Annotated in this window: 39 protein-coding genes, 1 tRNA gene, 1 rRNA gene and 1 pseudogene (1 of these 42 cut by a window edge); 27 read left to right on the top strand and 15 right to left on the bottom strand. The window is 67.8% G+C overall.

What is annotated here, in order from left to right; all coding sequences use genetic code 11:
* The 4 genes from rrf to ABIB51_RS14590 all read left to right on the top strand — a co-directional run.
* Window positions 1–85 (top strand): 5S ribosomal RNA (rrf, locus tag ABIB51_RS14605); the annotation flags it as partial.
* 538 nt (window positions 86–623) lie between these two features.
* The gene (locus ABIB51_RS14600) at window positions 624–911 is read left to right on the top strand and encodes an HU family DNA-binding protein (protein WP_011776355.1); all 288 of its coding nucleotides are present in this window, start codon (window positions 624–626) and stop codon (window positions 909–911) included.
* A 162-nt stretch (window positions 912–1,073) separates the two neighbouring features.
* Complete coding sequence (locus ABIB51_RS14595) at window positions 1,074–3,239, top strand: bifunctional copper resistance protein CopD/cytochrome c oxidase assembly protein (protein ID WP_354189205.1); 2,166 nt, start codon at window positions 1,074–1,076, stop codon at window positions 3,237–3,239.
* Window positions 3,236–5,218 (top strand): NHL domain-containing thioredoxin family protein, encoded by a 1,983-nt coding sequence (locus ABIB51_RS14590; protein WP_354189203.1) that lies wholly within the window; start codon window positions 3,236–3,238, stop codon window positions 5,216–5,218. The genes ABIB51_RS14595 and ABIB51_RS14590 overlap by 4 nt, the downstream gene beginning before the upstream one ends.
* A gap of 793 nt (window positions 5,219–6,011) precedes the next feature.
* On the opposite strand, the gene ABIB51_RS14585 is transcribed toward ABIB51_RS14590, so the two are convergent.
* Both ABIB51_RS14585 and ABIB51_RS14580 read right to left on the bottom strand, forming a co-directional pair.
* Window positions 6,012–7,004: a hypothetical protein gene (locus tag ABIB51_RS14585; RefSeq protein WP_354189202.1), complete on the bottom strand. Its 993-nt coding sequence runs from the start codon at window positions 7,002–7,004 to the stop codon at window positions 6,012–6,014.
* Between the two features lie 125 nt (window positions 7,005–7,129).
* The gene (locus tag ABIB51_RS14580) at window positions 7,130–8,818 is read right to left on the bottom strand and encodes a helicase HerA-like domain-containing protein (protein ID WP_354189200.1); all 1,689 of its coding nucleotides are present in this window, start codon (window positions 8,816–8,818) and stop codon (window positions 7,130–7,132) included.
* Window positions 8,819–8,969: 151 nt separating this feature from the next.
* On the opposite strand from ABIB51_RS14580, the gene ABIB51_RS14575 reads away from it, so the two are divergent.
* The 9 genes and pseudogenes from ABIB51_RS14575 (at window position 8,970) to ABIB51_RS14535 (ending at window position 18,460) form a co-directional block, all read left to right on the top strand.
* Window positions 8,970–9,788, top strand: coding sequence for a glycoside hydrolase family 25 domain-containing protein (locus ABIB51_RS14575; RefSeq protein ID WP_354189198.1), 819 nt, complete (start codon window positions 8,970–8,972; stop codon window positions 9,786–9,788).
* 158 nt (window positions 9,789–9,946) lie between these two features.
* On the top strand, window positions 9,947–10,936 hold the full coding sequence (locus ABIB51_RS14570; protein ID WP_354189196.1) for an LLM class flavin-dependent oxidoreductase: 990 nt from the start codon (window positions 9,947–9,949) through the stop codon (window positions 10,934–10,936).
* Between the two features lie 197 nt (window positions 10,937–11,133).
* The gene (locus ABIB51_RS14565) at window positions 11,134–12,462 is read left to right on the top strand and encodes a right-handed parallel beta-helix repeat-containing protein (RefSeq protein WP_354189194.1); all 1,329 of its coding nucleotides are present in this window, start codon (window positions 11,134–11,136) and stop codon (window positions 12,460–12,462) included.
* A gap of 109 nt (window positions 12,463–12,571) precedes the next feature.
* Window positions 12,572–13,588, top strand: a complete 1,017-nt coding sequence (locus ABIB51_RS14560; RefSeq protein WP_354189192.1) for a LacI family DNA-binding transcriptional regulator — start codon at window positions 12,572–12,574, stop codon at window positions 13,586–13,588.
* Window positions 13,589–13,641: 53 nt separating this feature from the next.
* Window positions 13,642–14,157, top strand: a complete 516-nt coding sequence (locus tag ABIB51_RS14555; RefSeq protein ID WP_354189190.1) for an extracellular solute-binding protein — start codon at window positions 13,642–13,644, stop codon at window positions 14,155–14,157.
* Between the two features lie 57 nt (window positions 14,158–14,214).
* Entirely contained in the window at window positions 14,215–14,358 is a 144-nt protein-coding gene (locus tag ABIB51_RS14550; RefSeq protein WP_354189188.1) for a hypothetical protein, read from the top strand.
* Window positions 14,359–14,371: 13 nt separating this feature from the next.
* Window positions 14,372–15,209: pseudogene (locus ABIB51_RS14545) on the top strand (carbohydrate ABC transporter permease); the annotation flags it as partial.
* 204 nt (window positions 15,210–15,413) lie between these two features.
* Complete coding sequence (locus ABIB51_RS14540; RefSeq protein ID WP_354189186.1) at window positions 15,414–15,674, top strand: hypothetical protein; 261 nt, start codon at window positions 15,414–15,416, stop codon at window positions 15,672–15,674.
* A gap of 158 nt (window positions 15,675–15,832) precedes the next feature.
* Window positions 15,833–18,460 carry a trehalase-like domain-containing protein gene (locus ABIB51_RS14535; RefSeq protein WP_354189184.1) on the top strand — a complete coding sequence of 876 codons (2,628 nt, stop codon included), beginning with the start codon at window positions 15,833–15,835 and terminating at the stop codon, window positions 18,458–18,460.
* A 75-nt stretch (window positions 18,461–18,535) separates the two neighbouring features.
* On the opposite strand, the gene ABIB51_RS14530 is transcribed toward ABIB51_RS14535, so the two are convergent.
* The 5 genes from ABIB51_RS14530 to ABIB51_RS14510 form a co-directional block, all read right to left on the bottom strand.
* Complete coding sequence (locus tag ABIB51_RS14530) at window positions 18,536–19,549, bottom strand: GmrSD restriction endonuclease domain-containing protein (RefSeq protein ID WP_354189182.1); 1,014 nt, start codon at window positions 19,547–19,549, stop codon at window positions 18,536–18,538.
* An 80-nt stretch (window positions 19,550–19,629) separates the two neighbouring features.
* Window positions 19,630–20,769: an FAD-dependent oxidoreductase gene (locus ABIB51_RS14525; RefSeq protein WP_354189180.1), complete on the bottom strand. Its 1,140-nt coding sequence runs from the start codon at window positions 20,767–20,769 to the stop codon at window positions 19,630–19,632.
* A 55-nt stretch (window positions 20,770–20,824) separates the two neighbouring features.
* Complete coding sequence (locus ABIB51_RS14520) at window positions 20,825–21,751, bottom strand: AEC family transporter (RefSeq protein ID WP_354189178.1); 927 nt, start codon at window positions 21,749–21,751, stop codon at window positions 20,825–20,827.
* Between the two features lie 154 nt (window positions 21,752–21,905).
* Complete coding sequence (panD, locus tag ABIB51_RS14515) at window positions 21,906–22,334, bottom strand: aspartate 1-decarboxylase (RefSeq protein WP_354189176.1); 429 nt, start codon at window positions 22,332–22,334, stop codon at window positions 21,906–21,908.
* 57 nt (window positions 22,335–22,391) lie between these two features.
* Window positions 22,392–23,315, bottom strand: a complete 924-nt coding sequence (locus ABIB51_RS14510) for a LysR family transcriptional regulator (RefSeq protein ID WP_354189214.1) — start codon at window positions 23,313–23,315, stop codon at window positions 22,392–22,394.
* A 139-nt stretch (window positions 23,316–23,454) separates the two neighbouring features.
* On the opposite strand from ABIB51_RS14510, the gene ABIB51_RS14505 reads away from it, so the two are divergent.
* Window positions 23,455–24,918, top strand: coding sequence for an amino acid permease (locus tag ABIB51_RS14505; protein ID WP_354189174.1), 1,464 nt, complete (start codon window positions 23,455–23,457; stop codon window positions 24,916–24,918).
* A gap of 297 nt (window positions 24,919–25,215) precedes the next feature.
* A complete protein-coding gene (locus ABIB51_RS14500; RefSeq protein WP_354189172.1) occupies window positions 25,216–28,734 on the top strand; it encodes a bifunctional proline dehydrogenase/L-glutamate gamma-semialdehyde dehydrogenase in 3,519 nt (1,172 codons plus the stop codon).
* Between the two features lie 100 nt (window positions 28,735–28,834).
* Here ABIB51_RS14500 and ABIB51_RS14495 read toward each other — a convergent pair whose 3' ends face one another.
* Both ABIB51_RS14495 and ABIB51_RS14490 read right to left on the bottom strand, forming a co-directional pair.
* Window positions 28,835–29,194 carry a hypothetical protein gene (locus ABIB51_RS14495; RefSeq protein ID WP_354189170.1) on the bottom strand — a complete coding sequence of 120 codons (360 nt, stop codon included), beginning with the start codon at window positions 29,192–29,194 and terminating at the stop codon, window positions 28,835–28,837.
* Window positions 29,195–29,405: 211 nt separating this feature from the next.
* Entirely contained in the window at window positions 29,406–30,260 is an 855-nt protein-coding gene (locus tag ABIB51_RS14490; RefSeq protein WP_354189168.1) for a LysR substrate-binding domain-containing protein, read from the bottom strand.
* Window positions 30,261–30,413: 153 nt separating this feature from the next.
* Between ABIB51_RS14490 and ABIB51_RS14485 the strand changes: the two genes are divergently transcribed.
* On the top strand, window positions 30,414–31,811 hold the full coding sequence (locus ABIB51_RS14485; protein WP_354189166.1) for an MFS transporter: 1,398 nt from the start codon (window positions 30,414–30,416) through the stop codon (window positions 31,809–31,811).
* A 22-nt stretch (window positions 31,812–31,833) separates the two neighbouring features.
* On the opposite strand, the gene ABIB51_RS14480 is transcribed toward ABIB51_RS14485, so the two are convergent.
* The 3 genes from ABIB51_RS14480 to ABIB51_RS14470 all read right to left on the bottom strand — a co-directional run bounded on the left by ABIB51_RS14480 (window position 31,834) and on the right by ABIB51_RS14470 (window position 33,326).
* Window positions 31,834–32,982, bottom strand: coding sequence for a N(5)-(carboxyethyl)ornithine synthase (locus ABIB51_RS14480; protein WP_502916139.1), 1,149 nt, complete (start codon window positions 32,980–32,982; stop codon window positions 31,834–31,836).
* Between the two features lie 8 nt (window positions 32,983–32,990).
* Entirely contained in the window at window positions 32,991–33,140 is a 150-nt protein-coding gene (locus ABIB51_RS14475; protein ID WP_354189162.1) for a hypothetical protein, read from the bottom strand.
* Window positions 33,141–33,252: 112 nt separating this feature from the next.
* Window positions 33,253–33,326 (bottom strand) — tRNA-Gly (locus ABIB51_RS14470).
* 202 nt (window positions 33,327–33,528) lie between these two features.
* Here ABIB51_RS14470 and ABIB51_RS14465 point away from each other — a divergent pair.
* The gene (locus tag ABIB51_RS14465) at window positions 33,529–34,449 is read left to right on the top strand and encodes a PaaX family transcriptional regulator (RefSeq protein ID WP_354189160.1); all 921 of its coding nucleotides are present in this window, start codon (window positions 33,529–33,531) and stop codon (window positions 34,447–34,449) included.
* 33 nt (window positions 34,450–34,482) lie between these two features.
* On the opposite strand, the gene ABIB51_RS14460 is transcribed toward ABIB51_RS14465, so the two are convergent.
* Window positions 34,483–34,884: a RidA family protein gene (locus ABIB51_RS14460; RefSeq protein WP_354189158.1), complete on the bottom strand. Its 402-nt coding sequence runs from the start codon at window positions 34,882–34,884 to the stop codon at window positions 34,483–34,485.
* A 240-nt stretch (window positions 34,885–35,124) separates the two neighbouring features.
* Here ABIB51_RS14460 and ABIB51_RS14455 point away from each other — a divergent pair, with 240 nt between their 5' ends.
* The 5 genes from ABIB51_RS14455 to ABIB51_RS14435 all read left to right on the top strand — a co-directional run bounded on the left by ABIB51_RS14455 (window position 35,125) and on the right by ABIB51_RS14435 (window position 41,459).
* The gene (locus ABIB51_RS14455; protein ID WP_354189156.1) at window positions 35,125–35,979 is read left to right on the top strand and encodes a fumarylacetoacetate hydrolase family protein; all 855 of its coding nucleotides are present in this window, start codon (window positions 35,125–35,127) and stop codon (window positions 35,977–35,979) included.
* 32 nt (window positions 35,980–36,011) lie between these two features.
* Window positions 36,012–36,461, top strand: a complete 450-nt coding sequence (locus ABIB51_RS14450) for a cupin domain-containing protein (protein ID WP_354189154.1) — start codon at window positions 36,012–36,014, stop codon at window positions 36,459–36,461.
* Window positions 36,458–37,330 (top strand): acyl-CoA thioesterase, encoded by an 873-nt coding sequence (locus ABIB51_RS14445; RefSeq protein ID WP_354189152.1) that lies wholly within the window; start codon window positions 36,458–36,460, stop codon window positions 37,328–37,330. The genes ABIB51_RS14450 and ABIB51_RS14445 overlap by 4 nt, the downstream gene beginning before the upstream one ends.
* Window positions 37,331–37,417: 87 nt before the next feature.
* Window positions 37,418–39,067: an AMP-binding protein gene (locus ABIB51_RS14440; protein WP_354189150.1), complete on the top strand. Its 1,650-nt coding sequence runs from the start codon at window positions 37,418–37,420 to the stop codon at window positions 39,065–39,067.
* A gap of 10 nt (window positions 39,068–39,077) precedes the next feature.
* A complete protein-coding gene (locus ABIB51_RS14435; RefSeq protein WP_354189148.1) occupies window positions 39,078–41,459 on the top strand; it encodes a bifunctional salicylyl-CoA 5-hydroxylase/oxidoreductase in 2,382 nt (793 codons plus the stop codon).
* An 80-nt stretch (window positions 41,460–41,539) separates the two neighbouring features.
* Here ABIB51_RS14435 and ABIB51_RS14430 read toward each other — a convergent pair whose 3' ends face one another.
* On the bottom strand, window positions 41,540–41,989 hold the full coding sequence (locus tag ABIB51_RS14430) for an acyl-CoA thioesterase (RefSeq protein ID WP_354189146.1): 450 nt from the start codon (window positions 41,987–41,989) through the stop codon (window positions 41,540–41,542).
* Window positions 41,990–42,079: 90 nt separating this feature from the next.
* Here ABIB51_RS14430 and ABIB51_RS14425 point away from each other — a divergent pair, with 90 nt between their 5' ends.
* The 5 genes from ABIB51_RS14425 to dcd all read left to right on the top strand — a co-directional run bounded on the left by ABIB51_RS14425 (window position 42,080) and on the right by dcd (window position 47,150).
* Entirely contained in the window at window positions 42,080–43,852 is a 1,773-nt protein-coding gene (locus ABIB51_RS14425; RefSeq protein WP_354189144.1) for a thiamine pyrophosphate-binding protein, read from the top strand.
* A 153-nt stretch (window positions 43,853–44,005) separates the two neighbouring features.
* Entirely contained in the window at window positions 44,006–45,310 is a 1,305-nt protein-coding gene (locus ABIB51_RS14420; protein ID WP_354189142.1) for an MFS transporter, read from the top strand.
* A gap of 299 nt (window positions 45,311–45,609) precedes the next feature.
* Entirely contained in the window at window positions 45,610–45,885 is a 276-nt protein-coding gene (locus ABIB51_RS14415; protein ID WP_354189140.1) for a hypothetical protein, read from the top strand.
* A gap of 152 nt (window positions 45,886–46,037) precedes the next feature.
* The gene (locus ABIB51_RS14410; protein ID WP_354189138.1) at window positions 46,038–46,484 is read left to right on the top strand and encodes an SRPBCC family protein; all 447 of its coding nucleotides are present in this window, start codon (window positions 46,038–46,040) and stop codon (window positions 46,482–46,484) included.
* Window positions 46,485–46,574: 90 nt separating this feature from the next.
* A complete protein-coding gene (dcd, locus tag ABIB51_RS14405; protein ID WP_354189136.1) occupies window positions 46,575–47,150 on the top strand; it encodes a dCTP deaminase in 576 nt (191 codons plus the stop codon).
* Between the two features lies 1 nt (window position 47,151).
* Here the strand turns inward: dcd and ABIB51_RS14400 are convergent, their stop codons facing one another.
* Window positions 47,152–47,222, bottom strand: partial view of a cation:proton antiporter gene (locus ABIB51_RS14400; RefSeq protein WP_354189134.1) — the end only. It continues 1,126 nt past the right edge of the window; 71 of the gene's 1,197 nt are visible here — the last part of the coding sequence; the start codon falls outside the window, past its right edge — the gene reads right to left on this strand; its stop codon occupies window positions 47,152–47,154.

The following is a 47,222-nucleotide window of genomic DNA, read 5'->3' as shown; positions in this document are numbered from 1 at the left end:
TCCCATTCCGAACCCGGAAGCTAAGACCCACAGCGCCGATGGTACTGCACCCGGGAGGGTGTGGGAGAGTAGGTCACCGCCGGAACATCATTAAACGGTCGAGAGCCTCCAGACACACAGTCTGGAGGCTCTCCCGCATTTAACCCGTAAACCACAAAACAGCCGGCCTTCCGCCGGGCCCATCAGGGCCGGAACCTGGGCAGGCAGCCGGGCCAGCGCCGGCCTTCCGCCGACGTCGACCGGAACCTGGGCACGCAGCCCTCCCTGCCCGGCGGATCCCCAGGCAGGTGCGGGGACCAGACTCTACAGACGCGGGCCCGGCAGCAGCCGTCGGACGACAGGAACCCCGCGCCGGCGACGGCGACGAGCGCGACGTCGGGCGCGACGTCCGGCGTGTCCGGTGACAACGTCTGACGGCGGGCTGGCGGCGGGCTGGCGGAGGCGTCCGCTGTCGGCGAAATATCACGCTGAAAGCGGACGATTCCCGTGATTTTCCCTGAAAAACGCCGAAAACACGCGGAATTTGCCACCTCGGCGGCGGCAAGCTGGTAAGTTTTCGAACAGTGGCTTGTGCGCATGCCGTGTGCAGGCTCCAGAAATCATGACCGTCCAGGAGGACATAAATGGCTAAGAACCGTAGTGAACTTGTTGCAGAGGTAGCAGGCAAGGCCGGCACCAGCCAGGCAGCCGTCAACTCCGTGCTGGATGCACTGTTCGAGGTTTTCGAGACCTCTGTCGCCGCGGGCGAAAAGATCACCATCCCGGGCTGGCTTGCAGTTGAGCGCACCGACCGTGCAGCTCGCACCGGCCGCAACCCGCAGACCGGCGAGACCATCCAGATTGCCGCTGGCCACAGCGTCAAGCTGACCGCCGGCTCCAAGCTGAAGGCTGCAGTCGCCAAGAAGAAGTAACTTCTTCGAAAGACTGAAAGGAGCGGCAACCTTCGGGTTGCCGCTCCTTTTGCGTTAAGCCCTGCACCTCCGGCGTGCGGGCGTCTCCGCGACCGCCCCGGCGGCCGGGAGGGTGCGCGGCGCCGATTCGGTGACCGGGCGGGCGTAGCGGACAATGGAGATGTGCCTTCTGCCGCAAATCCCCGTGCCACAGCAACAGCGCCGAGCCCTTCCGGGGGAGCGCCGCGCACTGACGGCCGCGCGGGCGGCATATCCCGCGCGTGGCAGTTCGCGGGCCTTGTGGCGCTCTTTGCGGGTCTGGCAGCGGCATTGCTGTTCTCCGGTGCGGCCGCCGCACGCCAGGTCTCTGACCCCGGCGCCCTGGTCCGCTGGGGACTCCCCGTCAGCAAGGCCATCCACAACGCCTCAATTGCCACCGTGATCGGCGGCCTGATCTTCGCGGTCGGCATCCTGCCCCGCAGCCTCGCGAGCTCGCGGTCCAAGGTCAAGGACGCCCCCGAGCACCCGGCATTTACCCGGGCGCTGGCCATCGCCGCCGTGGCCGGAGCCGTTTGGACAATTTCGGCGATCGCCGTGCTCGTGCTGAGCTACTCGGACGTCGCCGGCCAGGGCGTCTCCGGGGACCCGGAGTTCACCCGGTCCCTGGTCTACTTCATGACGGACATCGAGACCGGCCGCGCCTGGGTGGCAGTGGTCATCATTGCCGCCGTCGTCACCACGGCACTCTTCGGCGTGCGTTCCCGCGGCGACCTCGCCGCTACGCTGGTGCTCGCGCTCATTGGCCTGATGCCCTCGGCGTTGATCGGCCACTCCTCCAGTTCAGATGACCACGAGGGCGCCATCAACTCCCTCGGCCTGCACCTGGTGGGTGTCTCGGCCTGGGTGGGCGGCATCATCATGCTGGCCCTCCTGTCCGGCGTACTGGGCGGCGCCGTCGGGGCAGCAGCCAAGACCAGCGCCCGGCCGGACATCACCGAGCCGACGCTGCGCCGGTTCTCCGCCCTCGCCGGGTTCGCTTTCGTTCTGGTCTTCGCTTCCGGCATCGTCAACGCCACCATCCGTGTCACCAGCTGGGCCGACCTGTTCGGCTCCAGTTACGGGCAGCTCATCCTGGCGAAGTCCGCCGCGACGGCCGTCCTTGGCGGAATCGGCCTCATGCACCGCAGCTGGGTGATCCCGCAGCTGGGAAGCGCAGGAGGGGGCATGTCCGCCCGCCGGGTGCTCTGGCAGCTCGTCGCCGTGGAGCTGCTCATCATGGGGGCGACGTCGGGAATCGCGGTCGCGCTGGGCCGGTCGGCCCCGCCGCAACCCACCACCTTTGCCCCCGATGCTTCCCCGGCCTTCATCCTCTCGGGCTACGATCTTCCGCCGGAGCTCACACCGGGGCGCTGGCTGACCGAATGGCGGCTCGACTGGCTCTGGATCGCCGCCGCGCTCTTTGGCCTCGTGACGTACTTCCTCGGCGTCTGGAAGGTGATGCGGCGCGGCGACTCGTGGTCCTGGTTCCGGACCGTCAATTGGGTGGTGGGACTGGTGGTCCTGACCTACGTCACCTCCGGGCCGCCGTCGGTCTACGGCCGCGTGCTGTTCTCGGCGCACATGGTGGACCACATGGCGCTGACCATGGTGGCCCCCATCTTCCTCGTTCTCGGCGCCCCGGTGACACTGGCACTCCGGGCCCTCACTCCGCGCCGGGACAGCTCCCACGGGCCGCGCGAATGGCTGCTGATCTTCGTGCACTCGAAGTTCTCCCGGCTGGTGACCCACCCGCTGTTCGCAGCCGCCAACTTCGCCGGCTCGATCGTGCTGTTCTACTACTCCGATGCCTTCGGCTACGCCATGCGGGACCACGTGGGCCACGAGCTCATGAACCTGCACTTCGCCCTCACCGGCTACATCTTCGTGCTGACCATGATCGGCACCGATCCCCTGCCGCTGCGCGCGCCCTACCCCATGCGGCTGCTGCTCCTGCTCGCCACCATGGGCTTCCACGCCTTCTTCGGCGTCGCGATCATGGGTGGCACCGGGCTGCTCGCCGCGGACTATTTCGGCAACCTCGGCCGCACGTGGGGCCCCTCGGCGCTCCTGGACCAGCAGATGGGCGGCGCCGTCGCCTGGGGCATCGGCGAAGTGCCGACGCTGCTGGTGGCGATCGGCGTCGCCGTCCAGTGGTCCCGCTCCGATGCCCGGGAGTCCAAACGCACCGACCGGGCAGCCGACAGGAATAACGACGCCGATCTTACTGCTTACAACGATATGTTTGCCAAGCTGGCCGAGCGCGATGCCAAGCTGGCTGAACGCAACTCAAAGCTGGAAGGACGCTCATGACCGAAACCGTACGCACCCATCTCCGGGTCCGGGCCTCCGAACTGGTGGGCCGCAACTGGCTGAACACCGGCGGCAAGTCCCTGGACCTTGAATCCCTCCGTGGCAAGATCGTGATGCTGGATTTCTGGACCTTCTGCTGCATCAACTGCCTGCATGTCCTGGACGAGCTCCGCCCCCTCGAACAGGAATATTCCGATGTCCTGGTGACGGTCGGTGTGCACTCGCCCAAGTTCGAGCACGAGGCTGATCCGGTGGCCCTGGCCGCGGCCGTGGAACGTTACGAGATCCGCCACCCGGTCCTGGACGACCCCGAGCTGGACACGTGGAAGGCCTACACGGCCCGCGCCTGGCCGACCCTGGTGGTCATCGACCCCGAGGGTTACATCGTGGCCCACCTCTCCGGCGAAGGCCACGCGGACGGCCTTGCAGTGCTGATCCCCGAACTGATCGCCGAGCATGAGGCCAAGGGCACCCTGCACCGCGGCGACGGCCCCTATGTGGCGCCGGAGCCGACGTCGGGCACCCTGCGGTTCCCGGGCAAGGCCCTGTACCTCCCGGCCGGCCGCGGCGGCGCCGCCAGTGACACGGGCAGTGACGACTCCGCCGACGCCGGGTCGTGGCTTGTCACAGACACCGGCCACCACCGGCTCGTCAAGCTGTCCCCCGACTTCCAGACTGTCCTGGCGACCTACGGCTCGGGCGGGAAGGGACATGCCGACGGCGGCGCGGAGGCGGCTCGGTTCAACGAGCCCCAAGGCCTGGTCCTGCTGCCGGAGGACGCGGCCGCCAAGGCCGGCTACGACGTCGTGGTTGCCGACACCGTCAACCACCGGCTCCGTGGCCTCTCGCTCGCGGACGGTACCGTCCGCACCCTGGCCGGCAACGGCGTGCAGCGGCTGCTCGAGACGGGTCCGGCCCGGGTCGATGAGGAGGGCGCTGCCTTCGGCGCCCGGCTGGAAGCGGACCCGCTGCAGGTTTCGCTGAGCTCGCCGTGGGACGTTGTCTGGTCCGCCAAACTGAACGCGGTCGTGGTCGCGATGGCCGGCGTGCACCAGATCTTCAGCTTCGATCCGCTGACCGGGGCGGTGTCCATCATTGCCGGCAACGGCCTGGAGGGACTCCTTGACGGTCCCGCCGCCGAGGCGTGGTTCGCCCAGTCCTCCGGCCTCGCCGAAGACGCGGACGGGAACATCTGGGTGGCGGACTCGGAGACGTCGGCCCTGCGCAAACTCGTCATCGGCGAGGGCGGCAGCATCGCAGTCGAAACCGCCGTCGGCAAGGGGCTGTTCGACTTCGGCTTCCGCGACGGCAAGGCCGCCGACGCCCGGCTGCAGCACCCGCTGGGCGTCACCGTGCTGCCGGACGGATCGGTGGCGATCGCCGACACCTACAACGGGGCTGTCCGCCGCTATGACCCCTCCTCCGGCACGGTATCGACTCTGGCCCGTGGGCTGTCCGAGCCCTCCGACGTGATTGTGGACCACACGCATGCGGCCGGCGCCGAGCCGCTGCTGGTGGTGGTCGAGGCCAACAAGCACCAGCTGGTGTACGTGCCCATCCCGAAGGAAGCCCAGCAGGTGGATGAGGGCGCGGCGCAGACCCACCGCCCCAAGAGCCCGGTTGCCCCCGGGCCGCTGGAGCTGACCGTCCGCTTCACGGCGCCGACCGGCCAGAAGCTGGACGACCGCTGGGGCGATCCCACCCAGCTGAAGATCTCCTCGACCCCGCCGGAGCTGCTCGTGGCCGGCGGCGGCACCTCGGTGGGCCTGCTCCGCACGCTGGAACTGTCCTCCGACGTACCAGAAGGCGTGCTGCACATCACCGCGCGCGCCGCTGCCTGTGACGGTCCGGAGGATGCGGACGGTGAGATCCCCGACCACGCCGCCTGCCACCTGTACCAGCAGGACTGGGGCATCCCGGTGCTGCTGCAGGCCGACGGCGACACGGAACTGGTGCTGGACCTGCGCGGCATGGACTGACACCCGCCGCGCCGGCTGTTCAAAGGTTGCTGTCCGTGACCTCGCGTCACGGACAGCAGCCTTTTGGCTTCCCTCAGACCCTTTAGCCGCGGAATCCCGCCGCCCGCCGACGCCCAAGGCTTCAAAACGCCGCCAGGCGTGACACGAAATTATCCACATACGCCTGCCCGCCGGTGCCGGGACTCCTTGGCGGGGCGAATCATGTGCCCATGGATGTCTTCACGGCGTTGACCGGCTGCGGGGGAGCGGCGCGGCGGCCCGCGCTGGCCCGCTTGGGAATCGACGACGCCGCACTGCGTCGGGCGGTGAGAGCCGGCGTTGTGCAGCCGTGTCGCGGGCTGTATGCGCTTCCGACGGCGGAGCCTGGCTACGTTGCGCTGCTGCAGCGCAGGCAACTGCTCACCTGCGTCAGCGCCGCGGCTTTCTACCGGCTCTGGACCGGTCAGCCGGGGGTGTCCGTGCACGTCCATCACGGGCGGTGCGCGCCGAGCAGGAGAAGTAGGGCACGGAGGCTTACTGCTCGAGCCGCATCCACACCGGCCAGTCGCGGCCCTCGGCGATGTCCTCATTCACGCGTTGCGGTGCCTGCCGTTCCGGGAGTCCCTGGTCCTGGCCGTGCTTGAGCTCCTGAACAAAGGCCGCTGGCTGTCACGGTAGGCAGGTTTTCGGACGTCGACGGCGAAGAGTTCCGCGGATTGGTGGGCTTCGACGGGGCCGCTGGAGCCAGGAGTCTGCGCGGAGTGACGCTCCGCCTGAGCCTGGCCCAGCGCCGAGGGCGGGCAGGCCGGCTCGTTCAGTAGCTCAGGAGCGGGGTGAGCTTCACCGTGTCGGCCTCGATGTCCAGGCGCGTGGTGAAGCTGAAATCGTGGACGGCGTCGATCTCCGTGACGGCCCCGGTGAACAGGTCCTGCTGGCGCGCCTTGATCCGGGCCTTGCCGTCCAGCGGCGCCACCACCCAGCGACCGCCAAACGGCTCAACCTTGACGACGGGGTAGTCGGTGATGCTCCAGTCGATGGTCCCATCGAAGACGCGGTTGTTGGTGGCATGGTAGAACGGGCAGTCGGGCTGCAGCTGCTGCTTCTTGTCGGCCTCGTCGGCGCAGCCGTCCAGGAACTCCTTGACCTTGCCGCCCACGGCGTCCTTCAACGCGTCGGTGGCCTGGGTCATCAGGTTCAGCGGAGCGGCTGGAACATTACGGGCGGACAGGGTGGCCCGGGTGGACGGGGCCGAGAAATATTCACCATTGAGGGAGGCCTCGTACTCGCCGGGATAAAAAACGGCGAAGGCGTTCCGGCCATTGGGCATGTTCACCGGCACACCGTTGAGCGTGGCCTCATTGGCGTTGACCACCGTAACGTCCAGGACGGGAAGGGCCGACGGGACGAAGGACCACTTGTGGAAGAACAGCCACTCGGTGCCGGACCGTTCGAGCAGGAATTCGGTCCGCAGCTCGCTGCCGTTGACGGTGTAGTCGACGGGCACCATGACCTGTTTTCCGCCGCGTTCCTCGGCCGTGCCAACCTTCACGTCGCCGATCCGTGCCGCCGCAGTCTGCAGCGCGGAGCCGTCCAGCATGGCGGCGTTGCTTTGGGGCACCGAGGCGCGCAGGAGGCCGAGCGCTTTTTCGCCTTCGCCGTTCTTCAAAGCGTCAAGGTACTCACGGACGGGTTGCTGCGGGCTCGCGATGGAGTTATTGATGACGTTGACCGCCACGATGGATCCGGCCACGGCGAACATCAGGCCCATCAGCCATCCGGCTGCGATCCTGACCAAAGCCTGACTCATTTGCACGTACCATACGATACCTGCACCCCACGGGAATGCTCTTGTCACAGTCGTCCCGTGTGACGTGCAGCACCGGCTGCCGTGCCGGCGCCGCCGGGGCGCAGGCGGTCAGGCGTGCCGGCCGCCTAGCGGCGGCGGCGCTTGGGTGCCGTGCCGAAGACGCCCCGGAGCAGTTCGCGGCCCAGCTGGGTTCCGAGTGAGCGGGCCATGCTCTTGAGGCCGCCGCCCAGCGCTCCGGCGAGATCTCCGGCGATGCCTCCTCCGGTTTCCTGCGGCGCCTGGCGCTCGGGTGTCCGCGCCCTGTCCGGCGCCGGTGCGGGCCGGCTGCTCGGGCGGCCCAGGATCTCTTCCTCGATCCGCCGGGCCTCGGCATCGACGTCGGAAGTGCCACGGGTACTGCCGGACGTGCCTGCTCCGCCGCCAGGACCGGCCGGTGCCGCCGGGTCGGCTTCGGCCGCAGCGGCGCGGCCGCTGATCTTCTCAAAGGCGGAGACGTTGTCCACCGCGGTGCCGTACTTGGGGAGCAGGGCCGAACCGGTCACGGTGCTTGCGATCAGGGCGTCAATGCTCGTGCCCATGACGGACTCCGGCGCGCGGAGCCGGGTCAGCGCCACGGGGGTCGGGGCGCCCTTTTCATTCATGACAGTGATGACGGCCTCGCCGATACCTGCCGAAGTGAGCGTTTCTTCGAGGTCGTAGTCGCTCATAGGGAAGGTGGAGACGGTGGCCTTGAGGGCCTTCGCGTCCTCGGGCGTGTAAGCCCGCAGGGCATGCTGCACGCGGTTGGCGAGCTGTCCCAGGACTTCCGACGGGACGTCCTTCGGCGTCTGGGTGACGAAGAAAATCCCGACGCCCTTGGACCGGATCAGCCGCACGGTGGTGGTGATGGCGTCCAGGAACGCCTTTGAGGCGCCGTTGAACAGCAGGTGGGCCTCGTCCAAAAAGAACACGAGCTTGGGCTTGTCCAGATCGCCGGCCTCGGGCAGCTCCTCGAACAGATCGGCGAGCAGCCACATCAGGAAGGTGGAGAAGAGCATGGGCTTGGTCTGCAGCGTGGGCAGTTCCAGGCAGCTGACGACGCCGCGGCCGTCCGGGGCGGTGCGCATCAGCTCCGCGGTGTCGAACTCAGGCTCCCCGAAGAACCGCTCCATCCCCTGCGCCTCGAGGGTAATCAGTTCACGGAGGATGACTCCGGCGGTGGCCTTGGAGAGCCCGCCGAGTTCCTCAAGCTGGTCCTTGCCCTCGGCCGAGGTGAGGAACTGGATGACGGCCCGCAGGTCCTTCAGGTCGATCAGCTCGAGGTTGTTCTTGTCGGCGAAGTGGAAGACCAGCTGGAGGCTGGATTCCTGGGTGTCGTTAAGTTCCATGACACGGGAAAGCAGGATGGGGCCGAAAGACGTCACGGTGGCCCGGACCGGGATCCCGTGGCCGTCGCCGCCGAGGGCCAGGAATTCCACCGGGAATGCCTTGCCGGACCAGGCCTGGCCGATGCTCTCCGTGCGCGCCAGCAGCTTCTCTGAGCCGGTGCCGGCGGTGGCCAGCCCGGCGAGGTCACCCTTGATGTCCGCCAGGAACACCGGCACACCGGCCGTGGAGAGCTGTTCGGCCATCATGTGCAGCGTGACGGTCTTGCCCGTGCCCGTCGCGCCGGCCACGAGGCCGTGCCGGTTCATCATCGCGAGCGGCAGCCGGACGGGTGCCTCTTTGCGCAGTTCGCCGTCGACAATCGCGGCTCCCAGCTCAATCGTGGCGCCCTCGAAGGTGTACCCCTTCTGGATGGTGGCGATCTTATCTGCGGTGGACTTGGTGGCCATGCCGATAGCTTAGCCGGGTCCGGCTGCCCCGGGCCCGGCTTTGCCCGGCACTATTTCGCGACGTCCGTCCGGGACGGTGGGATCTCAACCGGTCATGCCCGGCGCGGCGGGTTCCCAGGTGCGGCGGCGGACCCCTGCAGTACCCTTGGGCATGCCCACCCCGCTGTTGAAAAGGCTTTCGACCCTGGCCGTCACCGTTGGCCTTGTCCTGCTCGGGGCGGGACCGGCGCTCGCTGACCCGGCGCTCGCTGACCCGGCCCCTGTGACTGGGCCGCTGGGCATCGACGTGTCCTGGCCGCAGTGTGGCAAGACCTTGCCCGAGCAGCCCGCCTTCGCTGTCGTGGGGGTCAACAACGGCCTCGCCAACACCACGAACCCCTGCCTGGCCACGCAACTGGCCTGGGCCAGATCGGCACCGTCCCCGGCAGCGACGCCGCAGCCGCGGGTGGCGCTCTACGTCAACACCGCCAACCCCGGGCTGAAGGGCTTCTGGTGGCCCACGTCGAACACCTACAACGGAACGCGCGTGGCCAACCCCTACGGGAACTGTGCCCTGCGGATCTTCAGGGCCTGCGCCTACATATACGGCTACGCGAAAGCCCATGACGACGCCAGGATCCGCGGCATCGACAACCCGGCGTCGTACCTCTGGTGGCTCGATGTGGAAACGGAAAACACCTGGCAGAGCGACAAGAAGGCCAACGTTGCCGTTCTTGAAGGGATGGCCGTCTATTTCAAGGGCATTGGCGCCCGCGTGGGCATCTACTCCACCGGCTACCAGTGGCGGAAGGTCGCCGGTTCCGTCCCGTCCGCCAGCCCGCTGGCAGGCCTGCCCAGCTGGCTGGCGGGGGCCTCGTCCCTGACAGGCGCGAAGGAGGACTGCTCCCTCCCCGGGCTCACGCCCCGCAGCCGCGTGGCCCTCACCCAGTACGTCTCCGGGGGACTCGACTACAACTTCTCCTGCCGCTGACCCGGGGCTGGCCCACCGCTGACCCGCCGGCCCGCAGTGCCGGACGGCACGTTCCCGGGCGGAAATAACCCGGGGTCCGCCGTCGTTGTTCGAGGTGTGCGTGTGCCGGCAACCGGCGCCGCCAGACGACGCTCCGCTACGAAAGGCCGGCTTGTCCCGTGACTGTTCCGCTTTCCATTCTTGACCTGGCAACCATCGGCAAGGACCAGACGGCGGCAGAGAGTTTCGCGGGGAGTGTGGCCATGGCGCAGCTCGCCGAGAAGCTGGGCTACCGGCGCGTCTGGTACGCCGAGCACCACAACATGTCCGCCATCGCCTCCTCGGCCACCAGCGTGCTCATTGCCCACATCGCCGCCCACACCAAGAGCATCCAGCTCGGCGCCGGCGGCGTGATGCTGCCCAATCACTCGCCGCTGACCATCGCCGAGCAGTTCGGCACGTTGGCGACGCTGCATCCGGGACGGATCGATCTTGGCCTGGGCCGGGCGCCCGGCAGCGACCAGAACACGCTGCGTGCCCTGCGCCGCGATCCGATGTCCTCGGACAGCTTCCCGCAGGACGTGCTCGAACTCCAGGGTTACCTGAGCGGCCCCACCCGAATCCCCGGCGTGGAGGCAACGCCCGGAAAGGGCACCAACGTACCGCTGTACATCCTGGGCTCCTCCCTGTTCGGCGCCCGGCTGGCTGCCCAGTTGGGCCTGCCGTATGCGTTCGCGTCGCACTTCGCCCCCAACGCCCTGCGGGACGCGGTTGCCGTCTACCGCCGGGAGTTCAAGCCCTCCGCGCAGCTCGATGCCCCGTACGTGATCGCCGGCGTCAACGTGGTTGCGGCGGACTCGGCTGCCGAGGCCCAGTCCACTTTCCGGGAAACCCTGCGCGCCCGCGTCTCGCTGTTTTTCGGCAACGGCCGGGTATTCACCGACGACGAGGCGGACATGATCCTGGACTCGCCGCAAGGCCAGCACGTGGGCCAGATGATGAAGTACTCCGCCATCGGCACCCCGGACACCGTGCTGGAGTACCTGAACGAGTTCACCGCCCATGCCGACGCTGACGAGCTGATTGTTGCACACCAGAACACCGGGGTCGAGGGACGGCTGCGCTCCGTCGAGTTGCTGGCAGAGGTCGCCGGGCTCGTCCGCGTCTAGCGGGCGCGGATCCGTTCGGCCTGCAGGCCCCGCCGGCCGGCGGCGCCTGCAGGCCGGCGGGCGGAGCAGCCCTGTGCAGCAGGCCGGACGTGCCGTTGACTTCCCCGGGACCCGCCCCTACGGTTAAGGCCCTCAGGGTGTCGGCTTGGTCTGCCAGCAGGCGTAAGCACCCGCAATGACACGCTCAAACTGCAGGTATGCGTATGAAGATCAAGGCCACAGCGGCCGCGACACTGATGATCCTCCTGGTGCTGGCCGGACTGCTCCAGGGGGCGTCATCGCCGGCATCTGCCGCCGGCACGGCCTACTACGTCAGCGACGTCGGGGACGACGGCAACGACGGGATCTCGCCTGCGTCCGCGTGGAAATCCCTGGGGAAGGTCAACGGCACCGTTCTGGAGCCCGGAGATTCCGTCAGCTTCCGCAGGGGTGACACGTGGACCGGCGGCCTGATCGTCAACCAAAGCGGCACGCCCCGGTCAGCCATCACCATGGGAAGCTATGGCAGCGGTAACCCGCCATCGATCCTCTCCGGGGAATCGGGCAGTTGCGTCCGGGTAAACGGCAGCTTCGTCACGGTCGACGGATTACGCGCCGAGGGGTGTGGATACGCGGGAATCAGCGTCTACGGCGACTACGGCGTCGTCAAGAATTCCACGGCCACCTACAACGCGGCAGGCATCAGGGTGGGCAACGGCTCTGATTTCGGCAAATATACGAATAACATCTTGACCGATAACAACATCATGAACGTCAATACTCCGGGCACAGGGTGCGGAACCCCCGACTCCGTCAATTGCACCGATGATTCCGGAGCGTTCGGTGCTCTCATCAACGGCGATGACAATGAATTTTCGGGCAACACTTTTACCGGCTCCACCGCGACCTCCTACGACTTCGGCCACGACGGAAGCGCCATTGAGATCTACAACGGCAATCGCAACAGAATCCACCACAACGTGGCCGTAGACAATAATGTCTTTTCCGAAATCGGCCGTTCCAACCGCACTGCAGACGGCAACACCTTCAGCTACAACCTGATCCGGGCGAGCTGCGGCGCCACCTGCGCCCAGACCACCGGCCTGATCGTCCGCGGCCCGGCTTCGTCGTTTGGGCCGACCAACGGCACCGTCTTTGAACACAACACGGTCTGGTTGGACGGGAGCGAGTCCCAGGCGGTCGTGTGCCATGCGTCGTGCCCACGGTCGACGGTCATCCGGGGAAACATCCTGGTGGCGGTCCGCAACTCGATCTGGATGGACGGAACCGGCTGGGCCGAAGGGCAAAATGTCCTCAACGGCCCGACCAACATTGTCCCCAGCAGCACGTCGACCACCGCGCCGGCCCAGTTCGTGGATGCGCCCGCTGACCTGCACCTTTCCGCGACGAGCCCCGCGATCGACCGGGCGGGCGACGGTTTCTCCGGCCTGGATCTGGGCGGACAAGCGGCGGCCCAGAACGGGGACTGCACGGGTACGGGTGCCGCCGATTCGGGTGCGTACGAGTACGACCCACCGGACTGCTAGCCGCCCGGAGGCCTTGACGGGAATCAACTGAACCGGTTTAGTAGTAGACATCACTTAACCGGTTCAGTGCTGGAAGCTGCCTCAGGACCACATCCGAAAGGAACGGCCCATGGCAGTCACCATCAGCGACGTCGCCCTCGCGGCCGGCGTCAGCAAGGGTGCCGTCTCCTACGCCCTCAACGGCCAGCCCGGGGTCAGTCCGGACACGCGTGACCGGATCCTCAAGGTGGCGAAAGACCTCGGCTGGAAGCCGAGCCTGCGGGCCAAAGGATTGTCCTCGGCGAAGGCCTACGCGCTGGGCCTCGTGGTTGCCCGGAACCCCTCCCTGCTGGGAACGGACCCGTTCTTCCCGGCCTTCATCGCCGGGATCGAGACCGCGCTCGCCGAACACGATTACACCCTGGTCCTGAGTATCGCCACCGCGCCGGGCGCCGAAGAGCGTTGCTACCGCAAGCTCGTGGACAACGGCCGGGTCGACGGCGTCATCCTCACCGACGTCCGCCGCAACGACTCCCGCATCCCGCTCCTGCTCGAACTCAAGGTCCCGGCCGTGACGCTGAACCGGCCCGACACCGGCTCCCCGTTCCCGGCCGTGTCCGTGGACGAGTCGGCCGGCATCGTCGCCGCGGTGGAGCATCTGGTGGCCCTCGGGCACCGCCGGATCGCCCATGTGGGCGGCGGGCAGGAGTACATCCACGGGCGCAGCCGCCGCATCGCGTGGGAGGAATCGCTGGCCGGGGCGGGCCTGATCTCAGACCTGTTCGCCGCCGCCGACTTCACCGCAGCGGGCGGAGTGGCCGCCACCGCCGACCTGCTCCGCCGGGCGGACCGGCCCACGGCCATCGTGTACGCGAACGACCTCATGGCCACCGCCGGACAGTCCTACGCGCAGTCGCTGGGGCTCAGCGTCCCCGGCGACCTCTCCATCACCGGGTACGACAACGCCGAATTCACCCAGTACCTCAATCCGCCGCTCACCACCCTCGCCACGGACCCCATGCTTTGGGGTCGCGTCTCTGCCCGCGTCCTGCTGAACCAGCTCGCCGGCACGCACGACGGCGAGGACACCACCCTCCCGGCACCCCGGCTGGTGGTCAGGGCATCCACCGGCCCGGCCCCCGCCTGAGCCCTGCGCCCGGTAAGGCGCCCGGCGCCGGCTGGAATGAGCCTTTCACCCTGGTGAAGTCCGACGCCGCGGCCAACGCGGTCTGGCCGTCCCCTGCCAGTGACTTCTTCCAGTCCTGGTTCGACTTCTACCCCTTCTACGCCGCGAACTCCGGGGGCGCACCGCTGGTCAAGGATGGCAAGGCCACCTTCGACAGCGAAGAGGGCAAGCAGGTAGCCACCATGTTCGAAACCCTGTACAAGGAAAACCTGGCCTCGAAGGAGGTCTACCAGGGTGACTCGTTCGCCGAGGGCAAGGCCGCCATGCCGCTGGCCGGGCCGTGGGCCATCGCCGCCTACAAGGACAAGGTCAACTGGGGTGCCGTCCCGGTGCCGGGCGCGCAGGCCCAGACTGAAGGTTCCACCTTCTCTGACGCGAAGAATGTCGCAATGTACTCCGCCTGCGAGAACCAGGGCACGGCCCGGGAAGTCATGAAGTTCGCCACCAGCAAGGAACAGGACGGCAAGCTCCTGGCCGACACCGGCCAGATGCCGATGCGCACGGACCTCCCGGCCGTCTACGCGGACTAATTCGCCCAGAACCCGCTGTACACCCAGTTCGCGGAGCAGGCCGGCCGCACCGTCAAGGTGCCGAACGTCCCCAACTCGGTCGAGGTCTGGCAGACCTTCCGCACGGCGCACGCCAAGTCCGTGATCTTCGGCAATGAAAGCGTCGACGCCTCGTTCAAGGGCGCTGCCGAAAAGATCAACCAACTGGCAGCCCAGAAGTAGCGGGTGAATCTCCATGTCACTTCGCGCAGCTGACGGCGCCCCCGCCACGGGGGACCGTAGGCCAGGGGACCGGCGGACGGCGCCCAGGAAGCGTAAGAACTTCCTGGGCCGCCAGCCCTTGGGCCTGCTGTTCAGTGCCCCATATGTCATCTACGTCCTGGGCGTGTTGGCGTTTCGGCTACGCCGGCTACATTTCCTTCCACGACTACTTCTTCACCGCGCCGAAGGTCAAGGTTAACCGCCCGTTCGTGGGCCTGGAGAACTACGTCACCGTCATGACGGACCCCGCGGTGCAGCGTTCCTTCGCCAACATCGGGATCTTCCTGCTGATCAACGTCCCGCTGACCGTGGGCCTGTCCCTCGTCCTGGCCAACGCCCTGAACCGCGTGACGAAGCTCAAGACCTTCTTCCGGGTCAGCTATTACGTCCCGTACGTCACGGCGAGTGTCGCCGTCGTCGGCGTCTGGCTGTTCCTGTTCCAGCAGAACGGCCTGGTGAACTCGCTCCTCGGACCGCTGGCCCCGAACCCTTCGTGGCTCGTGAACTCCTGGCTCGCGATGCCCACCGTGGCGCTGTACGTGACCTGGAAACAGCTGGGGTTCTTCATCCTGCTGTACCTGGCGGCGCTGCAGAACATCCCCGACGAGCTGTACGAGTCCGCCTCGGCGGACGGCGGCAACAAGTGGGTGCAGTTCTGGAACATCACCGTTCCCGGAGTCCGCTCGGCCAGCGTGCTGGTGACCCTGCTGGCCACCATCACCGGCGCCAACCTGTTTACCGAACCGTATCTGCTCACCGGCGGCGGCGGTCCGGACGGTGCCTCCACCTCGCCGGTGTTCCTGATGTACCAGACTCAGCGATGAGCAGCCCGGCCAGATTTCCGAGGCCTATCCCCTCGGCGATGTTGGCTGCGACATCAACGTCGCAGTGTCAGATGACCTGATCCATTGGGACAAGCTCGGACTGGCCGTCCCCCACGAGATTTCGCGATATTGGACCAAAGGCGCCGTCATCCCGCGAAACTCCCGCGGCGAAGCCGTCAAGATCGGTGGGAGGTGGCCTGCGCAATCGTCAGCGAAGGCGAGCGGACCGAGCTGGTCCTGGACTTCTTCTATGCCGATGCCAAGGGCCAGTTCGCCGCGGCGCAGGCACTGTATGACATCAACCAGCCCTTCACGCAGAAAGCGGTCAACGAGGGCGGATCACTGGCGTGGGGAGGGCTGCTCAAATTCGGCGGAAGCTGGACGTTTGCCCAAGGCTGGGACGCCCCTTCGGGCTCCAGGGAAATGTACTTCTACCGCGCCGATCACAGCTAGCGCCCAAACGCTCGCTGTTTCAGGCCCGGCGCTTGCGGATTTTACATAGCTGCAACCGCCGGGACACCCGGCCGAAACTGGGCGGGAGGATACTGGAGTTATGTCCTTTCAAGGACGAATCTCGTGCAGGCATTGGGGATTATTTAAGGACTCCGCGCATGCCCACTCCCCTCAACCAGTCCTTGGCTGACTCCGCCCTCCTGACAAAGTCCCTCCCGCTGGGCCTGCTCCGCGCTTTCGTGCAGACCAACGCGGCCGACGACGGGCTGACGCCGCATTTGCTCGCGGACCTCAAGATCCTGGCCCGCACCCCCGGGCTGCTCGTGGCCTGCAACTACGGCGGAACCCTGTGCACGGCCGAAGGCATCTCGACCGAAACCTTGCCGCTGGGCAGCGCGGCGATCGCGCTGCGGGCGCTGGCCGCCCTCCCGAACACCCACGCCGCTGTCATCTCCGGGCGTTCCCTGCGGGATCTGGCGGCCGTCTCACGGCTCCCCGCGGAAGTGCACCTTGTTGGCTCGCACGGCGCGGAGTTCGACATGGGCTACGCCCACGGGCTGTCCCTCGCCACCGAATCAGTGCTGCAGCAGGTCAGCCAGGCGCTCGCCGAAACCGTGGGCGCCTACCGGGGCATCGCCATCGAACGGAAGCCGGTGGCCGTGTCGGTGCACACCCGCCCGGCCGCGCCCGACGTCGTCGCGCTGGCTGCCTTGAAGGCAGAGGAGATCGCCCGGGCGCACGGACTGACCTATATTGTGGACGGCTCGGTCCTGGACCTGTCCGTGGTGGAACCGTCCAAGGCCTCCGCGCTGGAGCACCTGCGCTCCATGCTGGGCGTCAGCGCCGCGCTCTATGCGGGCGACGCCGCCAGCGATGAACTTGCCATCGCGACCCTCCGCGGTCCGGACATGGGCCTGCGGGTGGGGGAAGGCCCGACGGCGGCCGCGCACCGGCTGCGGGACCCGGAATCGTTCGCCCGGGTGCTGGCCATCCTGTTTGAACTGCGGCGGGCCTGGCTGTTCGGGGAGGACGCCGTCGGCCTGGAAAAGCATTCCCTGATCGGCAACGGCTCGTCCACCGCGCTCGTCACCCCGGATGCCAAGATCTGCTGGATGAGCCACCCGCTGCCCCATTCGGGGTCGCTCTTCGCCCATCTCCTGGGCGGGGACGCGGCCGGGCATTTCTCGGTGGAGCCGGTGAAGGCCTCGCAGGTCCTGGGGCAGCGCTATGTGGACAGCACCATGATCGTGGAAACCCGCTGGGCAGACGTCACCGTCACGGACTACCTGGAGCCGGCCCCCGAGGGCATCACGAGCCTGGTCCGGGTGCTCTCCGGAACCGGTGCGGCGAGGATTGTTTTCGCGCCCCGGCCGGACTATGCGAACGCGCCTTTCAGCATGGAGGCCCGCGGTTCGGAAGTGCACGTCGTGGGCACCTCCGAACCGATCGTCCTGCTGGCGCCGGGCGTCAATTTCAGCATCACGTCCGACGGGCGCCATGCCACGGCCGCGGCCGACGTCGAACTCCGGGACGGACCCGTTGTGCTCAACCTGCGCTGCGGCGACACCGAACACCAGCGCGCCGCACCGCCGGACGAGAACTCGCGCCGCGCCGCCGTCGCACATCACTCGCGGCGCTGGGTGCAGGGGCTGCAATTGCCCGGCGTGAAGCCCTCGCTGGTGCGCCGCTCCGCGCTGGTGCTCCGCGCGCTGGTCCACGAACCGACCGGCGCCGTGCTGGCCGCTCCCACCACCTCGCTGCCGGAGGGGATCGGGGGCACCCGGAACTGGGACTACCGGTACTGCTGGCTGCGGGACGGGTCCATGACGGTCAACGCGCTGGTGGACCTCGGCTCGATGTCGGAGGCGGAAGGCTTCCTGGCCTGGCTGGGGCGGATCCTGGCCCACGCGCCGGGGCCGGAATGGCTGCATCCGCTGTACTCGGTGACCGGTGCGCCGCTGTCCACGGAAGCGATCATTGAGAGCCTGCCGGGCTACGCAGGGTCCCGCCCGGTCCGGATCGGCAACGCCGCGGACCATCAGGTGCAGCTGGACGTTTTCGGGCCGATCGCGGAAGTGATCGATGCGCTGGCGGTGCGGACCGGGGCCATGTCCGACCAGCACTGGGAACTGATGGTCCAGATGGCCTCGGCCGTGCTGGCCCGCTGGCATGAGGCGGACCACGGAATCTGGGAAGCCCGCCGGGCGCCGCGGCACCACGTCTACACGAAAGTGATGTGCTGGGTGACGCTGGACCGTGCCCTGCGGGCCGCCGCCCGGCACGGCCGGGCTCCGCTGCCCAGCTGGGAGCCGACCGCGGCCACCATCCGGGAGGAAGTGCTGCGAGAGGGCTGGGACGGGAGCGCGGAGTCCTACACCGTGGCCTATGACAGCCCCGACCTGGACGCCGCCGTGCTGCACATCGGCCTGTCCGGCCTTCTCGACGTCAGCGACCAGCGTTTCCTGGACACGGTCACCGCTGTGGAACGGGAACTGCGGGTGGGCCCCACGGTATTCCGGTACCGGTACGACGACGGACTGCCGGGCCTGGAGGGCGGCTTCCACATCTGCACCGCCTGGCTGATCGAGGCCTACGTGGCGGTGGGGCGGATCGACGAGGCCTGGGACCTTTTCGACCAGCTCGTGAACCTGTTCGGCCCGACCGGCCTGCTGCCGGAGGAATACGATCCCGGTACCGAAACACACCTCGGCAACCACCCCCAGGCCTACTCGCACCTCGGCTTCATCCGCTGCGCCCGGCTGCTGGACGGGCTGCCGAAGAACTAGGCCCCACGGGCGCGGGGCGGCGGCGCCGGGGCGGCGGAGCAACCCGCGGAGGCGGCGCTCCGCGGACGGTGGGCGTTACTCGCAGGCGACGCCGTCGCCGTCGCCGTCAAGCTTGCTGCTGTAGCCGGGCTGGCCCAGCCGGATGGGGGCGGCGCCGGCCGCGCGGACCGCGGCACAGTTCGCGAAGTAGGCGGCTGGCGGAGCCGCTTCGGCCGCCGGCGTTTCCGCGGCCTGCGTTTCCGCGGGAGCCGGGGCCTGCTGGTCCGTGAGGGCCGGGGCGCCCGGGCAGTCGGCCAGGACGCGGGCCATCGCATCATGCTCCGCCTGGGTCACCCACAGCCCGTAGCTGGACTTGACCGAGATCTGGCGGGCCACGTAGGCGCAGCGGAAGGACTTGTTCGGCGGCAGCCAGGTGGCGGCGTCGCCGTCGCTCTTTTGCTGGTTGGCGGGGCCGTCCACCGCCAACAGGTTCAGGGGATCGTTGGCGAAGGAGAGACGCTGTTCCCCGCTGAGCTGCTGCGCGCCCTTCTGCCAGGCATCGCTGAGCGCGACGACGTGGTCGATCTGCACTGCGCTGCTGGTGCTGTTGCCGCGGAGGAAGTTGATGAGGGTCGACGTGTAGGGGTCGTTCAGGATGCCGGACAGGACGACGCAGTCCCGCGTGCCGGGCTTGAGGGCCAGGGCGGACAGATCACGGCGGAGCACGTCGTTGCGCGTGTCACAGCCGTTGCGGTCGACGTCGGCCCAGGCCTGGCCGAACTGTTCGCGGTCGTACCCGGTCTTGGGTGCCCGGCCCTTGACCGGGATCGTGGCCAGCACATCCAGGGCCTTGCCGGCGAAGGCAGGCTGCGGATTGGGGGCGCTTGATCCCTCGCCCGCAGCGGGGGCCGTGTCGGGGTCCAGCGGCGCATCCTCTGCCGTCGGGGCCGGTGCGGATGCGGCGCTCTCGACCGCTGTCGGGGCTGCAACCGGGGCCGCTCCGGGGCTGGCACAGGCCGTCGCGGAGACCAGCAGCAGCCCGGCCAAACCGGCTGCGATCCAGTCGACGGCGCCGGACCCGGCTGTGCCGCGTGTTCTGACCCTGTGCAAAATTCTTCCCCAATTCGTGCTGTTGCCCCGGTTGACCGCGGGGCGGCTTAAGACCGGTCCCAGCCTACCCGCGGTGCCGGTCAGCAGACTCCGGGGCGCGACGCCGAGAAGACTGCGGGCGCAGGGCCCTCCCCGGTGGCCAGATCGGCAAGGATCCGTCCGACGACCGGGGTGAATTTGAAACCGTGGCCGGAGAAGCCTGCCCCGATCACGAGGGGTCCGACCCGGTCGAGGATGAAGTGCTCGTCCACGGTGCTGGTGTACGTGCAGCTGATGGCGGTGAAGGACTCCGGGTCCACGCCGGGGAGCCAGCGCCGGGCGTAGTTCTGAAGCGCCGCCATCTGGGCCGGCTCCGGGCTGAACGACCTCCGGTCCGGATCCACCACCGGCCCCACGCCGTGCCACCCTGCCTTGATTCCCTCGCCGGGGGTCCGCATCCCGTAAATGGGCGAGTACCAGTCCGCGAACTCGCCGCCCCGGCCCGGCAGGTGGTTGAATCCGGGCCAGACCGCCCCCTCGTCCGCGACGGCAAAGTGCGCAGGCTGTTCCTGCGTGACCGTGAGCCTCGGGAGGTCCGTGAAGCCGCCGAGCAATTTCGAGGTCCAGCCGCCGGCGGTGACGATGGCCTGCCGCGCGGTCAGCACCTCGGTGCGGCCGCCGGCTTCGACGGTAAGCCGGACGCCGCCGTCGCCCGCGTCGCCGGCGTCTAGGCGCAGCACTTTGGTGTGGTGCCGGATGTCGGCACCCCGTTCGGAGGCGAGGCGTTGGAGGGCAGGCAGCGCGACGTCGGGGTTCAGCTGCCCGCCCTGCGGCATGTGGAGCGCCGGCTGGTCGAAGCGGATGCCCCGCCAGCGTTCGGCGGCCTCGCCGGCGGCCAGGTACTCGGCCCGGAGCCCGGCCGCGAGCAGCGCATCGTGTACAGCGCCCAGGCGCGGATCCGTGCCGTGGTTCACGACGCCGGTGCGTGCCAGCAGCGTCTCGCCGCTGTCGGCTTCCAGCTCATCCCACAGCGGGACGGCCTCGGCCAGCATCGCAACGTAGGCCGGGTCGGCGTATCCGAGGTTGAGGTTCCGGGTGGTGCCGTGGGATGCTCCGATCCGGTGTCCGGGGCCGAACTGTTCCAGCAACGTCACATCCCGCCCCCGGCCGGCCAGCGCCCAGGCAGCCGCCGAGCCCATGGCCCCGCCTCCGACGACTATGGTGTCCAGGTTGGTTTGCATGGGTCCTCCGAAGGTGTGGGGCGCAGTTGGTGTGGGGCGCGGCGCCGGGCGGGCGTCAGGCGAGGAGCAGTGCAACACCGATCATGGCCGGCACGGCCACGATCGTCGTGATCAGCACGGTGTCCTTGGCGACGGTGAGGCCGGTCCGGTAGCGGCTGGCGGCGACGAACACGTTCTGCGCCGTAGGCAGGGCCGAGGTGACCACAACGGCGAAGAGCGCCTGACCCTCCATGCCGAGGGCAAAGCGGGCGAACACGTAGGCCAGTAACGGGTGCACGATCAGTTTGAAGCCGCTGGCCAGCAAGGTGTCCAGTCGGCGGCCGGCCGAGGCCTGCAGCGGCCGGGAACCGTTCAGGCTCATGCCGAAGGCGATCAGCATGGCCGGGATTGCGGCGCCGCCGATCAGGTGGATCGGCTGCATCACCAGCTCGGGGACCTGCCATCCGGTCCCTGCCACGAGGAGGCCCAGCCCGGTACCCACGATCATCGGATTCCGCAGGATCATCAGCACGAACCCCAGCGGAGTGGTCCGGTGCGCGCTGGTGGTGGCGTCGAGGGCCATCAGGAACAACGGCGTGAAGAAGGCGAGCTGGAAGATGAGCAGCGGCGCGACGTAGCTGGCATCGCCCAGCACGAACACGGCAATGGGAATGCCGAGGTTGGCGGAGTTGGCGAGCGAGGCGCTCATGGCGGACATGAGGGACTCCGGCAGGGAGCGTTTGAGGAGCAACTTGACGATGCAGAAGAAAATCGCCGCCGTCGCGACTGCTCCGAATGCCGTCACCAGCAGCGGTGCGGCGAAGACGTCGTGCAGTTTGGCCTTGCTGAGCGTCTCGAACAGCAACGCGGGGCTGGCGACGAAGAATGTCAGCGCGCTAAGCACGGAGCGGGCGTTCTCGCCGAGGATACCGCGCCGCCCCACGAACATGCCCACCAGGATGATGCACCAGACCACGAAGAACCCGGCGAGTACCCCTAGCACGCGGCGGTCCGGTGCGGAGGGTGCGGGGAATAGGTGGTGGTCACCTTCCCAGAGTAATCAGCCTTATTCGCGCCCTGCGCCTGTTACGGCGCGAGTCCGTGAGCAAGTCCGCACCGGCGCCCGGATGGACGCCCGGCGCCGGGCGGTGGCTAGGTCAGTTCAGCGCGGCGTTGTTCAACGCATGCGGCGGCCGCACGAGCCCGGGCGTGTGGCCCTCGGCCGGATCATTGCCGATCTGGACGATCTTGTTGTCCTTGTCCACATGGACCACCTTGGGGGTGAAGGCCTTGGCCTCTTCCGTGGTCATCTGGGCATAGGTGATCAGGATGACGATGTCGTTCTCGTGCATCAGGTGGGCGGCGGCGCCGTTGATCCCGATCACCCCTGTTCCGCGCTCGCCGGCTATTGTGTAGGTCTCCAGCCTGGCGCCGTTGGTGACGTCGACAATCGCTACGAGCTCACCGGGGAGGATGTCGGCGGCCTCCAGCAGATCCAGGTCCACGGTGACGGAACCGACATAGTGGAGGTCCGCGTGCGTGACCGTGGCGCGGTGGATCTTGGATTTGAATAGTGTGCGATTCATAACGTGACCAGTCTAGCGCCGGGGCCCTTCTGGCGCTGTGAGCCAGCGAACACTTGCCTAGTCCGCCGCCGAGGCAACTGCGGGGGAGATGGACGCCGCGGTCTCGGCCAGGATCTCCCGGGCCGCCAGGATGGCGGGCCGCTTCGCGCTGGAGCGCCGCACGGACGTGAAGACCGTCCGGTGCGGATCGCCGGGGAGGTTGATCAGCTGGGCCGTCGTTCCCCGGCCGGTCCAGACGAGGTCCGGCATCAGCGCCACTGCGTTTCCGGACTCGATCAGCCGGATCTGCGCCTGCAGGTCGGCCGTCTCGAACCGGACGTCGGGTTCAAAGCCGGCGCTGCGGCACGCCTGTTCGGCCCAGTGCCGCGACGCCGCGCCACGCGGCTCCATGACCCAGGCCAGCTCCGCGGTGTCCGCGAGGGAGGTCACGGCGGGCCGGCCGGCCGACGGCGGCGGGACGGCGAGCCTGATCGCGTCGCTCGTCAGCCGGATGCGGTCCAATTCGGCGTAGCGGGGCGCGGCATGGCCTGGGTACTGCTCGGCGATGACCAGGTCGAAGTCCCGGGCCCACGTCTCGTGGAGGGCCGTTTCGGGTTCGCGTTGCGTCATTTCGATCCGGACCTCGGGGTAGCTGGACGACATCCGGGTCAGGGCGTCGGGCATAAGCGCCAGTGCCGCCGACTGGAAGACGGCGATCCGCACGGTCCCGGTCACTGTGGTGAGCGACGCCGCCAGGTCCGCCTCCGCCTGTTCGATCGTCTCCAGCAGCTGGGCCGTGTGCGCCACCAGAACCTCGGCCTGCGGCGTGAGCTGGACGCGGCGTCCTGTCTTCCGCAACAGCTCCACTCCGGCCTCTTTTTCCAGCAGCGCCAGCTGCTGCGAGACCGACGACGGGCTGTACTGGAGCGCCTCGGCGACCTCCGCCAGGGTGCCCCGGATTTTCAGTTCGCGCAGCAGGCGCAATCGCCGGACGTCGAGCATCACGATCCTTTGTGAATTCTAATGCTTATTGATTAGGAGAATTCACTTTATCTAACGGAACCACGCTTGCATACTGTTCTCACTGAGAAACCCCCATCACAGAGCGGAATGATGGGCCACATCGAAGCAGGAGTCCTTGATGAAGACCAAAGACATGAGCCAGTCGATCATGAGGCGCAAGCCCATCGACGACATTGAAGAAGAGAACAAACACAGCGGATTGTTCAAGAGCCTCGGGCTCTGGCAGCTGACGGCCATCGGCGTCGGCGGCATCATCGGCGTCGGCATCTTCTCGCTTGCCGGTCTGGTTGCCCACGGCAGCGAGACCGAACCCGGAGTCGGCCCGGCCGTGCTGATTTCCTTCCTGATCGCGGGCCTGGCCTCGGCCGCTGCCGCACTGTCCTACGCGGAATTCGCGGGCATGATCCCGCGGGCCGGCTCCGCCTACACCTATGGTTACGTGGCGCTCGGCGAAATCATCGGCTGGTTCATCGGCTGGGACCTCCTGCTCGAGTACATCGCCATTGTGGCGGTGGTGGCGATCGGCATTTCCGGCTACTTCGATGCGTTCCTTACGGGCATCGGCGTCCACATGCCCGCCTGGATGACGTCGACGCCGGATGAAGGCACCGGCGGCATCGTGAACATCCCTGCGATCGCGGTCTGCCTCCTCGTGACCTGGATCCTGTCGCGGGGCACCAAGGCCTTCGGCCGCTTCGAGCTCGTGGCCGTCGCGATCAAGGTCGTGCTGATCTTGTTCATCATCGGGCTCGGCATCTTCTACATCGACACGGGCAACTACAACCCGTTCATGCCCAGCGGCTTCGGGCCGGTAGTGGCGGGCGCGGCCACGGTGTTCTTCGCCGTGTTCGGTTACGACGCCATGAGCACCGCCGCCGAGGAAGCGACCGACGGCAAGAAGCACATGCCGAAGGCCATCATCCTCTCCCTCATCATCGCCATGATCCTGTACGTGGCCGCCACCCTGGTGCTCACCGGCATGCAGAACTACCAGGAGATCGACCCCAAGGCCGGGTTCGCCTCCGCCTTCAACAGCGTGGGCCTGCCGGTCATCGCCACCATCATCTCGGTCTTCGCCGTGCTGTCCATCCTGACCGTGATGCTCACCTTCCTGCTCGGCGTCACGCGCGTCTGGTTCTCGATGAGCCGCGACGGGCTGCTCCCCGGCTGGTTCGCCAAGACGGACCGCCACGGCACCCCGCAGCGTGTCACCTGGATCGCCGGGGTCGCGTCGGCCCTGCTGGCCGGCGTCTTCCCGATCAAGGCCGTCGCCGACCTGACCAACATCGGCATCCTGGCCGCGTTCGTCGTCGTCTGCTTCTCCGTGATCGTATTCCGCTACAAGAGGCCCGACGCCCCGCGGACCTTCCGGCTGCCGCTCATGCCGCTGGTTCCGGCCTTCGGCGTGCTGGCCTCGGGGTTCCTGATGCTCCAGCTGCACTGGGAGACCTGGCTGCGCTTCGGCGTCTGGCTGGTCATCGGCCTGATCATCTACTTCACCTACGGCCGCAAGCACTCCCTGATGAACCCGGACAGCCCCCGGCATGAAGAGATCGTGGAGATGCACCGCCATATCGACTGACCGTTCCCGCGGGAATCCGGCAGGCTCACCACCCCCGCCCCCGTTGCGCTATCACTCACGGTCCCCATTCCGGCTTTTGGGAACCACAATTGATAGCGCAACCGGCGGGTGGCGGACGGGCCTGCCTGACCTGTTTAGCCGCGACAATCCGCGGATTTTCCGAACGTTCGGGCGGCGTCCGAATCGTTCGATTTTTCTAACTTGTATTGCTCAGAAAACATCGCTTTATCTTATGAAAATCCGGTCGCATACTGAGTCTTAGAACGGTCCATATCTCGAGGAAGAACGAGTACCACCATGACCAACATTTCAACGGACTCCGGCGTGACCTCCGGCAATGTGGCCGAGCATGCCGCCGTCTCGGAAGGCTCCCCGGTCCTTGAAGCCGCATCCCTCGCCGAGGACACCATCGCGCTGGTCCGCCACTGGCTCACCGAAGCCGCGCAGGTCCCCGTTGACGCCTCCGCCGAACAGCTCGCAGGTGTCCTGAAGGACCCGAACGGGCTCGACTTCACGGTCGGGTTCGTCGACGGCGTCGTCCGTCCCGAAGACCTGCAGGTCGCCGCCCGCAACCTCGCCGCCCTGGCTCCGAAGGTCCCGGCGTTCCTGCCCTGGTACATGCGCGGCGCCGTCCGCCTTGGCGGCACCATGGCCCCGGTCCTGCCCCAGGTGGTCATCCCGATCGCCCGCCGCGTGCTCCGCGAAATGGTCGGCCACCTCATCGTCGACGCCACGGACTCCAAGCTGGGCCCGGCCATTGCCAAGATTCGCAAGGACGGCATCAAGCTCAACGTCAACCTCCTCGGCGAGGCTGTGCTCGGCGAGCACGAGGCCTCCCGCCGGCTCGAGGGCACGCACGCACTGCTTTCCCGGACCGACGTCGACTACGTCTCGATCAAGGTCTCCTCCACCGTGGCACCGCACTCGGCCTGGGCCTTCGACGAGGCCGTCGAGCATGTGGTCGAGAAGCTCACCCCGCTCTTCACCCGCGCCGCCTCCTTCGCCGGCAGCGGACAGAATGCCAAGTTCATTAACCTTGACATGGAGGAATACAAGGACCTGGACATGACCATCGCGGTCTTCACCCGGATCCTGGACAAGCCCGAGTTCACGAACCTGGAGGCCGGCATCGTGCTGCAGGCCTACCTCCCGGACGCCCTCGCCGCCATGATCCGCCTCCAGGACTGGGCCGCCGCCCGCCGCGCCGACGGCGGCGCCGCGATCAAGGTCCGCGTCGTCAAGGGCGCCAACCTGCCGATGGAACAGGTCGAAGCCTCCCTGCACGACTGGCCGCTCGCCACCTGGGGCACCAAGCAGGACTCTGACACCAACTACAAGCGGGTCATCAACTACTCGCTGCACCCGGACCGGATCGGCAACATCCGCATCGGCGTCGCCGGCCACAACCTTTTCGACATCGCCTTCGCCTGGCTCCTGGCCAAGCAGCGCGGCGTGGAATCCGGCATCGAATTCGAGATGCTGCTCGGCATGGCCCAGGGCCAGGCCGAGGCCGTCAAGAAGGACGTCGGCTCCCTCCTGCTCTACACCCCGGTGGTCCACCCGGCCGAGTTCGACGTCGCGATCGCCTACCTGATCCGCCGCCTCGAAGAGGGCGCCAGCCAGGACAACTTCATGTCCGCAGTCTTCGAACTCAGTGAGAACCAATCACTCTTCGAGCGTGAGAAGCAGCGCTTCCTCGCCTCCCTCGCCAAGCTCGACGACGAGGTCCCGCCGCCCAACCGCCGGCAGAACCGCAGCCTCCCGGCCGTGCCGATGCCCCACGACTCCTTCGAGAACACCCCGGACACCGACCCCTCGCTGCCCGCCAACCGCGACTGGGGCCGCGCCATCCTGGGCCGCGTCACGGCTTCCACACTCGGCAACGCCGCCGTCGAAGCGGCCACGATCAACGACGCCGCAACCCTGAACACCGTGATCGACACCGCCGTCGAGAAGGGCAAGGCCTGGGGTGCGCTCTCCGGTGCCGAGCGTGCGGTGATCCTGCACCGCGCCGGCGACGTCCTCGAAGCCCGCCGCGCGGACCTCCTCGAGGTCATGGCCAGCGAAACCGGCAAGACGATCGACCAGGGCGACCCCGAGATCAGCGAGGCTGTCGACTTCGCGCACTACTACGCCGAGTCAGCCCGCAAGCTCGACGACGTCGACGGCGCCACCTTTGTCCCCGCGAAGCTCACCGTGGTAACCCCGCCGTGGAACTTCCCGGTGGCCATCCCGGCCGGCTCTACCCTCGCTGCCCTTGCCGCCGGCTCCGCCGTCGTGATCAAGCCCGCCAAGCAGGCCCGCCGCAGCGGCGCCGTCATGATCGAGGCACTGTGGGAGGCCGGTGTGCCCCGCGAGGTGCTCACCCTGGTCCAACTGGGCGAGCGTGAGCTCGGCCAGCAGCTGATCTCGCACCCCTCGGTGGACCGGGTCATCCTGACCGGCGGCTACGAGACGGCCGAGCTGTTCCGCTCCTTCCGCAAGGATCTGCCCCTCCTGGCCGAGACGAGCGGCAAGAACGCCATCATCGTCACCCCGAGCGCGGACCTGGACCTCGCGGCCAAGGACGTCGCGTACTCCGCGTTCGGCCACGCCGGCCAGAAGTGCTCCGCCGCCTCGCTCGTGATCCTCGTCGGCTCCGTGGCGAAATCGAAGCGTTTCCACAACCAGCTGATCGATGCCGTCACTTCGCTGAAGGTCGGCTACCCGGAGGATCCCGCCAGCCAGATGGGTCCGATCATCGAACCCGCGAACGGCAAGCTCCTCAACGCCCTCACCACACTCGGCGAAGGCGAAAGCTGGGCCGTCGAGCCGAAGAAGCTCGATGAAACCGGCAGGCTCTGGAGCCCCGGCGTCCGTCACGGCGTCCGCCGCGGGTCCTACTTCCACCTCACCGAATTCTTCGGACCGGTGCTCGGCGTCATGACCGCGGACACCCTGGAGGAAGCCATCGCCATCCAGAACCAGATCGACTACGGCCTCACGTCCGGCCTGCACTCGCTCAGCACGGACGAGCTGGGGATCTGGCTGGACACCGTCCAGGCCGGCAACCTCTACGTCAACCGTGGCATCACCGGCGCGATCGTCCAGCGCCAGCCCTTCGGCGGCTGGAAGAAATCCGCCGTCGGCGCCGGCACCAAGGCCGGCGGGCCCAACTACCTCGTCGGCCTCGGCGAGTGGACCAGCCGGGCCAGCACCGCCGGCGCAACCCCGGCGCACGCCGGTGTCCGCCGGATCCAAAACGCCGCTAAGTCAGTTCTGGCCGCCGAGGAACTGCAGATGCTGCAGCGCGCCCTGGCCTCCGACGCCACGGCCTGGGCGGAGGAGTTCGGCACCGCCCAGGACGTCTCCGGCCTGAGCGCCGAACGGAACATCTTCCGGTACCGGTCGCTGCCGGTCACGGTGCGGCTCTCCGAGGGCGAACCCCTGGGCCACCTGGTCCGGACCGTGGCCGCCGGGGCCCAGGCGGGCTCGGCGCTGACCGTGTCCACCGCCGTCGGGCTGCCCGCGCAGCTGAACACCGTGCTGTCCGGTCTCGGCATCGAAATCACTGTGGAGAACGACGCCGAGTGGCTGGTGACCGCGCGCGGCCTGGCCGAGGCTGGCCGGCTGTCCGGCGGCCGGATCCGGCTGATCGGCGGGGACCCGAAGGCGCTGGCCGAAGCCACCGGCGGGCGCCCTGACCTGGCCATCTACTTCCACCCGGTCACCGAGGCCGGCCGCGTCGAGCTGCTGCCGTTCCTGCACGAACAGGCCATCAGCATCACGGCGCACCGCTTCGGTACCCCGAACCACATCTCGGACGGCCTGATCTAGCGGCTTCCGCCAGGGGTCAGACCCAACAGAACGAGCCGGGCGGCCACCCTCCAATGGTGGCCGCCCGGCTCGTTCGGTTTAAGGGCTGGTTGCCGGCGACTCAGCCGAAGTACCAGCCGGGAGGCGCCCAGGTCGCTGGCACCGCGTGGGCGGAAAAGTCGTCGCAACCCGAGCAGAAGTAGGTGACCTCACCCAGCCGGCTGACGGAACCGTCCCGCCGGTGCGTTGCCGGGACAAACGTCTCCAGGAAGATGAATTCGTCGGTGCCGCAGTGTTCGCAGTCGGGGCTGCCGACGTAGTCGCCGTCGGCCGGGAAGGCCCGGTGCGGGTCGAGCCGCAGCCGGCCGGGATGCTGGGCCGGGGCGCCCCGATGGGCGGCCGGAACCAGAGGGGGAAGCGGTGCAGCCCGGTGGGGGCCCGGCGCTGTGGAAGCATGTGGTCGGTCTGTGGCTGGCGTCATTGTCGGCCTATCCCGAACGCCCCGCGCCGCCGCCCCATGGCAGTGGCATCGGACAGCGTTCGTGTTCTTCGAATCGTTGTCATGGGCCTCTGCTTGACCTTCAACGTTTTCAGGATAGGTCACGGACCACGAGTGATCAATGGCCAGGCTAAGTACATCCTCCGAGTGGTTAATCCGTCAGCACACGTATTGGACCTCGCGGTGAAGTACTTCAGACGGCGCGCTTCAGGGTCCGGCCCACGATCGACTGGGTGAGGGCCTCAATGACCTCGGTATTAGCCAGCGGGTTGCGGATCAGCGTGAAATCGACGTCGCCCACGGCCGGCAGGTCGAAACGCCGGGTGATGATCCTCAGATCGTCCGGCACCAGCGAGGACGGCATGACGGCGACGCCGATGCCCGCCCGGACGGCCGCCAGCACGCCGCTGATCTGCCGTGTGGTGCACGTGATGCGCCAGGTCCGGCCGGTGGATTCGAGGGCGTCAATGGCGAGCTTCCGGCTCAGGCTCGGCGACGGGTAGGCGATCAGCGGCACGGACTCGTTCGGGTCCAGCACGGTCTGCTCCAGGCCCACCCAGGCGAAGGAATCCTGCTGGACCACCGTGCCGTCCTTGGCCCCGGCCACCCATTTGACGAAGACCAGGTCCAGCTGGCCCGCGTTCAGCTTCTTGTAGAGCTGGTCGCTCTGGCCCACGGTCAGTTCCAGGTTGATCTGGGGATAGACCTGGCGGAACTCCCGGAGGATGCGGGGGAGCCCGGTGATGGCCAGATCGTCGGCGGTGCCGAACCGCAGGCGTCCGCGCATGGCCGATCCGGAGAAGTAACGGGCGGCGGCGTCATGGGCGGAGAGGATGCTGCGGGCAAATCCGGCCATCGCGTCGCCGTTGTCCGTCAGGCGCACATCACGGGTGTCGCGCGCCACCAGGACCCGTTTCGCGGCGGCCTCGAGCTTGCGGACGTGCTGGCTCACGGTGGGCTGCGCGAGGCCCAGCCTTTCGGCGGCCTTGGTGAAGCTCAGCGTTTCCGCCACGGCCAGGAAGGAGCGGAGCTGGGCTGGTTCGAACATGCGGCCTCCTGGGCGGGCGCCGCGGGGGAGTGCGGCCGCGCGGTATATTGCGTTTTGTAATGCGAGTTATGTGGTGAATAAGCTTCCACAATCTGTCCGGGCCAGCTTAGCGTTAAGGCCATCCCCGCACACCCGCTCCCTTGAGGACTATCCGTGGCACCCCCACCGCCGTTACAGGCCAACGCGACCCCACTACCGGACACCATTACGCAACCGATCGCCGTCGTCACCCAGCGCCTCCCGTGGCGCCACACCTTCATTTCCCTCCGGGTGCGCAACTTCCGCATCTTCGCGATCGGCCACTTCATCGCCGTGATCGCGCTCTGGATGCAGCGGATCGCCCAGGACTGGCTGGTCCTGGAGCTCTCGGGCTCCATCACCGCCGTCGGCATCACCGTGGCGCTGCAGTTCCTGCCCTCACTGTTCCTCGGGCCGTGGGCGGGGATGATGGCGGACCGCTTCGCGAAGCGGAAGATCCTCATGCTGTGCCAGTCCGTCGCCGCGGTACTGGCCGCGATCCTCGCGGTGCTGGCCCTGAGCCAGCAGATCGAAGTCCGGCACGTCTACGCCATCGCGCTGGCCCTGGGCCTGGTCACGGTCCTGGACCAGCCCGCCCGGCAGGTCTTCGTCAATGAGCTCGTGGGGCCGCTGTACCTGCGGAACGCCATCAGCGTGAACTCCACCACCTTCCAGCTCGGCGGCCTGATCGGCCCGGCCGTCGCCGGGCTGCTGCTCACCGCGGTGGGCGCCGGCTGGGCCTTCGCCGCCAACGCCGTGGCCTGCTGCTCCACGGTCGCGATGCTGCTCACGCTCCGCAAGGACCAGCTGCACGTCAGCGCCCCGGCCCCCAAGCGCAAGGGCATGCTCCGGGAGGGCCTGGATTATGCGCTGAGCAAGCCGACCATCTACTGGCCCTGGCTCATGGCCGGCTTCATCGCGGTGTTCGCCATGAGCCTGCCGGTGCTGCTGGCCGCGTTCGCGGACCACGTGTACGACGTCGGGGCCGGCGGCTACGGCCTGCTGAACGCGCTGGTGGCACTGGGCGCATTGGCCGGGGCGGTCACCTCTGCGCGGCGGCGCGAACTGCGGCTGCGCTCGGTGATGCTGGGCGCCGGCATGTACGGCCTCATGCTCTGCCTCGCGGCCCTCGCGCCGTCCATGGTGTGGTTCGGGGCGGCCATGGTGGCGGCCGGTTTCTGGTGCCTGATGTTCCTCACCGCGGCCAACCAGCTGGTCCAGATCAGCTCCAACATGGCCATCCGCGGCCGCGTGATGAGCCTGTACATCATGGTGCTGATCGGCGGCCAGGCGATCGGCGGCCCGATGATCGGCTGGCTGGCCGAGCACGTGGACCCGCACACCGCCATCATGGTCTCCGGCGGGGTGCCGGCGCTCGCCGCCGCGACGGTCGCCGTCGTGCTGGCACGGCGTGATCAGCTGATGCTCAGGGTAGACCTGAAAGACCGGCGGCGCCTGGTGCGGATCGTCCGGAAGGGGGCCGGCCAAGGGGCCGGGACCCCCGGCGGCCGGCCGGCAGCCGCCACACTGTGAGTCCCGGACGCGGCAAAAGTGCCTAGCCGCCCAGCGGGGCGTGCGGGTACTCCGCCTGCCGCTGCTGGAACTGCAGCACATCCGGGTTGATCACCACTCCCTCGCGGATTTCAATCGCGCGGCGGATGGTCTCGTTCCCGGCCCAGGCCTCGGGACCGGCAACCACGGTGGCCAGGAACGGCAGCAGCGCCTCGCTGATTTCCCAGCTGGAGGCGTTCCACAGGTAGGAGGGGCTGTGGTCCACCGCGTAGTAGTCGATGTGGTCGCCCACCTGGAACATCGGCTCGGCGAACGTGGTGGTCTTCGCCCAGCTGAACCCCATGCCCTCGTCGCAGGACACGTCCACGATCAGGCTGCCGGGCTTGAACGCGTCCAGGTCCTCGGTCCGCAGGTAGGTCAGCGGCGCGTTGGGGTCCTGCAGCGTGCAGTTGACCACGATGTCGCTCTCGGCGAGGAACGGCGCCAGCGGCACACGGCCGCGCTCGGTGATGACCTCGCTGAGGAACGGCGCCTTGCCGGCGTGGTCGAACTGCGCGATCCGTACCGAATGGATGGGGGAGCCCACGGCGGCGACGCCGCGGTTGGTCAACACCTGGACATCGTGGATGCCGTGGGCGTTGAGGGCAGTGACCGCGCCGCGGGCAGTGGCCCCGAAGCCGATCACCACGGCGCTCAGGCGCCGGCCATAGACGCCGGTGGAACCGGTCAGCGCCAGGGCGTGCAGCACGGAGCAGTAGCCGGCCAGTTCGTTGTTCTTGTGGAACACGTGCAGGCCGAAGCCGCCGTCGCTGGCCCAGTGGTTCATCGCCTCGAAGGCGATCAGCGTGAGCTTCTTGTCGATCGCCAGCTGGGTGATGGCCCGGTCCTGGACGCAGTGCGGCCAGCCCCAGAGGACCTGCCCGTCCCGGAGTTCGGCCAGGTCTTCGGGCTGCGGCTTGGGCAGGAGGACAACGTCGGCCTCCGCGAGCAGCTGCGTGCGCGGCACGATGCGCCCCACGAGCGGTGCCAGGTGGTCGTCGGAAACGCCGAAACGCTCGCCGTAGCCCTCTTCCAGGATCAGCTGCTGCCGGAGTTCCGGTGCGACGCGGTCCAGGTGGAGGGGGTGGATCGGAAGGCGCCGCTCGTCCGGCTTCCGCGTGCTGGAGAGGACTCCGAGGGTGAGGTGGCTCAAGGCGCCGCTCACTTCTTTTTGGGGCTCGCCGGCTTGGAGCTGGTGGCCTTGTCCAAAGAGCTGGGCGGCGCTGCAACGGTCCTCTTGTCGGCCCGCTTTTCCTTGATGGATTTGCCGGACTTCTTGGATGCTGCTTGACGGGGGGATTTGTCAGCCATGATCGCTCCTGTAGCGGAACCGAAGAGGTTCCTGACTTCGAACGATACAGGCATCGACCTAATGGTCCCGGGGCCTCGGGCCAGGGTTTCCGGCCGAGGCCGTGCGGTGCGTTGGAGCGGCTGACGGGAATCGAACCCGCGTATCAAGCTTGGGAAGCTAGCGCTCTACCATTGAGCTACAGCCGCAGTGGGACGGTCCAAAATGCTGGACCGTGTCCCGGTAAACAACGAGATTTACCTTACCCCAGCCGGGGCAGTTCTTTGAACAAGTCACGCCGGGACAGGCCTGCAGCCGGATGCGGCCCGGCGGGCGGGGCGTCATGGCTCCCGCGGGCCCGAGGAATCTATAGCCTAGATCCATGACTGTTCTCCCGAGGGAAGGCCGCCGGTGCTAGAAAACCCGGCGCAGCCGTTGGACGCCGAGCTGGACCCGTCGCCGGCCGACCAAACTGCCGTTCCCCGGCAAACCCCGCGGCACCAGCAGCTGATCGTCACGGTCTACGGCCTATACGGGCGCGCCAACGGCGGCGCCCTGCCCGTCTCCGTGCTGATTTCCATGCTGGACCACCTCGGCGTCGAGTCCTCCGGTGTGCGTTCCTCAGTGTCCCGGCTCAAGCGCCGCGGCGTGCTGGAGAGCGTCAAGCAAGGTGGAGTCGCCGCGTACCGGCTGGCGCCGAACCTCGAGGACGTCTTCCAGGAAGGCGACCGCCGCATCTTCTCGCCCCGGCGCGCGACGGCGGCCGACCGCTGGCTGCTCATTGCCTTCTCGGTGCCGGAATCGCAGCGCCATCTGCGGCACCAGCTCCGCAGCATGCTGACGCGGATGGGGTTCGGCTCCGTGACGCCGGGCCTCTGGATTGCCCCCGGAAACACCTACGACGAAATCCGGCACCAGCTGGAGCGCGCCGGGCTGACGGCATACGCCGAATTTTTCAAGGCCGAACACCTGACCGCGGACGACGTCAAGGACAAGGTCTCGCAGTGGTGGGACCTTCCAGCCCTTGAGGCGCTCTACGCGGAGTTCATCGAACGCTTCGCGCCCGTCCTGGCGCGCTGGGAATCAGCGGCCGCGCCGGCGGCCGGGCCGGAGGCGGACCGCGCCGCCTTCGCCGACTACATCCAGCTCCTGACCCAGTGGCGCCGGCTGCCGTACCTGGACCCGGGCCTGCCGGAGGAATTCCTGCCCGCCGGCTGGCACGGCCTCACGGCGGAGCGGATTTTCGCGGAGCTGCACCGGCTCCTGAACGGCCCGGCCCACCAGCATGCCGAGCGGCTGCTGGCGGCGCAGGGCGGTTCCGGGCCGGCGTAGCCGCTTCCGGACCCGCCCAGCCGGCCGTGGCGCCTAGCCCTGGCCGGCCAGCACCGCGACGGCCTGGATCTCGATCAGCGCCTCGGGCTGCCAGAGGCGCGTGACGCCGACGCCGGCCATCGCGGGGTAGTCGGTTCCCGCCATCTCGCGCCAGATCCGCCCGATTTCGCGGCCGTTCTTCTGGTACTCCTCAACGTCGGTGAGGTAGATGTTCACGTTGACCAGGTCCGAGGGCATGCCGCCGGCTTCGGCCAGCGTGGTGAGGACGTTGGAGAAGCACTGCCGGAACTGCTCCACAATGCCGCCGGGAACAATGGCGCCGGTGCTGTCCATCGCCGTCTGCCCGCCGAGGTACACGGTGTTGCCGGCGAGCACGCCGTGCGCGAACCCGGAGGGCTTGGCCAGTGCTGCGGGGTTGATGACCTTGTGGTTCATAGTGGCTCCTCATTGAGTCGGCATGGCGTCGGTATCGAACTCGGCGGCGGGTGTGCGGGCGGCGAGATCCGGAACCAGGTCCGGTCCGGCCGGCCCTACCCAAACCGGTGAATTCGTGTTAACTTGAGCATATGTGACGACCGTAAAAATGTCGACATACCCTCGCGGGGATGGACAGCGGCCCAGTCACAGTGACCGGCAAAGGGGCCGGTTCCGCCGCCCGAACGGAAGTGAAGAATCATGCGCCTAGCGACCGTCATTACGGCAGCCCAGGAGGACGGCCCCACGACGCGTGCCGCCGTGCAGTCGGGGGGCCGCTTCATCCTGCTGGCCGCCAGGGACCTCAACGAACTGCTCGAGCGGCCGGACTGGCAGGAGCAGGCAGCTGCCGCCCTCGCCGCTGACAGCACCGCAACGGAGAGCATGTCCCTCGCCGACGCCCGGTTCGCCGCCGTGCTGCCGCGGCCGGGCAAGGTCATCTGCTGCGGGCTGAACTACGCGGACCACATCCAGGAGATGGGCCGCGAAGTGCCGGAATACCCCACGCTCTTCGCCAAGTACGCGGACACCCTGATCGGCGACGGCGCCAGCATCGACGCCGCCGGCCACGGCGCCAAACTGGACTGGGAAGCCGAACTGGCGGTCGTCGTCGGCGTCCCGCTCAAGAACGCCTCGCCGGCTGAGGCCGCCGCCGGGATCGCCGGGTACACCGTGGCCAACGACATCTCGCTGCGTGACTGGCAGAACCGCACCCTGCAGTGGTTCCAGGGCAAGGCCTTCGACCACACCACCCCGCTGGGGCCCGTGCTCGTGACTCCGGACGAATGCGACCCCGAGGCCGGCGTCCGGGTCCGCTGCCTCATCAATGGCGAGGAAGTCCAGAACGGCAACACCAAAACCCTCGTCTTCACCGCCGCCGCCCTGCTGGCCTACATCTCCACGTTCACGCAGCTGCGCCCCGGCGATGTTGTCCTCACCGGCACCCCCGGCGGCGTCGGGATGGGCGCCACCCCGCCGCGCTTCCTGCAGGGCGGCGACGTCGTCACCACCGAGGTCGAGGGCATCGGCACGCTGACGAACACCGTCCGGCTTTAAGCCAACACCCCGCCATACCGAAAGGAAACACCATGACCGAACAGATCACCGACCAGCTGACAGCGCAGGTTGTCCCCGTTGTGACCCGCAAGGGCGCAGAGCACCGCGACACCGGCCAGTCCGGCGGAGCCGTCCGGATCTCCGGCGTCAGCCCGCAGCACACCCCTGCTACAAAGATTTGGTACGGCCAGGTCAGCAACGAACCCGGCTACCGCTCCTTCCCGCACCACCACGGCGAAGCCGAGACCGGCGGCTACGTGCTGCGCGGCCACGGCCGGATCTACTTCGGCGTGGACTACAAGGAATTCATCGACATGACCGAGGGCGACTGGGTGTTCGTCCCGCCGTACATGCCGCATGTGGAAGCCAACATGAGCATCACCGAGGAACTCGTCTGGCTCACGGCACGCACGCCGGAGAACATCGTGGTCAACCTCGACGACGTCGACGACTCCGTACTCGACGGGTACCGCCGGGTATGACCCCGACGTCGGAGATCCTCCTGTCCGCCCTCGAACTGACGCCGGTCGAGCCGGAGTACCTCGACGAGGCCTACACCGCCACCACCCAGTACGTGCCCTGGCCCAAGGCCTACGGCGGCGACATGGTGGCGCAGGCCGCGGCCGCCGCGATGCGCTCGGTGGGGGAGGACCGCTCGCTGCACTCGATGCACAGCTACTTCATGCGTCCCGCGGACATCGGCGCCGAGGTCCGCTATGAAGTGGAGCGTCTCCGGGACGGCCGGGGGTACTCCACCCGGCAGGTCCGCGCCTACCAGGGCGGCAAAACCGTCTACGTGGCCATGGCCTCCTTCCACGCCGAGGAATCCGGCGAGGAATTCGCCCGGGCGATGCCGGCCGGGATCCCAGACGCGGAGTCGCTGCCGTCCTCCGCGGAACTGTTGGACGGCGTCGAGGGCGACGCCGCGGCCTACTGGTCGGGGGGCCGCAGCTTCGACATGCGGCACGTGCCCGGCGCCGTCTACCTCAGCGTTGAGGGCGAGCAGGTGCCGCACCAAGCAGTCTGGGTGAAGGCCTTCGACCGGCTCCCGGACGATCCGGACCTGCAGCGAGCGGCGCTCGCCTACGTCTGCGACTACACCATCCTGGAACCGGTCCTGCGGGTGCACGGCTACGCGTGGGGGGATCCGGGCCTGGTCACGGCCAGCCTGGACCATGCGATGTGGTTCCACCGGGACGGCCGGGTGGACGACTGGCTGCTCTACGTCCAGGAAGCGGTCTCCGCCCAGGCCAGCCGAGGCCTCGCCCAGGGGCACTTCTACGACCGGCAGGGGCGGCTCCTGGCCACTGTGGTCCAGGAAGGCATGATCCGGATGTCGATTGCTCCGTAACTGCCCTTTTGGGTAGCCATAACGGCCGTTACGGAGCGACCGATGAGCCCTTCCACCTCTTATCAATGACGATACGAAAGGTCTGCAATGGAACTGACGCCCTCGGCGCACCAGGACACCTTTGCGCGTGACAACCTGCCGCCGGCAGAGCAGTGGCCCACACTGGAGTTCACGCTGCCGGAACTGCAGTACCCGCAGCAGCTCAACGCCGCCACCGTGCTGATTGACGACGCCGTCCGCAGCTTCGGCGCGGACCGCCCGGCCCTCCTCACCCCGGACGGGGTCAAGTGGAGCTACGGGGACCTGCAGCGCCACGCCAACCAAGTGGCGCAGGTCCTCGTCGAGGACTTCGGGATCGTGCCCGGCAACCGAGTGATGCTGCGCTCCCCGAACAACCCGTGGCTCGTCGCGGCCTGGCTCGGCGTGCTCAAGGCCGGCGCCGTGGTGGTCACCATCATGCCCGCCCTGCGGGCCAACGAGATCCGGACCCTGCTGGAGCTGACCCGGCCGGCCGCCGCCCTGTGCGACAGCCGGTTCCTGGACGATCTGGCCGAGGCCGCCGGAAGCGACGTGCCGGTGCTGGCCATGGGGGGCAGCACCGACACGGACCTCACGGCCCGCTGTGCGACGAAAAGCGGCCAGTTCGCCGACGTCCCGACGGCGGCGGACGACGTCGCGCTGCTCGGCCCGACGTCGGGCACCACCGGGACGCCGAAGATCACCATGCACTTCCACCGCGATCTCCTCGCCAACGCCGACACCTTCGCGCGGCACATCCTCAGGCCCACGCCCGAGGACGTGTTCGCGGGCTCCCCGCCGCTGGCTTTCACCTTCGGGCTGGGCGGGCTGGTGGTCTTCCCGCTGCGCTTCGGCGCCTCCGCGCTCCTGACCGAACGCGCCACGCCGCTCGAACTGGCGCAGGCCGTCCACGCCGCGAAAGCCACCATCCTGTTCACCGCTCCCACGGCGTACAAGGCGATCCTCAAGGAAGGGGCCGAAGGGCTCCTGGCCACGCTGCGCACCGCGGTCTCGGCCGGCGAGCACCTGCCGGCCGAAACCTGGCGGACCGTCCACGAACGCACCGGCCTGAAACTCATCAACGGGATCGGCGCCACCGAAATGCTGCACGTCTTCATCTCGGCCGCCGGCGAGGACATCCGCACCGGCGCTACCGGGACGGCCGTGCCCGGCTACCGGGCTGCCATCCTGGACGGGGACGGCAAGGAACTTGGCCCGGACGCCGTCGGACGCCTCGCCGTGATCGGCCCCACCGGCTGCCGCTACCTCAACGACTCCCGGCAGCTGGACTATGTGGTCAACGGGTGGAACGTCACCGGCGACACCTTCCGCCGGGACGGGGACGGGTATTTCTACTACCAGGCCCGCTCCGACAACATGATCGTCTCCTCCGGGTACAACATCGGCGCCCCGGAAGTCGAGGCGGCCATCGACCAGCATCCGGATGTCATGGAAAACGCCGTCGTCGGCCGGCCCGACCCGGACCGGGGCAGCGTCGTCTGCGCGTTCATCGTGCTCCGCGAGGGCGTCGAGGCCAATGACGCCAAACGCAAGGAAATCCAGGACTTCGTCAAGCAGACCATCGCCCCGTACAAGTACCCGCGGCAGGTGAACTTCGTCGACGGCCTGCCCCGCAACCCCAGCGGCAAACTCCAGCACTTCCGGCTGCGCCAGCAGCTGGCCGCTGACACCGCCACCCCCGAACACCAGAACGCTTGAGAGGCACCACATGAAAATCGCAATCATCGGCGGCGGTCCGGGCGGACTGTACTTCGCCGCCCTCATGAAGCACCTGGACCCGAACCACGACGTCACAGTCTGGGAACGCAACGCCGCGAGCGACACCTTCGGCTTCGGCGTCGTCTTCAGCGACGAGACCCTCGGCGGAATCGGCAACGCGGACACCGTGATCGCCGAGTACATGTCCGAGCGCTTCGCCCGCTGGACGGACATCGACATCCACTTCAAGGGTGCGCAGCACACGGTCGGCGGACAGGGTTTCGCCGCCATGAGCCGCAAGGAACTGCTGGAGCTTCTGCAGCGCCGCTGCGCCGAACTCGACGTGGACCTGCGCTTCAGCACGATGGCGCCGGACGTTGAGGAACTCAGCCGGGACTACGACCTGGTCCTCGCCGCGGACGGCCTGAACTCCGCCGTCCGCTCCCGTTTCGCCGAGGTCTTCCGGCCCACCCTGGACGTCCGCAAGTCCAAGTACATGTGGCTGGGCACCGACCTCGTCTTCGAGGCGTTCAAGTTCTTTGTCAAGGACACCGAACACGGGGTCATGCAGATCCACGGCTACCCGTACTCGGACGAGGGCAGCACCTTCATCGTCGAGATGCACGAGGACGTGTGGCGGAACGCAGGCTTCGACGCCACCGAAAACCAGGCCTTCCGTCCCGGCGAAAGCGACGAGGCGGCCGTGGACGCGATCCGTGCCCTCTTCGCCGAGGAGCTTGAGGGCCATGAAGTCCTGGTCAACAACTCCAAGTGGATCAACTTCACCACCGTCCGCAACGAGTCCTGGCGGCACGGCAACATCGTGCTCCTCGGCGATGCCGCCCACACCGCGCACTTCTCCATCGGCTCCGGCACCAAGCTGGCCATGGAGGACTCCCTCGCCCTCGCCGCCTGCCTGCACGAGCACACCGGGCTCGGGGCCGCCCTGGAAGCCTACGAAACCGAGCGCCGGCCCGTGGTCGAATCCACCCAGCGCGCCGCCCAGGCCTCGCTGGAATGGTTCGAGAACATCGGCATGTACAAGGACCAGAACCCGGTGCAGTTCTGCTTCAACCTGCTCACCCGCAGCCGCCGGATCACCTACGACAACCTTAAGCTGCGGGATCCCGAGTTCGCGGCCCGGGTGGACGAGGAATTCGCCCGCACGCAGGGCATCGCGGGCAGTGCCCCTGCCATGTTCCAGCCCTACCGGATCGGCGGGCTGGAGCTGAAGAACCGGATCGTCGTCTCACCGATGGACATGTACTCCGCGACCGACGGTGTGCCCGGCAACTTCCATCTGGTCCACCTCGGCAGCAAGGCCCTCGGCGGCGCCGGGCTGGTCATGACCGAGATGGTCTGCGTCTCCGAGGCCGGCCGCATCACGCCCGGCTGCAGCGGCCTCTACAACGAGGCCCAGCAGGAGAGCTGGGCCGGGATCGTCGACTTCGTGCACAGCCGCTCGACGGCGGCCATCGGCGTCCAGCTCGGCCACTCCGGCCGCAAGGGCTCGACCAAGCTCATGTGGGAAGGCATCGACGAGCCGCTCGCCGCGGGCGGCTGGGAGCCGGTAGGCCCCTCGGCCATCCCGTACGGCCCCGGCAGCCCGGCGCCGCGGGAAATCGACCGCGCTGAAATGGACCAGGTCCGGGACGAGTTCGTCGCCGCCGCAGTCCGTGCGGCCGCCTCGGGCTTCGACCTTTTGGAACTGCACTGCGCACACGGCTACCTGCTCTCTTCTTTCCTCTCGCCGCTGGCCAACCGGCGCAGCGACGAATACGGCGGATCCCTTGAGAACCGGCTGCGCTACCCGCTGGAGGTGTTCGACGCCGTCCGCGCCGCCTGGCCGGTGGACAAGCCCCTGACCGTGCGGCTTTCGGCGACGGACTGGGCCCCCGGTGGCAACGACGAGCACGACGCCGTCGCGATCGCCCGGGCCTTTGTGGAGCACGGCGCCGACGGAGTGGACGTCTCCTCCGGCCAGGTGGTCAAGGAGGAGAAGCCGGCCTACGGCCGCAGCTACCAGACGCCGTTCGCGGACCGGATCCGGCAGGAAGTGGCGCACAAGGCAGGCGTCGCCGTCATCGCCGTGGGGGCGGTGTCCTCCTACGACGACGTCAACTCGATCCTGCTGGCCGGCCGCGCGGACCTCTGTGCACTGGGCCGCACGCACCTGTTCGATCCCCAGTGGACCCTGCACGCGGCGATCGAGCAGGACTACCGCGGGCCGGGCGCCGACTGGCCGCAGCAGTTCTCCGCGGGAAGCCGGAAGCCGCCGGCGGCCCGTACCGACGCCGTGCGGCCCCGGCTGGCACTGGTCCGGGAACCGGAGAGCGCCGAACTGCCGACGCACCTGCGCTGGACGCCGGCCAAGGTGTCGGCAGCGGTCTAGCGCAGGTTGGAAAGCCGCTGCCCGGTGTTTCTAAGGCGCGGTGCCCCAACGGCGCGGTGCCGGGCAGCCTCCGGGCGGGGCTAGCCCCGCCCGGAGGCCTCGCGGGCGGTAATCGTGGCCCTCAGCTCCGCCGGCCACGGGGTGGCGCCGGTGCCGCCCCGGGCCACATGGGCCGTAACGAAGGATCCGTGGGCGGCAAGGGCGCGGGGCCCGCCGCGGAACTCCTCGCCCCAGACTTCAAAGCTGAACGTCATGGACGTGCGGCCGATTTCCTCCACCACTACGGTGGTGGTGACCCGCTGACCGAAGTACAACTTCGCCCGGTAGTTGAGCTCGTGGCGAACCCGCGGGGCCGACGGGAAATAGTCCGGCAGATCCAGGTCCCGGAACAACTTGGCCTCGCAGGCCTCGACAAAGCGGAGCACCGCCGAATTGTGCTGGTGCCCCGCGGCATCCGTATCCACCCATTCAATAGTCCGTTCCAGCGTTGCCGTCGTGGCAGTGCAGGGGAGGGACTGGGTGGGGTTCATGAATACCGCCTGGAAGTTCGAAGAGCAGGAACCGTGCATTACTCAAGAGCGCATGACGCAAAAGTGCAGTACTCAGTGGGAGGTAAGTCCATGCTAGTAGCTTCACAAGATTCCGCCGCCGGCCACGCGGCCGCCGCGGATCCCGACCGTCAGCAGGCGCCGGCTCCAGCGCGGCCGGAGGACGCGGCCGGGACAGTCGCCCAGCTCGTCGGCCGCACCCTGGCCGGACTCGGCGTCGGGCACGTTTTCGGCGTCGTCGGCAGCGGGAACTTCGAGGTGACCAACGCGCTGCGGCTTGCCGGCGTCCCGTTCACCGCCGCCAGGCACGAAGGCGGGGCGGCCACCATGGCAGACGCATACTCGCGGATGTCCGGACGCATCGGCGTCGTCAGCACGCACCAGGGATGCGGCCTGAGCAACGCGATCACCGGCATCGGGGAGGCCGCCAAGAGCCGCACCCCGCTGATCGTGCTGAGCGCCGACACCCAGGCCTCCGCGGTCCGCTCCAACTTCAAGATCGACCAGGATGCCCTGGCCCGGAGCGTCGGGGCGGTGAGCGAACGGGTGCATTCCCCGGCCACCGCCGTCGCGGACACCCTCCGGGCCTTCCGCACCGCCCGGAACGAGCGCCGGACCGTGGTGCTGAACCTGCCCCTCGACGTCCAGTCCGCGCCGGCACCCGCGGCGCCGGCGGCAGCGGCGGCAGCGGTGGCGCCCGCGCAGCCGGTACGGCCGTCGGCCGCCAGTGTGCGTCGGCTCGCGCATCTCATCGACGCCGCAGAGCGCCCGGTCTTCGTGGCCGGCCGCGGCGCCCGGGAGGCAGGGGGCGAACTTCTCGGCCTCGCCGCCCACGCCGGCGCCCTCGTGGCCACCTCGGCCGTGGCCAACGGGTTGTTCCACGACGAGGCCTTCTCCCTGGGTATCTCCGGCGGATTCTCCTCGCCCCTCACGGCGGAGCTGATCCAGGGCGCCGACCTGATCGTCGGCTGGGGCTGCGCGCTGAACATGTGGACCATGAGGCACGGCCACCTGATCTCCGACGGGACCGCCGTCGTGCAGGTCGACGTCGAGGACTCCGCCCTCGGCGCCAACCGGCCGGTTGACCTGGGGGTAGTCGGAGACGCCGAACTGACGGCGGCGGACGTCCTAGCGGACCTGCGGACGCTCCAGCCGGAACCGGTTGCCAAGTACCGCACGGAGGAGATTGCGCGGGACATCGCCGTCCGCTCGCGCTGGAACGATGTCGACACGCCGGACCTCTCCGGGGACGGACGGATCGACCCGCGCGTCCTCAGCCGCGAACTCGATACCATCCTGCCCGCCGAACGTATTGTCTCTATCGACTCCGGCAACTTCATGGGCTATCCCAGCACCTATTTGAAGGTCCCGGACGAGTTCGGCTTCTGCTTCACCCAGGCCTTCCAGTCGATCGGCCTCGGGCTCTCGACGGCGATCGGGGCCGCGCTGGCCCGGCCGGACCGACTGCCCGTGCTTGGCGCCGGAGACGGCGGCTTCCTGATGGGCATCAGCGAACTCGAGACCGCCGTCCGGCTGGGCCTGCCGCTGGTCTGCATTATCTACAACGACGCCGGCTACGGCGCGGAGGTCCACCACTTCGGCGGGGGCGCTGCGGCCGACGGCGGTCCCGCCGTCGACCTCGGAACCGTGACCTTTCCGGACACAGATATCGCCGCGATCGCGCGGGGCTTCGGAGCGGACGCGGTCACAGTCCGGAGCGCGGCCGATCTCGACGAGGTCCGGAAATGGGTGCAGGAGCGCCCGGCCCGGCCGCTCGTCATCGATGCCAAGATCGCATCCGACGGCGGCGCATGGTGGCTAGCCGAGGCCTTCAAGGGACACTGACGGTCTCAGCGCCAACACCTGACGATCGTTACGCAAACGATATATGCTGTTTTGTTTACTGCCGGAAACAAAGCGTGACACAGTGGGCTCAGCGTGAGCTGTCCCGAACTTCCCTTCGAAATCTCCACGAGAGGTAATCCCATGGCGCAGTCAATGACGACTGAGTTAAGCAACGAGGCACCAACCCGCTGGAAGGGCCACCCGGTCCTCATCCTGTGCTTCCTGGCCATCGTCTTTGATGGCTACGACCTGGTGGTCTACGGCTCCACGGTGCCGACCATCCTGAAGTTCCAGGACTGGGGCGTCACAGCAGGCCAGGCCGGCCTGATCGGCAGCCTGGCCCTCGTCGGCATGCTGGTCGGCACCCTGTCCGTCGGCATCCTGACCGACAAGCTGGGCCGCCGCCGCATCATGCTGGCCTGCATTGTCTGGTTCTCCACCTGCATGCTGCTGACTGCGTTCGCACCGTCCGCCGAGATCTTCGGCTTCCTGCGGTTCCTCACCGGCCTGGGCCTGGGCGGCATCGTCCCGACCTGCATCGCGCTGACCGTCGAATATGCCCGCAAGGAGCGGCGCCAGATCGCCAACGCCGTGATGTTCAGCGGCTACTCGGTGGGCGGTGTCGGGGCCTCGCTGCTCGCCATCAACCTGCTCCAGCACATCGACTTCCGCTGGATGTACGCCATCGGCGCCCTCCCGCTGGTCACCCTGCTGCCCGTGGCCTGGAAGCTGCTGCCGGAATCGGTCGCCTACCTGGCCCGCAAGGGACGTACCGAGGAAGCCAAAGCCACCGCGGCCCGCTACGGACTGGTGTACTCCGACATCGTTACCGCCGAGGACGTCAAGACTGGCGCCGATGCGCCGAAGGCCGCCATGAAGGTGCTCTTCACCCGCAAGTGGGTCCGCTCCACGATCCTGTTCGCACTCGCGAACTTCTGCGGACTGCTCCTCGTCTACGGGTTGAACACCTGGCTCCCGCAGATCATGCGGCAGGCCGGTTTCCAGCTCGGCGATGCCCTGACGTTCCTGCTGGTCCTCAACGCCGGCGCCATCGTCGGCTCCATCAGCGCCTCGGTGCTGGCGGACCGGATCGGCATCCGGAAAGTCGTCACGGCGTCGTTCATCCTGGCCTTCGTCGCCATCCTGATGCTGAGCCTGAAGCTGCCCCTGGCCATCCTGCTCGTGATCGTGGCCTTCGCCGGCCTGGGTTCGGTGGGGACCCAGATCCTGGTGGGCGGCTACTGCGCCACCCACTACCCGCAGTCCCTCAGCGCCACCGCGCTCAGCTGGTCCCTCGGCATCGGACGCATCGGCGCAATCTGTGGCCCGCTGATCGGCGGCCTGATCGCCGGGATGGCCTTCGGCTGGCAAGTGAACTTCTACATGTTCGCGGCCTTCGCGGTGATCGGCGCCGTTGTGGTGTTCTCGGTACCGAAGCTGGCGGAGAAACAGGCATAACGAAGTAAGTGAACTCGGGGGCCCCGGCCCCTCAGCAAGGCCCGCCATGCGGCTGCATGGCGGGCCTTGCCGTGTGTTCCGATGCTCCGCCGGCGGACCCCCGGTGATGATCCGGCCGTCTGCGCTGAATGGGTAGTCCGGTCTCGGATCCGGGTAATCCAGGCAAGTAGTCGGCCCGCGGCAACAAATATGACGAGTGGTCAGCAAAACCAATAGTGGTAGGACCCACTCGTGTGCAGCCGAGCGCCATCCAATTAACGGGAGACCACAGCCAATCCCAGTCGCTAGAAGGTCTCGCTATGTATGACCAGAAGTTGATGGTGGTCCATCCTTTCTTGCCAACGGGTGGGCTCAGCCGGCGAATCCTGCACTTCGTCGATGCCAACATCCTGGGCGTGGTGCAAAACAGGATCCCGCGACGGGGTCCTGACGCCAACACGGCTTACGTCGCCGGATACGGTGCCAAACATCCCGAAAACATCCCTCCCGTGAAGCAGCACGATGACGACGACGACGGTCCCTTCCGGCCCGCCCACGTCCGCCGGGGCAAGTTTGTGAGCGTGGAAACGTCATAGGAGGACCCGCAGCGCAGTATGTCCATAACTCTTCGATAAAGGCCCGCCCCGCGACCGCGTGAGGCGGGCCGCGCTGTCTATCCTGAAAGAGTTAGCTGCAGTCTCCGGGGAAGCGGGCTACGCCTTCAGCCGTCCGCCAAGCAAGGATTTCCGTGGCATTCGCAGAGTACGACGTCGTTATCCAGTGCGACGCAATGAGCGTTTACAACTTCCTCGTGGACGCCCGGAATCTCCCGCGCTGGCGTGCCGGAATCCGCAGCATCGAGCTGGAATCCGGTGCCGCGGGTGCCAAGGGGGCCGTCTACCGGCAGACCATCAAAGGACCGGGCGGCCGGCTGGTCGCCGGGGACTTCGAAATCATCGAGGCCCGGCCGGGAGCCGAGATCCAGTATCAGGTCATAGTAGGTCCGGTCCGCCCGCATGGCGGCTACTACCTGAGCACCGAAGGCCGGCGCACGCGGGTCCGCTTCGCTCTGGAGTGCGAGCCGAGGGGGATCCTGGCCCGGCTGAGGTCCCGGTTCCGCCGGGCGATGAAGGCAGAAGTCTGCCAGTTGGAGCGGCTCAAGACGGTCCTCGAAGGTATGCCGCACCCGGAATAGACACGAATCGCAGGGATTCCGGCCGGCCGCGCAGCCCGAAACACAGGCCCCGCGCAACCCGGCCCCCAGTGAGTACGGTATTTTTGATCTGTGCTGATCTCAGACCGCGACATTCGTGCCGAAATAGACTCCCAGCGGATTGTTCTGGAGCCGTTCGACCCTGCCATGGTTCAGCCATCGTCGGTGGACGTCCGGATCGACAAGTTCTTCCGACTCTTCGACAACCACAAATATGCCCACATCGATCCGGCGGAAGAGCAGCCTGACCTGACCCGCCTCGTCGAGGTCGAGCAGGGCGAGCCGTTCATCCTGCACCCGGGGGAGTTTGTCCTGGGCTCGACCTACGAGACCGTGTCCTTGCCGGCCGATATCGCCGCCCGGCTGGAAGGCAAATCCTCACTGGGCCGGCTGGGGCTGCTCACGCACTCCACCGCAGGCTTCATTGACCCCGGATTCTCCGGGCATGTCACCCTGGAGCTTTCCAACATGGCAACGCTGCCCATCAAGCTGTGGCCGGGGATGAAGATCGGCCAGCTGTGCTTCTTCCGGCTCACCTCAGCAGCCGAGCACCCGTACGGCTCGGGCAAGTACGGCAACCGGTACCAGGGCCAGCGCGGCCCTACGGCCAGCCGGAGCTACCTGAACTTCCACCGCACCGACATCTGACTTACAGTCCGTCCGCCGTGCGTACAGCCGGCGGCTTTGCCGGACGCCGGAGCATCGCCACGACGGGTTCCA

Source organism: Arthrobacter sp. UYCu712, assembly GCF_040547005.1.
Taxonomy (GTDB): domain Bacteria; phylum Actinomycetota; class Actinomycetes; order Actinomycetales; family Micrococcaceae; genus Arthrobacter.
The sequence above is the reverse complement of the archived record's forward strand: the minus strand, read 5'-3'. Positions and strand labels throughout refer to the sequence as shown.

Coding starts and splice junctions, on each gene's coding strand:
- ABIB51_RS14600 (WP_011776355.1), top strand. CDS start 624: ATGGCTAAGAACCGTAGTGAACTTGTTGCAGAGGTAGCAGGCAAGGCC.
- ABIB51_RS14590 (WP_354189203.1), top strand. CDS start 3,236: ATGACCGAAACCGTACGCACCCATCTCCGGGTCCGGGCCTCCGAACTG.
- ABIB51_RS14585 (WP_354189202.1), bottom strand. CDS start 7,004: ATGAGTCAGGCTTTGGTCAGGATCGCAGCCGGATGGCTGATGGGCCTG.
- ABIB51_RS14580 (WP_354189200.1), bottom strand. CDS start 8,818: ATGGCCACCAAGTCCACCGCAGATAAGATCGCCACCATCCAGAAGGGG.
- ABIB51_RS14575 (WP_354189198.1), top strand. CDS start 8,970: ATGCCCACCCCGCTGTTGAAAAGGCTTTCGACCCTGGCCGTCACCGTT.
- ABIB51_RS14565 (WP_354189194.1), top strand. CDS start 11,134: ATGCGTATGAAGATCAAGGCCACAGCGGCCGCGACACTGATGATCCTC.
- ABIB51_RS14560 (WP_354189192.1), top strand. CDS start 12,572: ATGGCAGTCACCATCAGCGACGTCGCCCTCGCGGCCGGCGTCAGCAAG.
- ABIB51_RS14535 (WP_354189184.1), top strand. CDS start 15,833: ATGCCCACTCCCCTCAACCAGTCCTTGGCTGACTCCGCCCTCCTGACA.
- ABIB51_RS14525 (WP_354189180.1), bottom strand. CDS start 20,769: ATGCAAACCAACCTGGACACCATAGTCGTCGGAGGCGGGGCCATGGGC.
- panD (WP_354189176.1), bottom strand. CDS start 22,334: ATGAATCGCACACTATTCAAATCCAAGATCCACCGCGCCACGGTCACG.
- ABIB51_RS14510 (WP_354189214.1), bottom strand. CDS start 23,315: ATGCTCGACGTCCGGCGATTGCGCCTGCTGCGCGAACTGAAAATCCGG.
- ABIB51_RS14505 (WP_354189174.1), top strand. CDS start 23,455: ATGAAGACCAAAGACATGAGCCAGTCGATCATGAGGCGCAAGCCCATC.
- ABIB51_RS14500 (WP_354189172.1), top strand. CDS start 25,216: ATGACCAACATTTCAACGGACTCCGGCGTGACCTCCGGCAATGTGGCC.
- ABIB51_RS14495 (WP_354189170.1), bottom strand. CDS start 29,194: ATGACGCCAGCCACAGACCGACCACATGCTTCCACAGCGCCGGGCCCC.
- ABIB51_RS14490 (WP_354189168.1), bottom strand. CDS start 30,260: ATGTTCGAACCAGCCCAGCTCCGCTCCTTCCTGGCCGTGGCGGAAACG.
- ABIB51_RS14475 (WP_354189162.1), bottom strand. CDS start 33,140: ATGGCTGACAAATCCCCCCGTCAAGCAGCATCCAAGAAGTCCGGCAAA.
- ABIB51_RS14460 (WP_354189158.1), bottom strand. CDS start 34,884: ATGAACCACAAGGTCATCAACCCCGCAGCACTGGCCAAGCCCTCCGGG.
- ABIB51_RS14455 (WP_354189156.1), top strand. CDS start 35,125: ATGCGCCTAGCGACCGTCATTACGGCAGCCCAGGAGGACGGCCCCACG.
- ABIB51_RS14450 (WP_354189154.1), top strand. CDS start 36,012: ATGACCGAACAGATCACCGACCAGCTGACAGCGCAGGTTGTCCCCGTT.
- ABIB51_RS14445 (WP_354189152.1), top strand. CDS start 36,458: ATGACCCCGACGTCGGAGATCCTCCTGTCCGCCCTCGAACTGACGCCG.
- ABIB51_RS14440 (WP_354189150.1), top strand. CDS start 37,418: ATGGAACTGACGCCCTCGGCGCACCAGGACACCTTTGCGCGTGACAAC.
- ABIB51_RS14435 (WP_354189148.1), top strand. CDS start 39,078: ATGAAAATCGCAATCATCGGCGGCGGTCCGGGCGGACTGTACTTCGCC.
- ABIB51_RS14430 (WP_354189146.1), bottom strand. CDS start 41,989: ATGAACCCCACCCAGTCCCTCCCCTGCACTGCCACGACGGCAACGCTG.
- ABIB51_RS14425 (WP_354189144.1), top strand. CDS start 42,080: ATGCTAGTAGCTTCACAAGATTCCGCCGCCGGCCACGCGGCCGCCGCG.
- ABIB51_RS14420 (WP_354189142.1), top strand. CDS start 44,006: ATGACGACTGAGTTAAGCAACGAGGCACCAACCCGCTGGAAGGGCCAC.
- ABIB51_RS14415 (WP_354189140.1), top strand. CDS start 45,610: ATGTATGACCAGAAGTTGATGGTGGTCCATCCTTTCTTGCCAACGGGT.